Here is a 56,786-nt window from a genome sequence, read left to right as displayed (position 1 = left end):
AGGAACGCGATATTCAACGGGACATCTCCACAGTGGTTCAAGGCCAGGGTCTCTCACCGTGCCCCACCCTTGGCCCGGCCGACAGGGCCAAAGCGCACCGGTGTGAGTGGTCCAAAAGTGGGTCGGGTCGGCGGGCAGAATCTCGGCGCAGGAGGTGTCTGTACCTGTGGGGGGCTACTGGGTGGGTGGGATGCGGTAGACCGAGACGTGCGAACGCGCGTCGGCGGTGAACTCGGTGCCGGTCCAGTCCGCGTGCCTGGACTCGAGCTCGAATCCGGCCAGCTGAGCCATGAGATCGAGTTCGGCCGGCCAGATGTAGCGGTGCGGACTGCGCTCCAGCCGGGCTTGCCGGGTGTCGTCGAAGTGGAAGTGGTGCGAGACGACGTGCTGGTGCAGGACGTCGTAGGTGTCCAGACCGATGTAGCCGGGCTCGGAATGATAGACGGTGGCGGTCTGACCGGGCGGGAGCTTGCGCAGCTCGGGTACCCAGAGCTCGATCACGAACCGGCCACCGGGCGTGAGGTGGCGGGCGGCGTTGCGGAAGCACTCGACCTGCTCGGCCTGGGTGAGCAGGTTGGAGATGGTGTTGTAGACGAGGTAGACGAGCGTGAACTCCCCGGGGGCCACGGCGGTCGCCATGTCACCGACGATCACAGGGATCGTCGACTCGTCCGTTTTGGTTCGCAGTTGACGGATCATCGGCAGCGACAACTCGATCCCGGTGACGGGCACCCCCCGCTCGGCGAGCGGGACCGCCACGCGGCCGGTCCCGATGGCGAACTCGAGCGCTGCTCCGTCGCCCGCGAGTTCGGCGAGGCGGTCCACGGTCGGTGCCAGGACCTCGGACGCGAACATGCCGGTGCCGGGTGTGTCGTAGCGTCGGGCCGCCTCGGCGTCCCAGATCTCCTCCTGTGCCATGCTGCCAACGTTGACCTTTCGGTCTCGGCGATGTCCAGCGATTTCCCGACGTGCAGATGGCGTTCGAGGAGCCGACGCCCTGGTGCCCGCTCGTGATCGAAGCGTGCGAACCGCCACACCGTCTCGCGGTCTCGATGGAGGACGAGGCCGGCTCATGGTCGTTGGAGCTGCTGCTCGCACGGGCGGGCCCCGGCCCGAATTCCAGGACACTACTACCCCGCGCAGAAGGCGTACTTCGAGTCCCTGGCCTGAGCGGCGTTCAGCGTCATGGTTGCCGGACGAGCTGCCACTCCTGCGAGCCGTCCTCGACCGCGTTCTGCAGGGTCAGCGCCGCGCCATGGGACGCACCGGTCAAGTACACGTCGGTGTTCTTGGCCGCCTGGAACTTGACGTATCCGTCGTCGGTCTCGATGACGTTCCAGCTGCCGGTGGCGCTGTTGTCGACCCACTGGCCGATCCCCTGTCCGACGGTCGCGTTCCCTGTCCAGATGGCTGCCGCGCGGCCTCCGGACTTGTTCAGCAACGTCGTGCCGCCCTGCGGCTCGGTCATCACGTGCCAGTACTGGGTGTCCTTGTTCGCCGCTGAGCCGGCGTCCTCAAGGCGGACGTCAGGAACGTCTCCGTTGCCGATGTTCGCGTCGTTGGTCTTGTTCCCGGTGCCGATCACCTGGCCGGTCTTTCGGTTCACCAGCTGGTAGTAGGCGCCCTCCGAGCGGCCGAGATCGACCTCGGCGTAGGCGATCGTCGACGTGTCCTGGTTGTTGAGTATCGCGATGCGGCCGGTGCCCGCGACGTACTGCAGGTTGCGGCTGTAGCCCGCCCGCGAGGTCGTCTGGTACTCCTTCCACACGCCGTCGCTGCGTCCGCTCTCGTTGACCCAGACGTTGCCGCTGCCGGCGGCGTTGTAGACCAGGCGCCCGTCGGGGAGCCGGATGATGACCGGGCTGCCGTTCACCGCGAGAGGACGGGAACCGGCGTCGACCGGCAACGAGGTGACGGGGTTGCCCACCGAGCCGCGGTAGAACTGCAACGGGTCATCGGCTATCGCGTACCGGGTGTTGGTCCCGCCGCCCCAGTACTCGTACGGGAGCAGCCACTTACCGTCCGTCGTCGGGACGACGTTCGTCATGCCCGGCCGTCCGCCTCCGATCTCCGTCTTGCCGCCGCCCATGTCCTGGGTCAGGCCCGCGACGTCGACGACGGGGCGCTCCAGTTCGCGCTGCGGCCGTTCCAGGTCTTGTGGACGAGGATCTGGCCGTGCGAGTCCGGAGCGGTGTCGTTCGCGGGGTCCAGGGTCGGCACGCCGGTGACCGGGTCGAAGCCGAGGTAGTCGTTCTCGTCGGAGTAGTAGCAGACGAGCTTGCCGTTGTGGACCATCAGGTACGGCTCCCAGAGGGGATCCACCTGCTTGTACGTGTTCGCGGCGGCGACGTTCCGGCCGATCGCGCCCGCGCTGCCGCCCTGCCAGCCGCCGGTGGCGATGACGTTGACGATGTTCCACGTCACGCCGTCGTCGGTGCTGGAGTACAGGGCGATCGCCATGTCACTGCGGTCTCCGTCGTTGGACGGCGTCCAGTTCGGGTCGGCTGCCTTTTGCTCCTTGTAGTAGAGGTCGTCGCCCGACACGACGCTCGCGAGGAGCAGCGTTCCCTTCTTCAGGTTGCCGACGTCCTGCGGAAGCACGTAGAGATACGGGTTCGTCCAGTTGCTGGTGTACTTCGCGTACCGAGGATGCCTGGACAGGTACGCCGGTGCCTTGACCTCCGACAGCGGCTGCCATGTCGTTCCGTGGTCGTCGCTTTTGTAGACGGGGAGCGTCTGTCTGTCGGCGCTTCCCGTCTCCGGTACGACGGTGGACTTCTCGAACGACGCGACCAGCCGTCCGCTCGGCAACTGTGCCGACTTCGGGTAGACCGCGCAGTTGCCCCGCCCTTTCAGGCACGGTTCATCGCCGAGCTGGTACATGATCCCGCCCGTCGGGTTGTACGCCTGCGCGCTGATCATGGGCAGGGCCAGCATCGCTGATCCGGCGACGAACGTTCCCAGTGCTGTCCCAAGTCTTCTTCTCTGCATAGCCCCTCCTCGGGGATGGCCACGGTGATGCTCACGAAGGTCGGATCAGGAGACGAGTACGCGTACGTCCCAGGCGCCGAGGTCCAGCGCCGTGCCCGCGAGGACGGACGTGTCGTTCAGGACGTCGGTCAACGCCATGGGGGCGGAGACACGAGCGGGCTCCCAGCTCCAGTTGTGGACGACGTGGACGCGGCGCCCGTCGGGGGAGGTACCGGTCGTCGCGGTGACCGATTCCGGGAGGTCACGCCAGCCGTGGCGTGCGGAGGGTGTCAGCCAGGTCGCCAGCGCGCGGGCGAGGGCCCGGCCGGGGACCGTGCCGACGTAGGTGACGTGGCCCTCGCCGTGGCGGCGGGTGGTGACCGCCGGCCAGCGGCCGAAGTGCGGGTGGTCGTATGCGGCGAGCACCTCGGCGTCGGTGACGGTCAAGCCGTCGGCCCAGCGGGTGGCCGTCGCCTCCTGCGGCAGCCGCAGCGGGCTGCCGGGCACGGGGTGGACCGGGATGTCGCGTGCGAGGTTGCTGAACTCGTCGTACGTGACTCCCGCGGCTTCGGTGAGGCGTCCGGGTGCCGGTTCGAGGCGGGCCCTGGCCTCGTGGTCGGCGTAGCCGGTGCGCGGGCCGAGGACCAGGTGGCCGCCGGCGTCGGCATAGGCCGCGAGCCAGTCGAGGGTCGCGTCGGCGGCGATGTACAACCCCGGTACGACCAGCACGGGGTGGCGGCGTGCGGCCTCCTCCGGTGTCAGGCCCTCCTGCCGGTCGCGCGGGTCGTGCAGGTGCCGGGCGTGCACGATCCACACCTGGCGGCCGGCCTCGAAGGCGCCGCGGTAGAAGGGGTCGAAGATGCGGTGGTAGGCGGCGGGGTCGGGGTCGCCGTCGGCGGTGGTGAGCGGTGGGTGTTTCTGCATGAGCCACTTGCTCGGCGTCGAGTAGACCATCGTGATGTCGGCGTCCGGCTCGAGCCCGGCGACGAGCGGGCCGGCCGCCTCGAACTCGGCGCCCAAGCGGGCGAGTTCGGCGTACGTACGGCCGGGCTGTCCGCTGTGCGGCAGGACACCGCCCCAGTACGTCTCGGCGCCGAAACGCAGGGTCTGCCACTGCCAGTACTCGATCATCCGTGCGCCACGCGCCACATGCGCCCACGCGGCCTGCCGCCACTGGCCGTCGTAGGCGGGGCGGTTGTCCCAGGCGAAGCCGATGGAGCTCGCGTTGGTCTCGGTGACCAGGAACGGCTCCTGGCGGGAGGAGAACATCCAGTCCGCGGTCTGGTACATCGACCAGACGCCGGTGGTCTTCCACTTCTGCTCGTGGTCGTCGGGCGTGGGGTCGGGAAGCAGGAGACCGTCCTGCATGTCGTAGTACGGGTTGCCGGAGGCGATGTCGAGCCGGGCGGACAGCTCGTCGTCCTCGACTCCCTGGCGTGTGTAGGAGATGCAGGTGGTGACGAACTGCTCGGGGCGGACGTACTCGCGGACGACGTCGGCCTGCCAGCCGATGAAATCGGTGACCTGCCGGGCCTGGAACTCTCGCCAGGCGACATCGTATTGAGGCTGGACGTTGCCGTCCGGTGTCCACAGGTCCGCCCACGTCGACAGCCGGTGCGACCAGTACACCAGACCCCACTCGCGGTTGAGGGTGTCGATGTCCCCGTACTTGTCGCGCAGATGATCGACGAAGCGCTGGAAGACGCCCTGGTTGTGGAAGAGATGCAGGCCCGGTTCGTTGTCCACCTGCCAGCCGATCACCGCCGGGTGGTCGGCGTACCGGGCGACGATCTTCCGGATGATCCGTTCGGCGTGGAAGCGGAAGGCGGGGTGGGTGAAGTCCACCTCCTGGCGGGCACCCCATCCGAGGCGCTGTCCGGTGGCGTACTCCCCGGTGATCTCCGGGTACTGGCGGGCCAGCCACGGCGGCACGGCGTATGTCGGCGTGCCGATGACGACGGAGATGCCGCGCTCGTGGGCGCCGTCGAGGACCGGCTGGAGCCAGTCGAGGTCGAAGCGCCCGTTCTCCGGCTCCCAGGTCGACCAGACCGACTCGCCCACGCGGATCACGGTGAAGTTGGCCTCGGCCATCAGGTCGAGGTCGGTCTTGAGCCGTTCGTCGGGCCGCAGTTCGGGGTCGTAGGTGGGGGTGTACTCGTGGTAGTACGCGGCGCCGAACAGGACGCGGGCGGGCAGATCCGCCATGAAGGGAACCTCCGGGAAAGTAGGGGGGCGTTACTGCTTGACGCTGCCGGTGGCCAGACCGCTCTGCCAGTGGCGCTGGAGCAGGAGGAAGGCGATGACGAGCGGCACGATGGAGATCAGGGAGCCGGTCACGGCGAGCGGGAGCATGTCGCTGCTGGCGCCGGCCCCGCCGTTCTGCGCCTGGGCGGCCCAGGAGGAGAGGCCGACCGTGATGGGGTACAGGTTCGGATCGTTGAGCATGATCAGCGGCAGGAAGTAGTTGTTCCAGGTCGCCACGAGCGTGAAGAGCAGGACGGTCACCAGGCCGGGGGCCAGCAGCCTGAGAGCGATCCGGAAGAAGATCCGCGCCTCCCCCGCCCCGTCGATCCGGGCGGCCTCGAGGAGGCTGTCCGGGACGGCGTCGACTGCGTAGACGCGCATGAGGTAGAGGCCGAAGGGGTTGACGAGGGAGGGCAGGATGATCGCCCAGGGGGTGTTGACCAGGCCGACCTCGGCGAACAGCAGATAGGTCGGGATCGCCAGCGCGGTGGCCGGGACCATGATGGCGCCGAGTACGAGGTTGAAGGCGGCCCGGTCGCCGCGGAAGCGGAACTTGGCGAAGCCGTACCCGGCGGCGGCCGCGAGCAGGGCGGCGCCGAGGGCGCTGACGACGGCGTACACGGCGGTGTTGGGCAGCCAGTTGACGAAGACGCCGTCGTCCTGGGTGAAGGTCTCCCTGATGTTCGCGAGCAGCTGCGGGGCGCGGGAGAACCACAGGCCGAAGCTGTTGATCAGGTCCTGGGTGTTCTTGGTGGAGGCGACCAGCAGCCAGAACAGCGGGAGGAGGAAGTAGGCCAGGGCCGCCAGCATGGCGATCGTCAACGGGGTGCTGCGGCGGGGGGACGCGGACCGGCGCCGCTTCGGTGCGGTGGGGGCCGGGCCGGCCGGTGCGGTTGTGGCCTTCGGCAGCGTGGTGGTCACTTTGCCCTCCTGCGGTTCGCGGTGAGCAGCACGGCGTAGGAGGCGATGACGATGACCAGGCCCAGGAGGAAGGACACCGTGGCCGCGTAGTTGACCTGCTGGCCGGTGAAGGCGAGGGAGTAGGAGTAGAGGTTGGCGGTGTAGGAGCTGCTGATGACGTCGGGGGCGATCTTCATCAGCAGGTTCGGTTCGTTGAACAGCTGGAAGCTGCCGATCACCGAGAACAGCAGGGTCAGCAGCAGTGCGGGCCGCAGCGCCGGGAGCTTGATCGACCAGGCGATGCGCCAGGCGCCCGCGCCGTCCATCGCGGCTGCCTCGTACAGGTCGTCCGGGACGGTCCGCAGGGCCGCGTACAGGATGATCATGTTGTAGCCGACGAACTCCCAGGTCACGATGTTCGCCAGGCTGCCCAGCATCCAGCCCTCACTGAGGAAGTGCGGGGCCGGCAGGTCCAGGTTCCGGCTCAGCTGGGCGAACGGGCCGAAGTCGGGGCCGTAGAGATAGCCCCACATGAGCGTGGCGACCACGCTCGGGACCGCGTACGGCACGAAGATGCCCAGCCGGATCACGCGCGCAAGGCGCAGCAGGCCGCTGTCCAGCGCGAGGGCGAAGAGCAGGGCCAGCAGCAGCATCAGCGGCACCTGGATCACGAAGAACAGTGCCACGCGTCCGACGCCGTGGAGGAGTTGCGGGTCCTTGAGCGCGGTGACGTAGTTGTCCAGGCCGACGAACACCGTGCCGCCGATGAGCTGTTCCTGGAAGAGGCTGAGGTAGGCGGCGTAGCCGAGCGGGGCGAGGAACAGCAGGAGGAAGAGGATCAGGAACGGAGCTACGAACAGCGGACCTGCCGAGCTGCGGCCCACGCGTGAGCGGGCCTTGTGGGAGGCCGCGGGGGTGGCCGGTGTCATCAGGCCCCCTTGACCGTGAAGCCCTGCTTCTTGGCGTACGTCGTGAGCCGGGACTGCCAGCTGCCGAGCGCGGCGACGGTGTCGGACTTGGCGGCGAGGGACTTGCCGACGGTCTCGGTCCAGTCGGTCGCCGCCTGGTCGAGGAACGGCGGCCACTGGAACGAGGGCGAGACCGTGTCGCTGATGTCGGCGAAGACCTGGTTGACCTTCTGGCCGCCGTAGAAGGCGGGCGCGCTGCCGGTGTAACTCGCGTCCGCGAGCAGGGCCTTGGTCGCCGGGAAGAAGAACTGCTTGGTGGCGAACATCTTGGCGCTCGCCGGGTCGCTGTTGAGGAACTGGGCGAACTGCGCCGCCGCGATCGGGTTCTTGGTGGACGCGGTGACCGCGGTCGTGGAGCCGCCCCAGTTGCCCGAGACCGGCTTGGCGGCGTCCCACTGCGGCAGCGGCGCCGCCCGCCAGTTGCCCGCGGTGGACTTGGCCGAGCCGGACAGGAAGGCCGGGCCCCAGGCCGCGGTGAGCCAGGTGGCGTACTTGCCCTTGTTGAACCCGGCGTACCACCCGTCGGTGAAGTCGGGGTCGGTGCTGATGACGCCTTCCTTCGCGAGCCCGCCCCAGTACTCGCCGAGCTTCTTGGAGACGGCGTCGTCGACGCTGATGGAGAGAGTGCTCTTGCCCGAGGTCGTATACGGCTTGGCGCCCGCCTGTCAGAGCAGACCGTGCCAGGCGGCGGGTTCGTTCGCCGCGAGGTTGGTCAGGTAGACGTCGGGGTCGGCCTTGTGGAGCTTGCGCGCCGCCGCCGCGAACTCGTCCCATGTCCTGGGCACTTGGATGCCGTGCTGGTCGAAGATGTCCTTGCGGTAGAGCATCCCCATGGGCCCGGTGTCCTGGGGGATCGCCCAGACTTCGCCGCCGGGCCCGCTGACTTGCCCCCACGTCCAGTCGACGAACTGGTCCTTCAGTGCCGAGGCGCCGTACGGGGCCAGGTTCAGCAGGCTGCCCGTGATCGTGAAGGTGGGGATCGCCTGGTACTCGATCTGCACCAGGTCCGGTGCGCCGGTTTCGGCCTTCAGCGCGGTACGCAGCTTGGTGTAGTGGGCGACGCCCTGGCCGGCGTTGACGACCTTGACCTTGATCGCGGGGTACTTCTTCTCGAAGAGCGCGACCTCCTGCTCGATGTCCGGGACCCAGGTCCAGAACGTCAGCTCGGTCGGCGTCTTCATCGCCTTGTCGATGTCGGCCTGGCTGACCGGCTTGGCGGACGACGCGCCGCCGGTGCCGCCACCGCTGCCGCCGCACGCGGACAGCGCGGCGCCCAGCGACACCACTCCCGTCGTGGTGAGGAAGAGCCGACGGCTCATGGGGGCAGACGTAGGGGCTTTGCTGGCGAAGATTCCGGGCACGGTGAACTCCCGCCGAGGGGCGTAGATGCGTTGGGGTGTTGGGGGTTGTGAGCTGTTGTTGGTTGAGTACGTATGAGTGCGTTCTGGCGCGTGTGAGTGAGTGTGCGGGCTGCGGCGTGCGCGGTTTCCGCGGGGGAACGGGGGTTCCCGGATCGAATGCGTGACCTTTGCGCGGGTGTGGTCGTTGGGTGGGTGGCAGGCGTGTCCGGGGTGTGTGGAAGGGGGCGGGGTGGGCATGTTGCGTGAGCTGTCGGCGCCGTTCGTCGTCCTCGGCCCGTCCGGTGTCGCGATCCGTACCCGGCTCAAGGGCCTGACCGCTGGGGACGAGGAGATGTTGCGGCTGGTCGGCGCGCATCTCGGGTCGCTGGCTTCCCGTGACCTGAAGCGGCGCTGTGCCGATGGGCCGGAGCACTCCACGGACACGTGGGCGCGGCGCAAACGCGCGCTGACCGAGGAGTCCTCGGCGCGGTGGGCGGGCGGTATCACCAGGGCCACGCATGACCAGTGGGCGCTGTCGCGGCGTGCGCAGCTCGCCCACATCCAGGGCCTGGAGGCCGGTGTGCGCACCATCGCGCACCGGCTGTCGCTGCCGGTGGGTGAGAAGGGGACGAAGCGGGCGCCGGGCGGCTACCGCTCCCGGCAGGAGTGGTTCGCCAAGAGCCGCCGCCTGCACCTTCTGGAGGACCGGCTGGCCGCCGAGCGTGCTGACCGCGACGCCGGGCGTGTGCGCGTGGCACGTGGCGGCAAGCGGCTGGCCCGCAACCGGCACAACCTCGAACAAGCGCAGCTCACCGAGGCCGCATGGCGGCAGCGGTGGGAGGCCGAACGCTGGTTCCTCCAGACCGATGGCGAGAGCGGGAAGCGGTTCGGGAACGAGACGATCCGCGTCACCCCGGACGGGGAGGTCAGCATCAGGCTCCCGGCGCCGCTCGCCCATCTGGCGAACGCCAAGCATGGCCGGTACGTCCTCACCGGAGCGGTCGCCTTCCGCCATCGGGGCGAGGAGTGGGCCGACCGGGTGTCGGCGAACCGAGCCGTGGCCTACCGCATCCACCTGGACGTGGAGCGTGGGCGCTGGTACCTCACCGCCTCGTGGACGATCCCGCCGGCTCTGACCGTGCCACTGGCGGCTGCCGTCGCGGACGGCGTGGTCGGCGTCGATACCAACGCCGATCACCTCGCCGCCTGGCGCCTGGACGAGCACGGCAACCCGGTCGGCGAGCCCCGCCGCTTCTGCTACGACCTCGACGGGCCAGCCACCCACCGCGACGCCCAGGTCCGGCACGCGCTGGTGCGCCTGCTGCACTGGGCCAAGCGGCACGGCCTGAGTGTCGCGATCGAGGACCTGGACTTCGCAGCGGAGAAGACCCGGGAGAAGCACGGCAGGCGGAAGCGGTTCCGCAAGCTGATCTCCGGCATGCCGGTGTCCAGGCTGTGCTCCCGGCTGGTGTCGATGGCGGCCGAACTCGGCATCACGATCGTGGCCGTTGACCCGGCGTACACGTCCCAGTGGGGCGCCCAGCACTGGCAGAAGCCCCTCACCAGCACCAAGCGCGCCACCACGCGGCATGATGCCGCCTCGGTGGCGATCGGAAGGCGCGCCCTCGGGCACCCGATCCGGCGACGGACGGCACCGCCCCACGACGACCGGAGCGATCGTCGTGGGCATCGGACCGCCCAGGCCGGACCGGGCGCCCGGGGGCGTGAGGAATCCCGCCCCCGCATTCCCGGACCACGGACACGATCCGTGCGCGCCGGACGCGGAGCGAAAGCGGGGGACCAGTGTGCCCAACACCGTTCGGGGCACGCGGCTGAGCATGGGTTCTGGCAACAGGACTTACTCCCGCTCAGTCTTTAGGAACGGTAGGAGACGGCGGCACGCAGGGCGAGGGCGTGCTGTACCGGGGGATGGGGTGGGGAGTGCGCGACGGAAAGGAAGCGGGTGCGGAGGGCTACGTCAGGTCGTGCTCAGGTCGTACGTCGCCCATGCCCGGGGTCGTCCGGGGCGGCGGGGGCGCGGTCGAGGCGCGGACGACCAGGTCGACCGGTGGGTCGCTCGCCGGGAGAGGGTCCGCGTTCGGGTTTTCGATGGCGTGCACAAGACGCTTGAGTCCTTCCTGCGCCACGGCGTCGAACGGCTGCCGCACCGTGGTCAGGGGTGGAGTCACATAGCCGGCGACGGGGATGTCGTCGAAACCGACCACGCTGACGTCGTCCGGAACGCGCCGTCCGGCTTCCGTCAGGGCGCGGATCAGGCCGATGGCCATGTCGTCGTTCGCGGCGAACACCGCGGTCACGTCGTCGTCGGAGGCCAGCGCACGGCCCGCCGCGTATCCGGACGCCGCCGACCAGTCGCCCTCCACGACCGGTGGTGCGTCCCGGCCGCGTGCGGCCAGTGCGGCCCGCCACCCCTCCAGCCGGTCCCGGGCGGCGTACCAGCGCCCGGGACCAGCGAGATGATGGACCGTCAGGTGACCCAGATCCAGGAGGTGTTCCGTGGCGACCCGGGCCAGCAGCTCGGCCACGACGCCCGCCGTCACCACCTGGGGGGCGGCGAAGAGCGGTGGTGCGCCGAGTACGAGAACCGGCACGTCGACGCGGAGGGAGCCCGCGCCTTCGACGGTGCCGTCGGAGCCTTCGTCGATCGGCTCCGAGATGACGATGCCGTCCACACCCTGATCGAGGAGTGAGTCCACGGCACCGGCGACGCCCGCCGGGTCGCCCTCCATCGTGTTGACCACCCGGAGCGCGTACCCCATGTCCCTTACGGCCCGCTCGATGCCCATGAGCAGCGAGGCGGGACCGTACAGCGCCGTCCCGAGGGTGACCACACCGATGGAACGGGTCCGTCCGGACGCCAGCGCCCGAGCCGCGTTGTTCCGCCGGTAACCGAGTTCGTCGGCGGCTTGGAGAACCCTGCGGCGCACCTCGGCGGAGACGTAGGGCTCGTCGTTGAAGACCCTCGACACGGTCTTCTGCGAGACCCCCGCACGCCGCGCCACGTCCACGCTCCGCGGCACCGGGGAACTTCCGCCTCGTCCCGCACCTTGTGTCATGGCATCTCCCGATGGCCGCGCCGCATCCCCGACGATGCCGACTGTATGACGCCGGCTGTATGACTGCGCTGTCATGTCTACGCAGTCATGGGATGCGCGTCAAGAGTTCGCGCAACACGTGTGTAACCCGCGTCCGTATGTCAGGCGCCGCGCGGCCGCCGGAACGCGACGGCCGCAGCCACCCCGCCCAGCAGGCCGAAGAGATGCCCCTGCCAACTGACCCCGGCAGCCGTCGGCAGGACGCCCCACAGGAGCGAGCCGTAGACCGCACCGACGAGGAGGCCCACGACGATGTCGCCGACGCGGCGATCGACGAAGCCGCGGACCAGCAGATAGCCGAAGAGACCGAAGACGACGCCGGACGCGCCGGCGGTCGCGGAGTGCGGGGGTGCCGTGAGCCACACGCCCACGCCGCAGGCGAGGACGATCACGGTGACGACGGCGAGGAACCGGCGTATGCCGGACAGTGCGGCAAGGAAGCCGAGAACCAACAGTGGCACGCTGTTCGCAGCGAGATGGTCGAAGCCGAAGTGCATAAAGGCGGCGGGCACGATGTCCCGCAGCTCGCCGACCTCGCGCGGGCTGACGCCGAACGTGTCCAGGGCGTGGCCGCTCGCCGCGTCGACGACCTCGAGCACCCACAGCAGAGCGACCCAGCCGGCCATCAGCATGGCGGCGTCCCTGGCACGCGCCAGGCGCGCCCCGGGCGCGGGGCGCGCCGCGCTGTGCTGCCCGTGCTGCGATCCAGGGCCGTAGTGCGATCCGTACACCATGGCAATCCCTTGCTTCCCTTGTGTACTGCTCAACGCCGACGAGCCCCAGCCCGGTTCCCGCCCTGTGGGCAGGCTCGGCCGTAAGGCGACCCTGCTCGCACCGGCACGACATTGCTCCGTCCGAGTGGTGCATACCTGGGGACGGTCGTAGCGTCGGTACGTGCACGACGTGTGGATCCGGACGGGCCGGGAGCGGATATGCGGGAACTCGCGATGACCAAGGTGGCCGCGGTCTGTGCTGTCGCGACGCTCGCGGCGGCCATGGGCACGGCCTCCGCTGCCCCCGCGGCCGCGCCGTCCACGGCGCAGTCCGTGGCACAGCGGTCTGTGTCCCCCGTGCTCGTCGACTGTTTCTGGAAGTCCCAGGTACGTCCCGCCGACTTCATCCTCGCCTGCGGGGACGGCAACAGCCGCCTCACCGCTCTGCGGTGGTCGCACTGGCACGCCGGCTCGGCGGTGGCCGTGGGCCTCAACGCGGTGAACGACTGCCGGCCGTACTGTGCGGCGGGCCGGTTCCACTCGTACCCCGTCGTGGTTCGGCTCGACGATCCGCAACCGTGGGAGAAGCAACCGGAGGTGCAGCGCTACTCGCGTATGACGCTCACCTACCCCGGCGACAGGCCGGAGAGGGTGCCTCGCACAGTGACGTATTCGCTCTGGGACTGACACGTCGCCGGGGACTTCCGGATCTGGGGGAGGGGCATCGTCACCGGGAGGGACGGCGTGCTGCAGGGCCTGACGGTGGTCCTGCCGTGGCCGGCTCGCTCACCACGTCCACGTCGCTTGCCCGGACGTAGGCGAGACGGTGGCCGAACTGGATCTGGTAGTACTCCTCCTCGCCTGTCACCACCTGGTTCGGTGTGTCGTCGGAGGACGACTTGTCGACGTGGGAACCGACGAGGCGGCCCTGTGTCACGTACCGCTGGCCCGCGAGGAAGCTGTACGGGAGCGGCGATTCGGTCGGCGCCGACACCCCGTCCGGGTAGGCGTCCTCCTCCGGGAGGGCACGCCCGTACACCGTGACCTCGCTCAGGCCGTCCTTCGGGGTCACCATCCGGCCGGTCGTACCGACGGCCGTCGGATGGAGTCTGGGGTTCTTGAACCATGCTTTCCGGCCCTGGTACCAGATCGCCGTCCACTCGCCGCTGCGCCCCGCGACCGCGAAGGACTGACCGGCCGAGACCCGCGACCCCAGGTCGTTGACGTCCTCCGTGGACTCCTCCCCGTCCGGGCGCCGGCCCGGGTCCTGGATCAGCGAGGCGTCCTCCTTCGGCTCGGTGCGCAGGCGGACGGCGCTGGAGCCGTGCGGCTTGCACGGCACACCGTCGCCGGTGCATCCGGTGTACGGCGGCTTGTGGGTGGCGTAGTCGGGCAGGATGGTCACCATGGCGCTGTCCCGTCCGGCCGTGGCACGCAGGGGCGCGCCGAGGAGGTCGAAGTAGTGTCGCCAGTCCCAGAACGGGCCGGGGTCGTCGTGCATATGAGGGATGGTCGAGGCGGTCGGGGACGGCACGTTGTCATGGCCGAAGATGTGCTGCCGGTCGAGCGGGATGTCGTACTTCTTCGCCAGGTAGCGCACGAGGCGGGCCGAGGCCCGGTACATCTGTTCCGTGTACCAGGTGTCGGGCTGCGTGAGGAATCCCTCGTGCTCGATGCCGATCGAGCGGGCGTTGACGAACTGGCTGCCGGAGTGCCGGGCCGCGTCCTTGGTTTTGATGTGCTGGGTGATGTGGCCGTCGCTGGAGCGGACCGAGTAGTGCCACGACGGCTCCGTCGGTTCCTGGATGGTCTTGAGCATCGACGGCAGACGTGCCTCGGTGTCATGGATGACGATGTAGTCGATCTTCTGGTCCCGGGGCCGGTCGGCCGGGTCGTAGTTGCCGTACGCGTCGTCACCGATCTCGACGTACGGCGCTTTGAGCCAGGAGCAGGACACCTCCGCCGGGCACTCGACGTCCTTCGGCCGCTGTGGGCCCTGCGGGCGGGGGGTGACGCCCGGGTTGGCGGGGAGGGTGACATGCTGCCCTGCGTCGGTGGTGCGGTGCGCGCCCCGGCGGATCACCGCAAAGACGTCTTTCGCGTACGTCTGCGCCGATGCGGTGTCGCCCGTGCCCGGGAAGCGCGCAACCGCCTCCCACCAGTCGGCCGGGTTGGCGCTGAGCGGCTTGCCGAGCTGTCGTTGCGTCGCCGCCAGGAGTGCCGCTCCGCCGCGCACGTTGGCCTCGGTGTCCGTGCGCAGCCGCTCCTCCGGGGCCCCGATCAGGCGGGCGGCGAGTTGCAGGTTGGCCGGCTGCGCGGAGGCGCTGCCCCGGGTGTTCGCCTCGCGTGAGGCCTGCGGCCCCGCGAACGGCGAGGCACTCCCGCGGTGCGGTGCAGCCTGGGCCTGGCGGGCGTCCACCAGGTGCATCGGTCCGTAGCCGCCGACGACGCTCGGGGAGCCCGGATGGGCGTCCCATCGCGACTGCAGGTAGGACACGCCCATGAGCACACTGCGCGGCACACGGTATTCGTGCGCGGCGGCCGTGAAGACGTCCTGCAGACGCGGGTCGTCCGCCGCGCCGTCGTCGTCCGCCGGCCCGCTCAGCAGCGGCACCAGCAGCGACATCAGGAGCGCCGCCGAGGCGGTCAGCCAGAGGATCCGGCGGCGCCCCCGGAGGGCGCCGGGGACACGGGGGGCGGCACGTTCACTCATTGCAGGGGCCTCCGACCATGCTCGACGCAACCAGGACAACGGAGTTGCCCTTCGCACCACCCCTCGTACGTTTCCGTGCCCGACACGCCACGTCGCGCCAACTGTCACCGTCCTGGACCAGCCGCCCGGCAGAGGCCACCCGGTCGGCGGCAGCACGTCCTCACGGCAGGGAGGGGGCGAAGTGCCCGTGCTGAACGGTGGAGTCCGGTACCGGTGGCGTGCCGGCTCAGTCCTGGACCGGGTCCACCTGCCAGTCGGGATGCCCCGGCATGGGCGGGGTCTGTGCCCCGTACAACCACGGGGTCAGGAACGGGGTGAGGTCCTCGCCGGCCACCTCGGACGCGAGCGCGACGAAGTCCCGCGTGCCGGCGGCCCGGCCCCGGTACGTCGTCACCCAGGACCGCTCGATCCGGTCGAAGGTCTCCTCGCCGACCTTCTCCCGCAAGGCGTAGAGCACCAGTGCCGAGCCGTCGTACCGCATCTGCTTGAACAGGGTCGGCTCGGTGGGTTCGGCGGGCGCCCCGTCGTCGTGGCGCCACTGGTCGTGCTGCTCGTACGCCGCCCGCATCGCGTCCTCGATGCTGATGCCACCGTGTGCGTCGGAGTAGAGACGTTCGTAGAAGCGGGCGTGCCCCTCGCTCAGCCAGAGGTCGGACCACTGCCGGATGGCGACGCTGTTGCCAGTCCAGTGGTGGGTCAGCTCGTGCACCAGGTCGCGCTCGGCGTCGACCTGGTCACCCAGCAGATCGGCCCTCGGCACGACGGAAAGTGACTGCGTCTCCAGCGCCACCGGCAGGTCGGTGTCCCCGACCAGCACGCCGTAGCGGCGAAACGGGTACGGGCCGAGTCGCCGTTCCAGCCAGGCCAGGTGCTCGGAGGTGAGCGAGCGGTAGGCCTCGGTGTCGGTGACCAGGCCACCGGGGACCGCGTCCCGGACGGGCAGCCCGCGCGGGCCGGTGCTGTCGACGAACGTGAACCTGCCGATCGCCACCTGGATCAGCTGGGCCGCGACCGGGTGCTCGGAGTCGTACGTCCACCGGAGTCGTCCGTCGGAGCGCCGGACGCGCTCGACGAGTCGGCCGTTGGCCACTGCGCTGAGGCCGGACGGGGTGGTGATGCGGAAGGTGACCGGCGCCCGCAGGCTGGGATGGTCGTTCGCCGGGAAGATCATCTTGGCGCCGTTGGGCTGCGGACAGAGCACGGTGCCGTCGGGCGTGGGCACCCAGCCGTACGCCTGGATCGCGTCACTGCGGTGCCGTTGCTGCGTCGGATCGGCGGTGTAGGCGACCTGCACGGTGAAGGCGCTGCCGTCGAGGATCGGCTTCGCGGGAGTGACGACGAGCTCGTCGCCGTCGCGTACGGCGGTCGCCGGTGCGCCGTTGACGGTGACCGTGTGCAGCGTGTTGCCCGCGAAGTCGAGATTGAAGCGGGACAGCGCCTGCGTGGCGGTGGCGCTGATGGTGGTGCGGGCGTCGAAGGGCGTCCGCGGTGCCCGCCAGTCGAAGGCGATGGTGTAACGGCGCACCGTGTAGCCGCCGTTGCCGTCGAGCGGCAGGAGCGGGTCGCCGATGCCTGGGGCGCCGGGGGAGGGGGCCGGGCCGGACGACGCGCCGGACGGGCCGGGGGCGGGCGCGCCGGGGTGGGCGGGGGACCGGTGGCCGCCGTAGAGGAGGGTGCTGATGAGCACGGCGGCACCAGTGATCACGACGGCGCCGGTGAGGGCGACGACGAGGGCCGTGCGGCGGGTACGGAGGCCACGACGGAGGCGCTCCGTCCCAGCCGGTTCGCGCGGGGGGCGCGGGAACGACGCCTTCACCGGAACACCCCGTAGGTGCCTCGGCTGCCGGCAGTCGCGATCTCCATGGCCGCACTATGCCAGCAAGCATCGCTAAATCCGATTATGTCCTGGCTTCTTCTGTCGAACGCCGCCTGAATTCGCTCCGATTCGCAAGGGTCGCGAAGAGCCCCGTTCGTGTGACGCCATCCGCGTCCGACAGTCACGAAACGGAACGCCACCGTACTCACCCCAACAGACCAACAACGCAGCGTAAAGGCCTTGTCCCGACTGGACCGTCCCCCATTCGGAGTTGCGGCCGCACGGGGGTCATGAGTCGGTAGGAGTCGTGTCCTGCCGGATCTCACCATCAGGAGGAGACATGGGCACCAAGCAGAAGGGCCATTCGGCCGACAAGCTGTCCGTCGTTTTCACCGTCCGAGTGATCGAGGGCGGCGAGCAAGGGTTCCTGGATCTGTACGACAAGATCCGTAAGACCGTCGCCCGCACCCCCGGCCACATCGTCGAGCGGCTGGGAGAACCCGTGGACGACTCCCGTCAGTGGGTGATCACCAGTGAGTGGGAGACGCCCGAGGCGTTCTTCGCCTGGCAGCAGAGCGAGGAGCACCGCGAACTGGTCGCGCCGCTGCGCCAGTGGGTCGACTCGACGCAGTCGCTCCGGTTCCGGGTCGTCAAGGAGACCGTGGGGGCGGCGTCATGACGCGTACGACCAACGGCCCCATAGCCGTACTCGGACTCGGCGCCATGGGCACCGGCCTGGCCACCCGCCTCCTCGACCAGGGCGTACAGGTTCGGGTCTGGAACCGCACCGCGGAGCGGGTCGAACCACTCGTCAAGGCGGGCGCCTTCGCGGCGGCCCGCCCCGCTGACGCCGCCGCGGGCACGAGCGCCGCCATCTGCTCCGTCGCCGACGGCGAAGCCCTCGGCACCGTGCTGCGCGGACCGGACGGAGTGCTGGCGGGCGGGCCCTACCCCGGTGTCCTGATCTGCGCCAGCACCGTCGCTCCCGACGAGGTCGTCCAAATCGCCGGGGACGTCACCTCCGTTCTGGACGTCGGCATGCTCGGCAACCGTGACCACGCCCGCGACGGCGAGCTGCGGCTGTTCGTCGGTGGCGAGGAGCGGGTGTTCAACGCCGGCCGCCCGCTGCTGGAGATGCTGGGCAAGGAGGTCGTCCATCTGGGCGCACTCGGTTCCGGCATGCGGATGAAGCTGCTCCTCAACCTGCTGATGGGCATAGAGGTGCAGGCCCTGGCCGAGGCCAGCGAACTGGCGACCGCCTCCGGCCTCGACCGGCAGCTGGTCCTCAAGACGATCGCGGGCAGCGGCTTCGCCTCGCCGGTCATGGCGTTCAAGTCCAAGCGCCTGGCCTCCGGCCGCTTCGACAAGCCGGACTTCCGGCTGCGGCTGATGGCCAAAGACCTCATGCTCGCTTCCAAGCAGGCAGCGGCGGTCGGTCTGAGTCTGCCGCTGGCGACCGCCGCAGCCGAAACCCACGTCCGCGCCGCCGGGCAAGGACTGGGTGACGAGGACTGTGCCGCGGTCGTCCGCGCACTCACGGCGAAACCGGGAAGCGATACATGATCATCGACATCCACGGGCATCTGTCCCCACCGGAGGCGGCCGAACGCTTCCCCATGCCCCCCAGCCTCACCGACGTCGACGGCATGCTCGCCGCTCGCGCCGAGGCCGGGATCGACCTGACCATCATCGGCAGCCCCGTCGGTGCCGGCGCGATGGCGCGGGTCCCGGGCGTGGACAACTACGCGCAACCACGCGACCGGCTGCGCGGCTTCCACGCCTGGATGTCAGGCCTGATCGCCAAGTTCCCGGACCAGTTGCGCGGGTACGTGTACGCCAACCCGTTCGGCGACGACGATCACCTGGAAGGGGTGCGGGAGACCCTGGCGGACCCCGCCTTCGTCGGACTGATCACCACGTCCAGCGTCCACGGAGAGCTGCTCGGCTCCCCGCGTGCCGACTCCTTCTTCGCGCTGGCCGCGGAGGCGGGGGTGCCGGTCATGGTGCACGCCCCGGCCGAACCGGTCGGCACGGAACGGGTCGACGAGTTCGGCTTCGTCGAGCAGATCGGCCGGTTCGGCGACGTCACCATCGGCATGGCCATGATCGCGTTCGCGGGATGGCTGGACAAGTACCCCGATCTGCGGCTGATCGGCGCAACCGGCGGCGGCGCGATGGCGCTGCTGCCGGAGCGCCTGCAGACGGCGGCGCGCCCCCGGCACTGGGCCGGAGGGGCGCCGCCCCCCGGTCAGGCCGCGGCGCCGGCCTCCGCGCCACCGTCGGCCAAGGTGCCGGCGGCCGACCCGGCCGCGGCGCTGAAGCGTATGTACGTCGACACCAGCCCGTTCAGCCCGGCGCACCTGAGCCTCAACGCGGAGGTGCTGGGGCCCGAACGGATGCTGTTCGGCACCGACTCACCGCCGATGGCGGCGCCGCTGGAGGACTTCATCCGCATGATCGAGAAGCTGCCGGTCGACAAGGCGTCCCAGCAGCGCATCCTCGGCGGCAACGCCGAGGCCGTCTTCGACCTGAGGAGTCGTCCGTGATCACCACGCAAGACGCCGTCACCGCGGCCGAGCGGTGCACCCCGGAGTACCGGCGCAACCCGCACGCGGTGTACGCCCTGCTCCGGGAAGCGGCGCCGGTCTGCCCCATGAAACCGCCGCACGGCAACGAGACGTACCTGATCACACGGTACGAGGACGCGCGGGCCGCCCTGTCGGACCCGCGGTTGAGCAAGGACATGTACGGGGCCATGGACGCCTACCGGAGCATCTTCGGTGACTCGTCCGTGGCGCTGGACGACAACATGCTCAACTCCGACCCGCCCAAGCACACCCGGCTGCGCAAGCTGGTCAACTCCGCGTTCACCCCACGGCGCGTGGAGGCGCTGCGGCCGCAGATCCAGGACATCGTCGAGAGCCTGCTCGACGAGTGCCCGACCCGGGAGCCCTTCGACCTGCTGCCCGCCTTCGCGTTCCCGCTGCCGATCATCGTGATCTGCGAACTGCTCGGCGTGCCGGCGCAGGAGCGGTCGCGGATGCAGCACCTGTCCACCACCGTGGCGCAGACCGGTTTCAGCGAGGAGTCCAAGCGGGCCCAGCAGAAGGCGGAGGAGGATCTGCACGCGTACTTCACCGACCTCATCGCGGCCAAGCACAGCCACCCGGGTGACGATCTGCTGAGCGCGCTCACCGCAGTCCAGGACAACGACGGCGGGCTCACCGAGAACGAGCTGGTCTCCACGGCGTTCCTGCTGATGTTCGCGGGCCACAAGACGACCGCGTACCTCATCGGCAATGCCGTCCATCACCTGCTGTCCCATCCCGCACAGCTCCGCGCAGTGCAGGAGAACCCGGAACTGGTCGGCCCGGCGGTCGAGGAACTGGTGCGCTACGACGGCTCCGTGGAGACCTCGACGTTCCGCTACGCGACCGAGGACGTGGAATACGGCGGGATGCGGATCCCGAAGGGCGCCCTGGTCCAGGTCGCGCTCAGTTCGGCCAACCGCGACCCGCAGAAGTTCGACGCCCCGGACGAGCTCGATGTGATGCGGCCGGGGAACGCGCAGAACGCCCATCTTGGGTTCGGGCACGGCAGCCACTACTGCCTGGGAGCCCCGCTGGCCCGGCTGGAGATGCAGCTGGCTCTCACCGGCCTGTTCGGCCGGTTCCCGAGGATGACTCTGGCCGACCCCGCGGGCGAGGCGAAGTGGATGGAGGTTCCCTTCCCGGCCTTCCGCGGCCTCGCGGAGCTGCCGGTCGTGCTCGATCCTGCCGGGTGACCGACAGACCGATCCGCTCACAACAACGCCGAACGGGCCCCTCCACCGAGGGGCCCGTTCGGCGTTCTCGGAAATGGTTGCAGTGGCTCGCAGTGACATCCATCACGCGGACTTCGCGCATCAACGTGGTTCGGTAGTACAAGGCGGCCGGGAGATATAGGGGGACTTGCCGCCTGGAAGCAGACATACGGCGCACATGAGTCGATGGCGTGAATGTGACCCGCTTCCTCCACGCTGCCGACCCCTCATGCACGGCTTCCTGACGGAGCGCCAGACCTTGCCGTGCTCCGGTGGGCAGGTTCAGCACACCCCTGCGCTCGTTTCAAGGGCCTTCGGCGACTACGACGCCGGGTAGTAGCAGCGCTCGTTGCCCCTCCTTCACTCGGGTTTTAACAATGACGGCCCCAGAAGGCGTCACCGCAGGTCAGGCACAGCGTCCGAGCAGAGCTGACCCCACCGGAGGCACCCCCGCGACGACCGAGCGAGGTCCACATGAGGAAGCACCGCAGGAAGACGCGCCACCGGCACATAGCCATCGCTGCCGTCGCACTGAGCGCGCTGGCCATACCGTCCGCCGCCATGGCCTGTCTGAACGATGAGGGCGCCGAGGGCGCCGAGTCCTACGGTCAGTGGGAGAACTGGAAGAACGCGTCCTCGGAGAAGTGGTGGCAGGGCCGCGAGCGGACCTCGCAGCCCTCGACGCCGGCTTCGCAGGCACCTACCGCACCGGCTTCGCAGGCACCCACCGCGCCGACCTCGACGGAAGCCTCGGAGCCGAAGACGTCCACCTCCGCGTCTCCGAGCACCACCGACGCGGCGGCCCCGGCGTCCGGCGCCGTGGCTCGCGTCGTGGCCCTGGTCAACAGCGAGCGCAGCAAGGCCGGTTGCTCGCCGGTGACCGTGAACGCGAAGCTCACGAAGGCCGCCCAGGACCACAGCACGGACATGGCGAGCCACAAGAACATGTCGCACACGGGCTCCGACGGTTCCGACCCGGGCGAACGGATCACGCGCGCCGGCTACAACTGGAGGACCTACGGCGAGAACGTCGCCTACGGCTACTCCAGCCCCGAGCAGGTCATGGCGGGCTGGATGTCCAGCCCCGGCCACAAGCGCAACATCCTGAACTGCGGTTTCAAGGAGATCGGTGTCGGCCTCGCCCAGCCCGGCAACTACTGGACGCAGAACTTCGGCACGGCCCGCTGACCGCTCGACCGGCGCCACAGCCGGTTTTCATGCGCCCGCCCCGGGACCAGTCCCGGGGCGGGCGCATGAAAACCGGCAGCGAACCTGTCGCGGCAGCGGCCATGGGTCATTCCCGGCGCGCAGGAGGGGGCGGGGTGGTCCCGGGAGCCGGTGCCTCGTCTGTGCCGCGTTCTGTGCCGTGGTGGAAGCCGTTGGTGTGGATCCTGTGCCTGAGGTGGTGGGCCGGCCTGAGTCTGGGTGTGCGTTGGATGACCACCATGGCCGCGTCGTCGCCCGGGAGACCGCCGACATGGGCGATGAGGTCCTCGTGGATGTGGTGCAGCAGGGCTTCGGGACCGCTCCCGGTCCACCGGGCGACGCGTTCGGACAGCGGATAGAAGGACCCGTCGGCGTCTCTGGCCTCGATCACGCCGTCGGTGTAGAGCAGCAGCGTGTCGTCGTCCTCCAAGGCGAACGGGTCGGGGGTGAAGCCGGTCCTGGATAGCTCGCACATGCCCAGCGGGGGCTCGGGGTGGCGGGCGTACAGGGTGGTCACCTGGTCTCCGCGCAGCAGCAGGGGCGGAGGGTGCCCGCAGTTGATCATCTGGGCCGGGGAGCCCTCGTCGGGGATGTCGAGTATCAGCGCGGTGACGAAGCGCTCCTGCAACTCGTCGACGGCCTCGGAGAGAGGGGCGTGCTCGGACAGATGCCGGCGGATGCTGCCTTCCAGGGCGCCTGGGAGGTCGACCAGATCGCTGCATCGGTGGGCGGCCTCCCGGAAGGCGCCCATCAGAAATGAGGCCTCGCTGATGGAAGGCAGGCCTTTGCCCCGGACGTCACCGATGATCAGTCGGGTGCCGTCCGCGGCGCGCGTCGCCGCGTAGAGGTCGCCGCCGATCTGTGCCTCGTCCTCGGCGGCCAGGTACAGCGAGGCCATCCGCAGCGGGCCCATTCTGTGCGGCAGCGGCCGTAGGACCACTCGTTGTGCAGCTTCGGAGACAGACCGCACCCGGGCCAACTGACGCACGCGCCGCTCGCGCTGCCGACAGAAAATCACCAGCAGGAGCGAGATGACCGCCAGGGCGGCGATCTGCACCTGGTGATTGGGGGTGAACCCGCCACGCAGCACGGCGATGACGGTCTGGGCGATCACAGCCAGTGCGCCGATGAGTGCGGTGAGTCGGGAGCCGGCGAACGACGGGGTGATGGCGGGTGCCACGACCAGAAGGGGCCCGAGATGGATGTCGCGTGGGGCCATGACGTCCCCGACCGTGATCACGAGGATCAGCGCGAGGGGAATCGACACCAGCGCGTGGCCCGGTTGCCATGGCTGCCACAGATCCGCAAGGCGCCGCCGCAAGCCCATGACTACAGTCTGCGCTCTTGCCGGGGCGAGGCAGGCCACGGCATGCCCGGGTCGCACCGACCCTGCGCACCGTCGCCGGACTGACCCCACCCGAGCCTCGTACCGCCGCGGCTGCTGCGTTCACCCTCGGTGAGCGGCGGCAACCTGGTGGTGCCCCTGCTCGGCAACCGTGCATTTGTGATCACCTTCACGCCGGGCGCCGCGGCGGGTGCTGAACTGGCGGGGCGTCGGCTGGATGCGCCGTCCGGCAACTTTCTGGCCCCGGCCGCTCACCCGTGGTCATGCGACGGAACTCCGCCACGGCGGCATGCGCTTGGGAGGTAGGGGGAGAGCGGAGTGCCCTGCACAGCGATCCCGAAGTCCTCCCGACCACCGAACGCCGCCTCTCCCGGCCCCTGTTCGGGGCGGCGCAGCACCTGCCTCGTCCCGGGGACACCCAACTCGACCGTCTCGTGCAGGAACTGATCGTCTCCGGAGTGGACCGCGCAGTGCGTGTATCGCAGGCCCGCGGACGGCGGGAAACGCAGCGCGGGCCCGGCGAGCGCTGTCGGAAGTGTTCGCGAGGCACCGCCCCTGTCCGCCTCGCCGATTCAGTGTCAGACAACGGATGGCACGACGGCGTTCCCCACGGCAGGGGGAAACCTGCTGGTCAGCAGCGCGTGCTCCAGGGGGCGGAGGACGGCGCCTGCGGCCCGTCGGCGCTCGCGGCTCGGAGCTGACGCCCGGCCGCTGTGCCGCTAATTCTGGCGGTATCAACAGATTTGCCCGTCTCGAGATGCCGCATCGCGGGTGCGCGGCTAGTGTCTACAAGTGAGAGCCGCAACCCGGGGCACGCCCCCGGCCGGCGAGGTACCTGCACAGCGAGGACCGCGACCGTAGCGCCGCCCGCGCAACCCTGCGCGGCTGACAAGCGGCGTCGGCGGCCGAGAGGGGCTTCTCATAGTCATGCGGCGACGCCTATGACCGCGCCGCACGCTCCGTTCACTGCGGCCGCGGCCATCCATCTCGTGCGTGAGAGTCGCGCGAGACGATGGAAGGAAAGGTATAGCCATGCGATCAACTCGCACGAGGCGTCTCATCGCGATGTCCGCCAGCACCATTCTGATGGCTGGTGGCGCCGCGATCGGCGCATCGGGCGCGGCCTCGGCGGCCGTCCCGACCAACAACGACCACAGCTACAACGACTACTACGACGATCACGATCATCGTTGGTGGGACGACGACAACGGTCACGGCGACGACCACGACGATGACGACAACGGCCATGGCGATCATGACGATGACGACAATGGCCACGGCGACAACGGCCACGACAACGGCAACGGCCACGGCGACAACGGCCACGACAACGGCAATGGCCACGACGGCAACGGCCATGGCAACGGCAACGGCCACGGCGGCAATGGCCACGGCGGCAACGGTGGAGGCCACTGACCGAAGCAGTCGAGGTCACCGCTGACACTCGCAGAGGTGTCACCGCGATGCGCGACTCCTGTCCGGGAGCCGCGCATCGCGCACGCTGGTCGGGGGGCCGCCCCGGCTTCGAGCCGCCACCGCCTGTCGCTCTTTCCCCTTCGGCGCGCGCGATGGCGGCGGGACTGGTCTGCTGGAACAGCGGGGCTGTAGCCACCGATCCGGGGAGAGATCCATATGAGTACCTATCGAGTCGCGCAGGTCGGGGCCCCTGGCGGGCCATTCGAGATCGTTGAGCGTGAGGTGCCGCAGCCGGGTCCGGGCCAGGTACGGGTGGCTGTGGACGCCTGCGGGATCTGTCACAGCGACGCCGGCATGGTCGACGCCGCGTTTCCGGGCGTTCGGTTTCCTCTGGTTCCCGGGCATGAGATCGCCGGGCGCATCGAAGAGCTCGGTGAGGGCGTGGAAAGCCGCGGCTGGCGCGCTGGTGAGCGGGTGGCGGTGGGTTGGTTCGGCGGCAGCTGCGGCCACTGCACCCCCTGCCGGCAGGGCGACTTCATCCTGTGCGTGAATCTGAAGGTCCCCGGATGGGCATACGACGGCGGTTTCGCCGAGGCGGTGATCGCACCGGTGGATGCCCTTGCCCGGATCCCCGACGCGCTGGCGCCCACGGATGCCGGGCCCTTCGCCTGCGCCGGTGTGACCATGTACAACGGACTGCGGCGCAGCTCCGGACAGCCGGGTGACCTGGTCGCTGTACTCGGCCTCGGTGGTCTCGGTCACCTGGGGGTGCAGTACGCCGTCGCGATGGGCTTCGAGGCCGTGGCCATCGCCCGCGGAGCTGCCAAAGCCGACTTCGCCAAGCAACTCGGCGCGCACCACTACATCGACAGCACGGCGGACACCCCCGTCGCGGACGCGTTGCAGTCCCTCGGTGGCGCCAAGGTCGTGCTGGCCACCGCCGGCAGCTCCGACGCGATCACGGCGACCGTTGACGGGTTGTCCCACCGCGGCGAACTGGTGGTCATCGGCGCGACCTTCGAGCCGATGGGCATCAGCCCCGTCCAGCTGATCATGCAAGGCCGGATCGTGCGCGGCCACCCGTCCGGCACCGCGCAGGATGTGCAGGACACCATGGCATTCAGCGCCCTGCACGGGATCCGCCCGATGACCGAGATCATGCCGCTGGACCAGGCCGATGAGGCCTATCAGAAGATGCTCTCCGGCGCCGCACGGTTCCGGATGGTGCTCACACCCCGCTGAAAACACCCCGCCCACGCTCCAGCATCTCGAGGCGAAGCCGATCCATGACCACATCACGGGACCTGATGATCATCGCCATCGACGTGGCGCCCAACCACCCCGTGGAACAAGGCGACCTCTCGCTCGCTCTCGCAGGAGCCGAGGTGCTCGACCTTCTCGATGCCCAGGCCATCACCCTGGACGGCGATCACATCGTGCCTGGCCACCGACCGACCGCACGCGACTCCCTGCTGGATCAGGCCGCATCGTCACTGGTGCGCGAAGCGCCGTACGAGACGGTCGGTGACTGGCTGTGGCGCAGAGGTCGCGGTCTGTCCGCGGCGTATCTGGCGGCCCTGGAAGCGGAAGGACAGCTCCGTCGGCAACACCACCGCAGGAACCCCTTCCGGACCAGCAGTGTCGTCCCGGCCGATTCACCGGACCACCGTGCGGCGGCACAACGCTGGGCCTCGGACGAGCCCACCCTGGCCGCCCTGGCGGCGGCCATCGGGATCCATCGCCGGGCCGGGGAAGACTCTGCCGACTCCCCGAGTGCGCACGACGACGCTGTGGACACCGTGCTGGCCGCCGTCCACGGCGCGCTGGTGCAACTGGAGGCCATACGGCAACGACGTGCCATCGAGCAGGCCGCCTTCGACAACATCTGGCGCGGCGAATGACGACCCTCGGCTGTCCCTGCCGGGACCGGGACGGCGGATCTGTCAGGGCTCGGCGATGTCCTCGCGGAGGCCGTCGGAGAACTCCCACCAGGCAAGAGGGAGCCAGTCGCCGTTCACGAACCCGTCGACAGTCGCGCCACGGCCGCGGACGGTGACCGTGGTGCCGGGCGGGTACGAGGTGCCGGACAGGCCGAACACGGGGACGAGCAAGGTTCCGAGCCGCTGTGCTGTCACGTGTCCCGACCTCCCTTCACGGGTCTCGGTGCGAAGCGCGATACGCAAAAAACGATACGCGATGAGTGTGCTTCCGAGATTACCGGCTTGCCCCAGCCCGCGGGCAAGAGAACCATGAGGAGTAGGTCACACAAACGGGGGCGCTCCCGCGGGCAATCCGTGTGCACATCACCGTCAGGAGATGGAAGAGATGAAAGCCGTCGTCTACAAAGGACCTTTCAGCGTCGCGATCGAGGATGTTGACAAGCCAACCATCCAGAAGCCGAACGACGTGATCGTAAGGATCACATCCACGGCGATCTGCGGCTCGGACCTGCACATGTACGAGGGACGTACGGCGGCAGAGCCCGGAATCGTCTTCGGCCACGAGAACATGGGAATCATCGAGGAATGCGGCCAGGGCGTCACCTCCCTCACGGAAGGTGACCGTGTGGTCATGCCGTTCAATGTCGCCTGCGGGTTCTGTAGGAACTGCGTCGAGGGGTACACGGGTTTCTGCGAGACCGTCAATCCCGGTTTCTCGGGCGGGGCTTACGGCTATGTCGCCATGGGCCCATGGACGGGCGGTCAGGCGGAATATCTCCGTGTTCCGTTCGCCGACTTCAACTGCCTGAAGCTGCCGCCGGGAAACGAGCAGGAGACCGACTTCATTCTGCTCGCCGACATCTTCCCCACCGGCTACCACGGTTGTGAACTCGCCCAGGTGCGCCCGGGTGAGAGCGTCGCGGTGTACGGCGGCGGGCCGGTCGGGCTCATGGCCGCGTACTCGGCGCTGCTCCGTGGTGCGAAGAAGGTCTTCGTCGTCGACCGGATTCCCGAGCGGCTCGACAAGGCCCGGGAGATCGGCGCCGTCCCGATCAACTTCGCGGAGGGCGACCCCGTGCAGCAGATCAAGGACCAGACGGAGGGGCTCGGCACCGACAAGGGCGTCGACGCCGTCGGCTACCAGGCGATGTCCCAGGACGTCGACCACGAGGAGCCCGCGACGGTCCTGAACTCGCTCGTCCAGACGGTTCGCCCCACGGGTGCTCTCGGTGTGCCGGGCCTGTACGTGCCGGCCGACCCCGGTGGCCCGGACGAGCAGTCCAAGAAGGGGATGCTCCTCGTGTCCATCGGCAGGCTCTTCGAGAAGGGTCTGCGGATGGGTACGGGCCAGTGCAACGTGAAGCGCTACAACCGGCACCTGCGTGACATGATCATCGAGGGTCGGGCGAAGCCGAGCTTCGTCGTCTCGCACGAGGTGTCGCTGGACCAGGCACCGGAGGCGTACGACAAGTTCGACAAGCGCATCGAGGGCTACACCAAGGTCGTCCTGCATCCGTAGGGCGCCGTCCGTATGCGTTGGTGAGGACTCGACGAGCTCGTCGGCGACCTTGAAGCCCCGGCGTCGGAGACCGCCAGTGCGTGCTTCCGAGCCCTCACCAAACCATCCCGCCCCCGTCATGCCGTCGGAGCCGATCACCATGCGTTCCGGGCACGGCGGGGGCCTGCTGTGCCCTGGGAGGCGTGCAGGACTTGCGTCAGTCGACCGGCCACGTGTGGGCCGGGGCGTTGAGGTGCATGTAGTCGATGTACTGCTGCGTCATCAGCCGCAGGGCCTCGTGGCGGCCGGTGTGGGTGGAGGCGTCGATGTGGTGGAACATCTCCTTCTGCCACACCGCTCCGTTACGGCCGGTTACGCACCGCTGGTCGATGATGCCGAGCAGCGGCTCTCGCCAGGCTTCGTCCATGCCGGAGCGCTCCAGCCCCCGGTGCGCCAGCGGCAGCAGACGCCGCAGGACGAGTTCGGGCACCGGCACCTCGCCCATGCCGGGCCAGTAAAGCCGTGCCTCCATGCCGTGCCGCGCCGCCGTGTGCAGGTTCTCCTCGGCGGCCGAGAAGGACATCCGTGACCATACCGGCCGCTCCTCCTCCACCAGGGCGCGAGTGAGCCCGTAGTAGAAGGCGCCGTTGGCGAGGGTGTCGGCGACGGTCGGGCCGGCAGGCAGTACGCGGTTCTCCACCCTCACGTGGGGTTTGTCGTGGGCGACGGCGTAGACCGGACGGTTCCAGCGGTAGATGGTGCCGTTGTGCAGGGTGAGCTCGGCCAGTTCGGGGATGTCGCCGCGGTCCAGCGTCTCCGCGGGGTCCTGCTCGTCGCACAGGGGGAGCAGTGCCGGGAAGTAGCGCAGGTTCTCCTCGAAGAGGTCGAAAACGCTGTTGATCCATCGCTCTCCGAACCACACCCTGGGCCGCACTCCCTGCACCTTGATCTCCTGCGGACGAGTGTCGGTGGCCTGCTCGAACAGCGGGATGCGGGTTTCGTGCCACAGTTCCTTGCCGAACAGGAACGGTGAGTTGGCCGCCAGCGCGACCTGGACCCCGGCGATCGCCTGTGCGGCGTTCCAGTAGTCGGCGAACTCCTCCGGGGACACCTGGAGGTGGAACTGGGTGCTGGTGCACGCCGCCTCCGGAGTGATCGTGTCCGCGTAGGTGCGCAGCCGGTCGACACCGTCCACGTCGAGGCGCAGGTCCTCGCCCCGAGCCATGAAGATCTGGTCGTTGAGCAGTCGGTAGCGGGGGTTCTCCGACAGCGCCGCCTCGCCGACGTCCTCAGGCCGCAGTGTGGGAAGGATGCCGACCATGATCAGATGTGCTCCGACCGACCTGGCGCGTTGCTCCGCGTGGTTCAGCGCGCCGCGGATCTCGGACTCCCAGTCGTCGGGGCCGCCCGCCGTCAGCCGGCGGGGCGGAATGTTGATCTCGAGGTTGAAGCGGCCCAGCTCGGTCGACCAGGCAGGGTCCGCGATCGCCTCGAGCACATCGACGTTGCGCATCGTCGGCTCGGCCTCGTCGTCGACCAGGTTCAGCTCGATCTCCAGTCCCACCTGGGGCCGCCCGGACTCGAACCGTGACTCGCGCAGCATCTGCGCAAACGCGTCGAGGCACTCCTGCATCTTGATCCGGTACCGGCGGCGGTCCTCGCGGGTGAAGACCAACGCCGGGACGTCCCGTCCCATCGGCCCTCCCGGGTTCCCGTCCTCGGACACACCTCTCAACCTCCAGCGTCGCACCACCGGGCGACCCGGACCAGGCGGGACGAGGATCACTGCAGCGGCAGGCGGCTCGTGCTGGGTGCCGCCCGGGCCGACCTCCTCCCGACCGGTGATTGTCCACTGCCGGAGAGGGCACCCGTGCGCAGTGTGGGGATACGGCGGCGCGTTCTGATCGTCGGGTGGAGCAGCTTCCGGGACGGGGAGGCGACCGCCGGGGACGTGCTGGCCCTGCGCCGGGTGGAGGAGGTACTTGCACGGGCGGGGCTTGCGTACGACGTGGTCTGGAGCCCGGTTTTCCGGCCGGAGGCGCTGCACCTGGAGCAGGTGCGGCCCGGGGAGTACTCCCACCTGGTGTTCGTCTGCGGACCGCTGCACGGGCCGCAGATCGAGGCGCTGCACCGGCGGTTCGCCCACTGTGTGCGGGTCGCGGTCGGGACATCCGTCATCGACCCCACCAGTGCGGCCGTCACCGGGTTCCACCGGGTGCTGGCGCGCGATGCCCCGGGCGCGGAGCCGGTGGTGGATCTGTCGGCCAGGGCGCCCACCGAGCCGGCCCGGCCGGTCGTCGGGGTGATCCTCACGCATGGGCAGCACGAGTACGGGCCGCAGCGGCGGCACGCGGAGGTCGCTGCCGTGGTGACCCGCTGGCTGACCGGCAAGGACTGCGCGCGCCTGGAGCTGGAGTCCCGCCTCGACACGCACGACTGGCGGCTGTGCGCGACACCGGCCCAGCTGTCGTCCGTCCTCGCCCGGCTGGACGTGGTCGTCACGGACCGGCTGCACGGGCTGGTTCTGTCACTGCGGGCGGGTAAGCCCGCGCTCGCGGTCGACCCGGTCGCGGGCGGGGCGAAGGTGACCGCACAGGCGCGGGCCTGCGGCTGGCCCGCGCTGCTCGCGGCCGAACGGCTCGACGCCGCAGGGCTGGAGCGGTGGTGGGAGTGGTGTCTGACCGCGGGACGCGTGACCGCCCGGCGGATCCAGCAGCAGCTCCGGGAGGGCGACGTCGTACGGGACGGCACGGACGAGCTGCTTCAGGCCCTGGGGCCCTGCTCCGTCGGGTAGTCGGCCCGCAGCGCCGACCTGTTCGTCATCCGGTGACCGTGTAGGAACGCGCTCCCGTTCCGGCGAGACCGCCGCCGTCCACGATCAGGTACTCCGGGCGAATGGGTCGCCCGTCGAGCCAGCTCTCCAGGATCTCCCGGGTGCCGGCGGCATAGCGGGCCTGCGCGGAGAGGGTCGTACCGGACACGTGCGGTGTCATCGCCTCGTACGGCATCGTGCGCCAGGGGTGGTCGGGCGGTGGCGGCTGCGGATACCAGACGTCACCGGCGTACCCGGCCAGCTGGCCGCTGTTCAGGGCCCGCACCACGGCGTCGCGGTTGACGATCAGCGCACGTGCCGTGTTGACGATGTACGAACCCCGCTTCATGGCCCCGATCAGTTCGTCGTCGAAGAGGTTCTGCGTCTGCGGGTGCAAGGGGGTGTGGATCGACAGCACGTCGACCGCGGGAGCCAGCGACCGGGCGTCGGGATGCCAGGTCAGCTCCAGCTCCTGCTCGACCTCCTGGGGCAGCCGGTGCACATCGCAGTAGTGCAGCGTGACGTCGAACGGCTTGAGGCGGCGCAGCACCGCCAGGCCGATACGGCCGGAGCCGAGGACGCCGACGTCCATTCCTTCGAGGTCGTAGGCGCGCGAGACGCTGTCGGCGATGTTCCAGCCCTTCTTGGTGGTCACCCACTCGTGGGCGGGCAGGTAGTTGTGCACCAGGGTGAGGATCTGCATGACGGCGTGCTCGGACACGCTGATGCTGTTGCTGTAGGTCACCTCCGCCACGGTCATGCGGTGGGCGATCGCACTCGGCAGGTCGACGTGGTCCGACCCGATCCCCGCGGTGATCGCCAGCTTGAGCTGGGGAGCGGCGGCGATTCGCTCGGAGGTCAGGTAAGCGGGCCAGAAGGGCTGCGAGATCACCACGTCGGCGTCGGGCAACTCGCGGTCCAGCGTGGAGTCCGCGCCCTCCTTGTCGGACGTGACGACGAACGTGTCGCCCCGCTCCTCCAGAAAGCGGCGCAGTCCCAGTTCGCCCGAGACACAGCCGAGAAGCTGTCCCGGGGTGAAATCGATGGCTTGCGGGGTGGGCGCGGTCTGACCCCCCGGGTAACCGGTGATGACGGGAATCTCGTCGCGGGCGTAGTCGGGTGGATAACCGCCCACCGGATCCGGATAGAGCACCGCAAGAATCTTTGCCATGGCCGTCCTCCATCGATGGGGCCATTGCTGCGGTAGACCGGTCGGGCATGTCAACCGGTCGGCACCGACGATCTTGAATTTTAGTCGAGTGGAAGTAGGCGCTGCAAACCCCGTGGGCAGTGGCCTACTGAGCTGATTCGGAGCGGCAACGCCGTTGACATGCCGTGAATCAGCTCTTGGTGAGGTAGTCGATGCGCCCGTCCTCCCACTGCGCCACGAGGATGGGGCCTTGTCCGGCGACCCCCACTTCCGCGGCCTCCGCCACGAATACCTCGGCCCTGTACACCCTCTCCTCCGGTGCGGGCCCGACTTTGATGTCATTGGTGTTGAGGCAGTCGAGCACGAGTTTCAGCTTCTTCTTCCCGGTGAGGCTCCCGTCGCAGATATCGCCGTCCCGCCCGGCCGGGCTGCCGAGGCTGACGAGTTCCCCCTTGTCGTCCACGGTGAGCGTGTAGAAGGAATTCTGGCTGGCGATCGTGTGATTGAACCAAGTCCCCTTCAGTACGACCTCAGGGCTCTTGGACCGCTGAGAAGCCGACGGGCTCGGCATTCCGGTCCGAGACGGCGACGCCGTGCTTCTCTCGTCGGCCGGGACCCCGTCCAGCCGGTCTCCTCCCTCCGTGCAGCTCACCGTCATGACCGCGGTGGCCAACACAAGGGCAGCCACGCCGCCATGCCGCTTACGGGTCCGGTTGTCCATGGAACCTCTCGATCGCTCTCACCCGGGATGGGGTCTGTCTACCGGACTCCAACGATTGGCCCGATCCACCGGACACGTCCTGATGGATCAAGCGGCGGCTGCGGCGCGCCGTCGCATGAGGCGGGGGCGCAGGCCGAGCAGGAGTGCGGCGACGGCGGCCCACAGGGCGAGCGTGATCGCAGGGCCTGTTGCGTGCGCGCCGTTGAAGTAGCTCAGCAGCAGGAGCAGCAACGCGCCGGGTGGGGTGGGGAGTCGGGTCTGGTCGGAGGGGTGCGGGACGAGGTGGGTCGTCGGCGGTGTGGGGTGTCCGGTGCGGCGTAGGATCTGGCCCGTGACCAGCACACCCGCCTCGACGCAGCATCTGCGCGACCTCGCGCGGCTGCGTCGCGTTCGTGACCGGATCGATCGGGAGTATGCGCAGCCGCTGGACGTCGAGGCGCTCGCCCGCGGCGTGCACATGTCGGCCGGCCATCTCAGCCGCGAGTTCCGGCGCGCCTATGGCGAGTCGCCGTACAGCTACCTCATGACGCGGCGCATCGAGCGCGCGATGGCGCTGCTGCGCCGTGGCGATCTCAGCGTCACCGAGGTCTGTTTCGCGGTCGGCTGCTCGTCGCTGGGCACCTTCAGCACTCGCTTCACCGAGCTGGTCGGGGTACCGCCCAGCGTCTACCGGCGCGAGGCGGCGCGCGCGACGGCGGGGATGCCGTCGTGCGTGGCGAAACAGGTGACCAGACCGATCAGGAATCGAGAAGCGCCGGCCCCGAGCCGTGGCTAGCGTGGCCGCCATGGACATCACCATTCACGCGAGCTTCCTTCCACAGGACGACCCCGATGCCGCCCTGGCGTTCTATCGCGACACCCTCGGCTTCGAGGTCCGCAACGACGTCGGCTACGAAGGGATGCGCTGGATCACGGTCGGCCCTGCCGAACAGCCCGGCACATCGATCGTCCTGTATCCGCCGGCCGCCGATCCCGGCGTCACCGACGACGAGCGTCGCACCATCGCCGAGATGATGGCCAAGGGCACCTACGCCAGCCTCCTCCTGGCCACCAAGGACCTCGACGGCACCTTCGAGCGGTTGCAGGCCAGTGCCGAGGTCGTCCAGGAGCCGACCGATCAGCCGTACGGTGTCCGCGACTGCGCCTTCCGGGATCCCGCGGGCAACCTGATCCGCATCCAGGAGAAGCGCTGAGCCGTCCGGCGATCGCAGCCCGGAACCGGCCCCGATGGCAGCGTCGCCGGACTGCTTGACGTCACCGCGTATCGCTCGCCCGCGGCACAACCTTCGGCAAGGAGGTCTGGGGGACGGATGCGTCGGCGTAGGGTGCGCGGTGTTCCGCTGTTCCTCGTGTAGGCGACCCCGCGTGAGAGATGGAGACGAAGACAAGCATGGCCAAGACGACGGACGCGCAGTCGCCTGCGCTGCACGCTGCCGACAGCCACGATCTGATCCGCGTGCACGGTGCGCGCGAGAACAACCTCAAGGACGTCAGCATCGAGATCCCGAAGCGCCGGCTGACGGTGTTCACCGGCGTGTCCGGCTCGGGCAAGAGCTCGCTGGTGTTCGACACGATCGCCGCGGAGTCGCAGCGGCTGATCAACGAAACCTACAGCGCTTTCGTGCAGGGCTTCATGCCGACGCTGGCGCGGCCCGAGGTCGACGTGCTGGACGGGCTGACGACCGCGATCATCGTCGACCAACAGCGGATGGGTGCCGACCCCCGCTCCACGGTCGGCACCGCCACCGACGCCAACGCGATGCTGCGCATCCTCTTCAGCCGGCTCGGCGAGCCGCACATCGGCCCGCCCAGCGCGTACTCCTTCAACACCGCCTCGGTCCGGGCGAGCGGGGCGATCACGGTCGAGCGCGGCGCCAAGACCAAGGCCGAGAAGGCGACCTTCGAGCGCATCGGCGGCATGTGCACGCGCTGCGAGGGCCGGGGCACCGTCTCCGACATCGACCTCACCCAGCTCTACGACGACTCCAAGTCGCTGTCCGAGGGCGCGTTCACCATCCCCGGCTGGAAGTCGGACAGCCAGTGGACCGTGCAGCTCTACGCCCAGTCCGGCTTCGTCGACCCGGACAAGCCGATCCGCGAGTACACCAAGAAGGAGAGGCAGGCCTTCCTCTACGGGGAGCCGGTCAAGGTCAAGGTGAACGGCATCAACCTCACCTACGAGGGCCTGATCCCGAAGATCCAGAAGTCGTTCCTGTCCAAGGACAAGGAATCGATGCAGCCGCACATCCGGGCGTTCGTGGAGCGGGCGGTCACCTTCACCACCTGCCCCGAGTGCGACGGCACCCGGCTCAGCGCAGGGGCCCGGTCGTCGAAGATCAAGGGGATCTCCATCGCCGACGCCTGCTCGATGGAGATCCGCGACCTCGCCGAATGGGTCCGCGGCATAGCGGAGCCGTCGGTGGCGCCGCTGCTCACCGCGCTGCAGCAGACCCTCGACTCGTTCGTGGAGATCGGCCTCGGCTATCTCGCGCTCGACCGGCCGGCGGGCACGCTGTCGGGCGGTGAGGCGCAGCGCGTCAAGATGATCCGCCACCTCGGTTCCTCACTCACCGACGTCACCTACGTCTTCGACGAGCCCACCATCGGCCTGCACCCCCATGACATCCAGCGGATGAACAACCTGCTGCTGCGGCTGCGGGACAAGGGCAACACGGTGCTCGTCGTGGAGCACAAGCCGGAGGCGATCGCGATCGCCGACCACGTCGTCGACCTCGGCCCCGGTGCCGGTACGGCGGGCGGCACCGTCTGCTTCGAGGGCACCCTCGAGGGGCTGCGGGCCTCCGACACCATCACCGGCCGCCATCTCGACGACCGAGCCGCCCTCAAGGAGTCGGTGCGCAAGCCCACCGGCGCGCTGGAGATCCGCGGCGCGACGGCGAACAACCTGCGGGGCGTCGACGTTGATATCCCGCTCGGAGTGCTGACCGTCGTCACCGGCGTCGCCGGCTCCGGCAAGAGTTCGCTCGTGCACGGTTCGATCCCCGCCGCCGAGGGTGTGGTGGCGGTCGACCAGGCCCCGATCCGTGGCTCCCGGCGCAGCAACCCAGCGACGTACACCGGACTGCTCGACCCGATCCGCAAGGCGTTCGCGAAGACCAACGGCGTGAAGCCGGCGCTGTTCAGCGCCAACTCCGAGGGCGCCTGCCCGACCTGCAACGGCGCCGGCGTCGTCTACGTCGACCTGGGGATGATGGCCGGCGTCGACACGCCCTGCGAGGACTGCGAGGGCAAGCGGTTCCAGGCATCGGTGCTGGAGTACCACCTCGGCGGCCGCGACATCAGCGAGGTGCTCGCGATGTCGGTGACCGAGGCCGAGGAGTTCTTCGGCGCCGGCGAGGCGCGCACGCCGGCCGCGCACAAGATCCTCGACCGGCTCGCCGACGTCGGACTCGGCTACCTCACCCTCGGCCAGCCCCTCACCACGCTGTCCGGCGGCGAGCGGCAGCGGCTGAAGCTGGCCACGCACATGGGAGACAAGGGCGGCGTCTACGTCCTCGACGAGCCGACCACCGGCCTCCACCTCGCCGACGTCGAGCAGCTGCTCGGCCTGCTCGACCGGCTCGTCGACTCCGGCAAGTCGGTGATCGTCATCGAGCACCACCAGGCGGTCATGGCGCACGCCGACTGGATCATCGACCTCGGCCCCGGCGCCGGCCACGACGGCGGCAGCATCGTCTTCGAGGGCACACCCGCCGACCTCGTCGCCGCCCGCTCCACCCTCACCGGCGAGCACCTGGCGGCCTATGTCGGCATGTGAGGCGGGACCTTCGCGGACACCGTGAGAGGACGGTTCTCCGGCCGGCGTACTGCAAGCCGGCCGGAGGCATCGAAGCGGCCGTCCGCATGAGTGATCCTGCCTTGTGCGGCGAGGTAGGATCCGCCGCCGAGTGACTCGGCGGACGGCTGTTCGCTGGTGCTGATGAGGGAACGCGAACATCCATGGGCAGAACCGGACGGGGCGAGCTTCCCCCTCGTAGACGGCTGTGGGCTTCCGAGCGCACGCAGGGCCGGGTGACGCCGGCCGAGCTCTTCTTCGACTTGGTGTTCGTCTTCGTCGTGACCCAGGTCACCCACGCGGTGGAGAGCCATCCCGGGTGGGAGGGCCTCCTCCAGGGGCTGTTCCCGATGGTCATCGTGTGGTGGATGTTCAGCGGGTTCGGGTGGCTCACCAACGCGGTGCGGCCCGACGCGGTGCAGGTGCGCCTGCTGCTGATGCTCGCGATGACCGGCTTCTTCATCATGGGGCTGGACGTGCCGTACGCCTTCGCACCCGAGGGCTGGGCCTTCCCCCTGGCGTATCTGGCCGTGGTCGCCATCCACGGGGTGGTCTATCTGACCGCCAATGTCCCGTCGGCGCGGCAGGCCATCCTGCGCAACATGCCGTTCAACGCCGCGGCCGGCATTCTCGTACTCGTCGCCCCGCACCTGCCGGAAGCATGGGGCTGGGTGTGCTGGGCCGCCGCTGTGCTGGTCCTGTATCTCTCACCCTTCCTGGGCCGCATCCGCGGCTTCGTCCTCGAGCCGCATCACTTCGTGGAGCGGCATGCACTGCTCCTGCTGGTCGTTCTGGGCGAGTCGGTGGTCGCCATCGGGTTCGGCGCCGAGGGATCGGCCGACCACGCGGTCGACGCGTCCCTGGCGCTCGGCGTGGCGTTGGGCATCGCCGTGGCGTCGGGCCTGTGGTGGGTGTACTTCGACGGGGACGAAAGCCGGGCCGACGCCGAGTTCGAGAAGGCCACCGAGCACCGTCGCCAGATGCTCGCCTACTACGCGTTCACCGGCGCGCATCTCGTGATGATCGTCGGCGTCATCCTGGTCGCCGCGGGAATCACCGACGCCATTCACCACTTCGACGGTCATGCGCACCGGTGGTGGCTGGGCTGCGGCACAGCGGTGTTCCTCCTGGGCCACGCGGCCTACCGGGGCCTGCTGGGAAGCGGACGGCTTACCGACCGCCTGGTGGGGGCCGTGTGCGCGGTCCCGCTGGGAGCGACGGCGTCCATCGCCGGCTGGATCGGCATGACCATGGTGGGGGGGCCTGGCGGCCATCGCCACCGTCGACCACCGCCTGGTGTCACAAGGGACGCGCGCCTCCTAGACGTCCATGGAACGCTCTGACTCCTCGACGCACTCACCTCCTTGTGATTCACTGTTCAACTAATGGAGTGGTGCTACGAGGAGGTCGCACCGTGCGGGAGCTCGGACTGGCCGATACGGTGGGGATCCTGCGCCGGCCCGGCGTACGGCCTCGGTACAGCAGCGCGGGGCTCGGATGGGAGCACCTCTACGTGTCCTCCCAGCAGGAACAGTCCTACCGGGCGGCGTTCGCTCCCGCCCCCACCCATCTGCTGATCCTCCATCTCAGCGGGCCCGTCACCGTACGGCGCGGTCAGGGCAGCACGGCGCGGTCACGGACGATCCCGGCCGGTGGCCTGTTCCTGCAGCCGGCCGACCGGGAACTGAGCGTGGAGCTCGGAGGCGGTCTCGACACGGTGCACGCCTATCTGACGGACCAGGCGCTGCGCGAGGCCAACGAGGGGCAACCGGTCGAGCTGTCCGAACAACTGGGTGTCACGGACCCGCTCGCCGAACAGCTCATGACCGCGCTGGACGGTGTCGTGCGCCGCTGGGAGCCGTCGGCCCGTACGTACGTGGACCATCTGACGGGCATGCTCGCCGCGCAGCTCGCCCGGCGGCACGCCTCCCGTCCCGCCGGGCCGTCGCCCGCCCGTTCCGGGCTCTCCGACCGACAGCTCGCCGCCGTACGGGACCTCATGCGGGAGCGGCTCGCCGAACCTCTGCCGATCACGGACCTGGCCGCCGCGGCCTCGCTCAGTTCCAGTCAGTTCACGCGCCAGTTCCGCGCGAGCACGGGGCAGTCGCCGCACCAGTACCTGCTGGGGCTGCGTCTGGAGCACGCGTGCCGGCTGCTGCGTACCGGGTCCGCGCCGATCGGGCAGGTGGCGATCGCGTGCGGGTTCTCCCACCAGGAGCACCTGACCAGGGTGATGCGGGCCCGCCTGGACACCACACCGGCCGTCGTGCGCCGCGAGGGATGAGAGGGATGAGAGGGGCGGCCGACGCCACTTCCCCGGGTCAGCGTTCCAGGAACAGCGCCGGCGCTTGTCCCACCCCGATACAGAGCGTCGCGAGTCCGTCCGAAGCCGCCGACGGCGAAGGACTGACCGTCCATCACGTCTGCCAACACCTCTGTGGTGTGGCCACCTGCTTGTCCATGCTCACCGACCCAGGACCCGGCGCAGGGCGGTGAGCAGTGCGTCGCGCGCCGCCTGCGCGGTCTCGGGTGCGGTGGAGTGGCGCCAGGCCACGTAGCCGTCCGGGCGCACCAGCAGGACTCCGTCCTCGGCGATCTCGCTCACCCTGCTCCATTCGCCATAGGCGTCACGGGAGTCGTCGTCGCCGATGCGTACGGACCGCAGCGGTACGCCGAGTTCGTCGCGGCATGCGTCCGCTGCCGTGTCCCAGACCCCGCCCGACAGTCCCGTCAGCACGGTGAACTCGCCCTTGCCGACGACGTCGAGCGTGGAGATCCGCTCGCCGCTGCCGTCCACGAGCCACGCGTGCGGGAGTTTGGCGCCCGGCCGGGTCGTCGGCCGGGCCACCAACTCCGGGTCCTCCTCCCAGACCTCGGCAGGACTGTCGTCCGGAAGGACCGCCCCGGAGACGTAGCGCTGGTTCATCTCGACACCGTGCGCGTTGAACTCGTAGTTCTTGAGCCGGACGGCCTCCTCCAGCATGCGGCGCCGCTTGGCGCCCTCCGCGGTACCGGCCCGCAGCGCGGCGATCCCGTCGGCGATGGTCCGCTCGTCGCTGTCGGCGCCGACGCCGAGCGTCTCGAAGATCGGGCCGAACTGGTCGCGGCTGAGGTTGGCGCGCTCGACGATCTGCCGTCCGACCGGGGCGCGTTCGGCCGTGTAACTGTCCAGCAGCGCCGGTCCGGCCTCGCCACGGATCACCATGGCGAGCTTCCAGGCCAGGTTGTAGGCGTCCTGGACGGAGGTGTTGGAGCCGAGACCGTTGGACGGCGGGTGGCGGTGGACGGCGTCGCCCATGCAGTAGACCCGCCCGGACGAGTAGGCGGAGGCGTAGGTGTGGTTGACGGTCCACAGGGAGGTGTCCGTGATCTCCACCGGCAGGTCCGGGTCGCCGATGAGGTCGCGTACGATCCTGCGCGCCTCCTCCTCGTCGACCGCGGGCGGCGGCTGCTCGATGTCGTAGCCCCACACCAGCAGCCACTCGTTCCACGGCCGGACCATGCGGACCAGACCCATGCCGATGCCGCCGGTCGCCGCGCCGGGCCGCAGCACCCAGTACAGGACACTGGGACGGTGGGCGCAGTACTGGGCGAGGTCGGCCTTGAAGACGATGTTCATGCTGCCCGCTTTGCCCATGCGTCCGTCCATCGGCAGGCCGATCTGCTCGGCGACGGTGCTGCGTCCGCCGTCGGCGCCGATCAGATAGCGGGCCCGAACGGTGAACTCGTCGCCGCGGACCCGGTCGCGCAGTCGGGCCGTGACGCCGTCCTCGTCCTGTGTGAGGCTCAGGAACTCGGTGTCGAAGCGGACTTTGGCGCCGCGCGCCGCCGCGTTGGTGGTGAGGATCGGCTCCAGGTAGGTCTGCGGCAGGTCGATCATCTGGCAGGGGCTGGTGGACGTGTACTCGGTGAGGGAGTGGGGCCCTGTGCCCCACGTGCGGATCCGGCCTATCTCCTCGCCCGTGAGCGCGGTACACAGCACCGTGTCTCCCATGAGGTGGGACGGGCTGCCCTGCGCCAGCGCCTCGGCCTCGACGCCGAGGTCGCGCAGCACCTCCATGGTGCGCTGGTTGGTGATGTGCGCTCTGGGGGTGTTGGCGAGCCAGCCGTATTTGGTGACCTGGAGGGTACGGATGCCGTAGGTGGCCAGCAGCAGGGCGGCTGCGCCGCCGGCGGGGCCGCTGCCGACGACCAGGACGTCGGTGTCGTAGGAATGCGTACGGGGCATAGTGGGCTGCTCCTCGGTCAGTCGGCCAGGGGGGCGATGCGGAAGGTGTGGTCCAGGCGGCGCCACTCCCCGTCGACGGCGCGGCCGTCGGGGGTGGGCCCGGTCTGCGGGGCGAAGTCGACGATGAGCCGGTCCTTGACGCCGAAGACCGTGTCGCTGTCGAGGTAGGCGCCGCCCGCCACGAACAGCTGCGTGATGAGACGGCGGTGGCCGGGTGCGTCGATCATGAAGTGGAGGTGCGGCGCGCGGTAGTGGTGGCGGCCGACCGCGGTGAGCATCCGTCCCACGGGGCCGTCGTCCGGGACGGGGTACTCCGAGGGCAGGATCGACCAGAACGTGAGCCGCCCCTCGGAGTCGGTGCGCAGTCGCGCCCGCAGGACGGGGCCGTCCAGGTCGGGGAGCTGGACGTCGTAGAAGCCGTCCTCGTTGGACTGCCAGACGTCGACGACCGCGTCCTTGACCGGCTCACCGGCCGTGTCGGTGATCGTCACGTCCACCCACAGCGGGGTGCCGGGCAGGCCGCCGGAGATGTCGCTGCCGTGCGCGGCCTCGGGCGGGCCGTCCACGTAGAAGGGGCCCAGGACGGCGGACGGGGTGGTGTCGGGGCTGCGGGAGTTTGTCAGCAGATCCACGGCACTGGAGACACCCAGGACGTCCGAGAGCAGCACGAACTCCTGCCGGGTCGGGCCGCACAGCTGTCCCGTCCGGGTGAGGAAGTCGATCGCGTGACTCCACTCCGCGTCGGTGACGTCCTGCTCGGCCACGAAGGAGTGCAGGTGCCGTACCAGGCCGGTGAGCAGGGTGCGGACGCGGCCGTCGGGCGCCTGCGCGAAGCTCGCCACGACGCGCTCGGTGAGCTCGGCCAGCGTGGACTCGGTGCTGGCGGGACCCTCGGGGCGGCGCCCGTGCCAGGCGTCGGCCAGCAGACCCTCGATGCCCTCGGCGGTCAGCTCCCGCGGGTTCGGGTACGGCGTCGCCACGGCCAGCTCGGCCGCGCGGGCCAGGCCGGACTCGGCCATGCCCAGGTCGCGCAGCGAGGTCGGCCCGCCCAGCGAGGCGATCAGGTCGTACACGCCGCTCGCGGCATCGGGCACGTCCAGTGCCCGAGCGATGCGGCGCATCGCGTCCGGAGCCGCGGGCGCGTTGTAGGCCATGGCGTGCGGCAGGATCACGGTGTGCGTCTCGGCGTGCGGCAGGTCGAAGCTGCCGCCCAGGGTGTGGCACAGCTTGTGGTGCAGACCCATGCCGACCGTGGCCAGGCACGTCCCGGCGAGCCAGGCGGCCTGCAGCAGGTCGGCCCGCGCCGCCCGGTCGGCCGGGTCGGCGGCCAGACGGGGCAGCGCCCGCGCGATGCGGGCGATCGCGTCGAGTGCCTGGCCGTCGGTGACCGGATCGGCGTCCGCGGAGTACAGCGCCTCCACGGCGTGCGCCATCGCGTTCACACCGCTGGTGATCGACATGGGCAGGGGCAGGGAGAGCGTGAAGTCGACGTCGTAGACGACGGTCTCGGGCAGGATCTCGGCCGAGGACTGAGTGACCTTGCGCCCGTCGCGCGTCTCCCCGAGGACGGGGGTCACCTCTGAGCCGGCGTACGTGGTCGGCACGACCACCTGGGGCAGGTCCGTGCGCAGGGCCAGCGCCTTCGACAGACCCGTCGTCGAACCGCCGCCCACGGACACGAGGCAGTCGGCGCCCGCCTCCCGCAGTACGGCGAGGGCCCGTTCCGTCACCTCCACCGGCGTGTGCATGACGGCACCGTCGAACTCCGCGGCCACCAGGCCGCCCAGCGCGTCCCGGACCCGCGCGGACGCCTCCGCGAGCGGAGGGCTGGACAGCAGCAGCACCCGGGAGCCACCCAGCCGCCTCACCTCCTCGGCGAGCCGGCCGACGGTACCGGGACCGAAGACCACCCGTGCGGGATGGGATGTGTGCACGAACGTCCGCATGGAGCATCGCCTCCGCGTGTCGGTGGGGGTGCGTTGTGCCTGGCCACCGAGTCTGCGGGTTACGTGCGGGTGAACTCCTGCACGATTGATGCATTCCGCTGCACGAATGACGCATCGGGGCCAGGCGGCTGCCGCTCCAGGGAGGGCCGCCCCGAACCCCGATCCGCTCCGCCGGACGGCTGTCAGCCCGCCGGCACGCCCATCAAAGCTCTACGACGATGGATCCAATCGCTTCCCGCGAGGCAGGACGGGTGTAGCCGTCCTCGAAGTCGTCCAGGGCGAACCGGCTGTCGATCACCGGCCGCAGCCGGCCTCCGGCGGCCGGCTTACCGACCTCCTTGAGGCTGGGGTGACGTTCTCGTCGCTGTCGGCGTGCAGCCCGTGACCGGCGATGTGCCGGTCGGCGGCGATGAGATCCATCAGGTCGAGCACCGGCTGCCTGCCACCGGTGAATCCCAGCGAGACGAGCATGCCGTGGCGGCGGGCGTTGCGGAGCAGTTCGCCGAAGCGCGCACCGCCGACCGGGTCCAGGGCCGGACCGACGCCTTGGCCGTCGGTGAGGCCGGCGACGGCCTTGTCGACGTCCTGCGAGGACAGGTCGATCGCCGCCGTCGCCCCGGCCCCGATCGCCCGGCGTGCCTTGTGCGCGGAGGAGACCACGGCGATCGGCTGCGCCCCGAGCGCCTTGCTCGTCTGCATCACGGCGTGTCCGACTCCTCCGGTGGCCCCGGAGACGAGAGCGGACTGTCCCGGTGGTACCTGCCCGACCCGGGTCAGGGACAGGTACGCGGTCAGGTAGTTGACCGTCAGCGCCGAGCCCTCCGCCCAGTCGAGACTGTCGGGCAGTTCCAGGAGGCGTTCGTCGTTGACGACGACCACCATGGCCGGGATCCTGAACTACCCGGAAGCCGCCCGCCTCGTGGAGCGCCGCCGCGACCCGAGATCTCAAGTCGACCGCCACGGGGCGTACGAAGACGGAATCCCCGGTGGCCTGCGGCCACACCCGGGTGCGCCCGAGTCGTCCGATCGCCTCCTGGTGGAGCCGTTCGGCCTTCGCGCCCTGCCGGGCGGAGCGCGCGAATGGGCCCTCGGTCCCCTGGGCCCGGTCGTGGTCCTCACAAGTGGTTACGGTGGCCGGGCGGTCCGTCGCCCGGTCACCGGGCCGACTTCGAGCGTCTACGCTTCCTCGCTCGTTCCCAGGGCGTTGCTGAGCATGGCGATGGCCTGAGCGACGGCCGCGCGTGTGGCATGGGTGTCGCTGAGCGGGTTGAGCATCATGAAGTCATGCGTGATCCCGTCGTAGCGGACCGTGGTCACGCCGACTCCCGCGGCGCGGAGTTTGGCCGCATAGGCCTCGCCCTCGTCGCGCAGGACATCGGCCTCGTCGACGATGACGAAGGCCGGCGGCAGCCCGGAGAGCTGGTCGAGATCCGCCTTCAGCGGAGAGGCGGTGATCTCGCTGCGCTGCGCACGGTCGGGCACATAGGCGTCCCAGAACCACTCCATGGCCTTGGCCGTGAGGAAGTAGCCGGTGGCGAAGTCGGAGTACGACTTGGTGTCCATGTCGGCGTTGGTGACCGGGTAGTACATGGACTGCTGGACGAAGCGGACGTCGCCGCGTTCCTTGGCCATCAGTGCCAGTGCGGCGGTCATGTTGCCGCCGACCGAATCGCCCGCAACCGCCATACGGTCCGGGTCCAGACCGTGAGCGGCCCCTTCTCGCATGACCCACTGCGCGGCGGCGTAGCCCTGCTCGATCGCCACCGGGTAGTGCGCCTCCAGGGCGCGCCCCTACCGCCGGGGCCGCCGCCCGGCCAAAGGGCGCATCATGGAGCTCCATCGGCCGGGCTCTGGGAACGACACGGCAGGCCGCGTATCAGCGCTTCGCCCGCCACTCCCCGCCGAACTCGGCTCCCACCCGTACGACTGAGTCAATCGTGGCCGTCGCGGCTGGGACGGTCCCTGTCGTCCCTGCTACCGGGCCCAGCCGGACGGGATCGGCCGCCCGTGCCGGAGACGGTCAGGGGCGGCGGCGGGCGCCGGGCACGCCGGTGACGCGCCACTCCGCTCCATTGGGGCGTCCTTCCGGGCACGGTCACCATATGGGCCGCTTCGACCAGGCCGGCGCGCCGGCGATGCCGCGTTCCAATGAAGCCGACCTTCTTGATCGTCACCTTCATTGCGATGTTCTTTCGTCGGTACGGGTGAGAAACGGGGGCTGGAGACTTCCGCGCGCTCAGCGGACGATGTCGCGCGCCAGCTCCCAGAGGCGTTCGGCATTCGCCGGGTCCAGCGCGTAACGGGCCACGCCGGGAACACCGAGCTGAGTGGGACGGGCGTCTACTACCGGCGCCTCGTTGACATCCTCGAAATAGCGGCCGCCGACCCCTTCGACCAGCGGCGACGCGGCGAGGAACACGCTGGTCGCGGCGCCCTGCTCGACCGTCTTGCGGTAGGGCTCCGGCGTCCGCAGGCCGCCGGTGTGCCGCTGCAGGCTGGTCGCGATCGCACCGGGGTGCAGGGCGTTGGCCGTGATGCCCTCACCGGCCCAGCGGCGCTGCGCCTCGACGGCCAGGAGGACTTCCGCGGTCTTGGACTGACCGTAGGCGGCGAGCGCGTCGTACGGGCGGAAGCGGAAGTCGATGTCGTCGAAGACGACGGGGGAGAACAGGTGGCCGCCGGAGGACACCGAGACCAGGCGCGCACCGTCTGCGTCGGCGAGGGCGCGGTGCAGCCCCAGGGCCAGGGCGAAGTGCCCCAGGTAGTTGGTGGCGAACTGCCGTTCGTGGCCGCCGGTGCCGCGCTCGAGCTCCGGCGGCATCATGATTCCGGCGTTGTTGATCAGGGCATGCAGCGGGCCCTGCCAGGCAGCGGTGAACGCGCGTACCGACTCCAGGTCGGACACGTCCAGGCGGGCGACGTGGATCGCGTCGTTCCCGGTGGCCTTGCGCAGGTCCGCCGCGGCCTGCTCGCCGGCCTCGGGACGACGCACGGCGAGCGTGACCTCGGCACCGCCGGCCGCCGGAGCGCGGGCGGTCTCGACGCCGATGCCCGAGTTGGCCCCCGTGACGACCACCCGCCTGCCGGACAGGTCGACGCCCTCGATCACCTCCGAGGCGGTGCTGTCGCGGTCGAACGGCGTGGTGAAGAGCTGGGACATGTGACCCATTCCTCCTGGTTCACGGACTGTGCCCCCAGGCTGCACCGAACGCCGCCGGCGGACCAGGACGGGCTGGGACTGGGACCGGCAGAGCCACCCAGAGACCCGGAATGCCTCCGTACGCTGGAAACATGCCAGCCACCGGAGACGCCAACACACTGGGCCGCTACCTGCGCGCCCGCAGGGAACTGGTCCAGCCCGACGAAGCCGGGGTTCTGGATCAAGGCAACCGTCGCGTCCCCGGGCTACGCCGCGAGGAGGTCGCCTTCCTCGCGGGAATCAGCTCCGACTACTACAACCGCTTGGAGCAGGGCCGCGACAAGAACCCCTCCGAGCAGGTCCTGCGCAGCATCGCCCGCGCGCTGCGGCTGGATGACGAGGCCACGGCCTACCTGCTGCAGATCGCCGCACCGGCGAGCCCGCGGCGCAAGCGGCCCCGCAAGCCCGAGAGGGCCGGCGAGGGCCTCCGCGCCCTCATCGACACCTGGCCGCTCACCCCGGCGTACATCCACGGCAAGTACATGGACGTACTCGCCGCCAACAGCCTCGCCGTCGCCCTCTCACCGTTCAACGCCCCGGGCTGCAACGGCATCCTCGCCGCTTTCCTGGAACCAGAGATGCGGGAGCTCCATCAGGACTGGGAGGACATGACCGCCCGGATCGCCCCTTATCTGCGCTCCGTCGTCGGCGCGGACGTCGACGACCCGCGCCTGGTCGAGATCCTCGGTGAGCTCTCCCTGCGCAGTGAGCGGTTCCGCAGGCTCTGGGCCCGGCAGGACGTCAAGCGCAAGACCAGCGGTACCAGCCTGCTCCTGCACCCCCAGGCCGGTCCTCTGGAGCTGCGCTACGAAAAGCTGCTGGTCCCGGGCACCGGTGGGCAGACACTGATCACGTATCACGCGGAGCCGGGCAGCGCTTCCGAGGAACGCCTGCGCCTGCTCGCCAGCATGCACGCCCCGGGGCACGTCGCCGGTACCCGGCTGCGGCAGACCGACCCGCCCCGGCGCACCACGCTGTGACAAGCGCGGCGGACACGCATCCGTCAGCCGTACGGCTGCCTGAGCCCTGACCACGGAACGCGCAGAGCGGGACACCCGCACCCTGCCCGGCTTGACGGCGCTCGGCCTTCACCGCAGCGACCGAGGCCCTGGAACGGCTTGAGAAACCCGGCAGCCCGTCTGTCACCTGAATGCGCTTCCCGAAGTGCCCGTTTGCCATGGCACTCCGACGATCGAAAGCCGGAGATGTCAACGGAAGGCACGCAGATGAGCGCATCCCTTTCCACGGTCCCTGTTGGTTTCATACGCGGGGTGGGCTTGCTCGCGGCGTTCACTGCGACGTGCGGTGCGGCCGTGTCACCAGCCTTCGCTGACGGCATGGCGCCCGGGACCGGCGACAAGCCCACCGTTGTCCTCGTGCACGGCGCGTTCGCCGACGCGTCCGCCTGGAGCGGGGTGGTCGAGCGGCTGCGCGCCGCCGGGCATCCGGTCATGGCTCCGGCCAACCCACTCAGGGGACTGCAGTACGACGGTGCCTACATCGCGAGCGTGCTGCGCAGCATCAAGGGCCCGATCGTCCTCGTCGGTCACTCCTACGGCGGTTCGGTCATCAACGAGGCGGCCCTCGGCAGCGCCAACGTGAAGGCGCTGGTGTTCGCTGCCGGTTTCCTCCCCGCGAAGGGTGAGAGCGCGGGCGAACTCGCCGCCAAGTACCCCGGCAGCACCTTGGGGCAGACCCTGAGGAAGGTGCCCTTCCCGCTCCCCGGCGGCGGCACCGGAACGGACCTGTACATCAAGCAGGACCTGTTCCACAAACAGTTCGCTGCCGACGTCCCGTCGTCGAGGGCCACCGTCATGGCCGCCACCCAGCGTCCGGTGGCCGACACGGCCCTCACGGACAAAGCAAGCGGAGAGGCCTGGAAGACCATCCCGTCGTTCGACCTGATCGCGAGCGACGACAAGAACATTCCGGCCGCAGCGCAGCGCTGGATGGCCAAGAGGGCCAACGCCGTCTCCGTCGAGGTGCCGTCCTCGCACGCCGCACCTGTCTCGCACCCCGAAGAACTCACCCGTCTCATCGAGCGAGCCACAGGCGTCGCCTCGTCGTCCTCGCCGAGCCTCGCAGCCACCGGTCGCGAGCACACCTGGATGCTGGTCGGCCTGGCCGCGGGCACGACAGCACTGGGGGCCGGTCTCGTCATGGCGATGCGTCGACGCAGGAACGCCGCTGCATCGCGTCTGTCGGAGGGACTGTAAAGCGCTCAGCGCAACCGAGGGCTCTCCGGGACAGCCCGCTGGTCACCTTCTGCATGCTAAGTGTTTTCCTGTCCCGGCCATCGCGATCGAACCCGCCGGTCGCCAGGCACAGGGGGGGCGTCACGCGCCGGCCGACGGCGCGGTCATTCCTCGACGTCGATCACGATCTTTCCTTCAGCGGTGCCGCTCTCCACGGCGGCGTGGGCGTCGGCCACGGTGGCCATGGTGAAGTGCCGCGGGTCGAGCCGGGGCACGAGGGCTCCGGTGTCGGCGAGGGCGGCTGCCTCCCGCATGATCTGTCCGTGGTGTTCGCGTCCGCGGCCGGTGAGCATGGGCAGCAGGGTGAAGATTCCGGAGTAGGTGGCCCCCCGGAAGGACAGGGGGGCGAGACTGTGGCTTCCCCAGCCCAAAGCGCTCACGACATGGCCGGTATAGGTGCGGACCGCACTGAAGGACGCGTCGAGTACGGCACCGCCAAGGGTGTCGAAGACGATGTCGAAACCTTCTCCGCCGGTGTGCCGGGCGACGTACTCCTCCACGGTCGTGGTGGTGTAGTCGATCGGAACCGCCCCCAACTGCTCGACCGATTCCGTCTTCGCGGGCGATACGGTGCTGAAGACCTGGGCGCCCCGGGCGCGGGCGATCTGGATCGCCACGTGGCCGATGCCGCCGGCTCCGCCGTGGACAAGGACCTTCTGACCCGGGCCGACCTGAGCCCGGTCGACCAGGCCCTCCCAGGCGGTGATGAAGACCAGGGGCAGCGCTGCGGCCTGCCGCATGCTGAGCGAGGCGGGCTTTCGGGCCAACAGGCGGGCGTCGACAGCCGCGTACTCGGCCAGCGAACCCTGCAGATCGCCTACGCCCCCGGTCAGGCCGTAGACCTCGTCCCCGGCGGCGAAGCCGGTGACGTCGTCACCGGCCTGCTCGACTACGCCGGCCAGGTCCAGCCCGAGCACTGCGGGCAGTTCACTCCGGGCGTGAGCGGCCTTCCCGTCCCGGATCTTCAGGTCCAGCGGGTTGACTCCGCTGGCCTTGACCTTGACCAGAACCTGGCCCGGGCCGGCGACGGGCTTATCGGTCTCCTTCAGCACCAGCGGGGTGTCGAACTCTTCCAGAATCAGTGCACGCACGGTGCCCTCCTTGTCTTGCGGACGGCCGGGACCGCCTGTCCGTCCGTTCCGCTCCCCCGGTACCGGAGGCGGTTCCGCTGCCGGTCAGACGAGGAGTGCAGCAATCACGGGTACGGCGCCCGCGTCGATCCCACCACTGCATCGTGTGCACGCAGGACAGGGTGCTGCCACCGCGCCGCAGGTCATGCCCCACCCAAGGTGCCCGGTTCCGGTCTCCGTTGCCGTCCGGTCATGGCCACAGGACGGGAATTCGTCCGAATCCGCTACTCGTAGCCGCCAAGCGGTGGTGCGGGGCGGTTGTCGCGGGGCGGGTCACTCCAGGGCCCTCAGCGCGGCCTCGGCAACCGCCATCAGTGACTTCCGGTCGGGCTCGATGGCACCCATGACCCGCAGGCCGTGCATCGTCACGACGAGATACCGGGCCAGGTCCCGGGCGTCGTGCGTGTCGGCCAGCTGCCCATCCGCCTGAGCCTCCGCGATGACCTGGGAAAGTGCGCCCTCCAACGAGGCTGTCGTCGACCGCACATGGGCGGCTACCTCCCGGTCGCGGGCGACCCGCTCCACGGCGGCACCGACGATCAGGCAGGCTTTTCGGCCGCCGTCACCGACGATCTCGTCCACCGTGGCGACCAGGACCTCACGCAGCAGCTCACGGGCCGGCGCACCCCCACGGAGCAGCTCGATCATGGGTAGTGCGTACCGCTCCCGGTAGCGGTCCATGGCCGCCAAGTACAGGCCCTCCTTGCTGCCGAAAGCGGCATACAACGAGCCGCGGCCCACGCCGGTGGCGTCGACCAGGTCCTGCACCGACGTGCCCTCGTAGCCCTTGCGGCGGAAGGCGTTCATCGCCGCCTCCACAGCCCTTTCGGTGTCGAACTCCCTCACGCGTGCCATGACCGCATCGTATCAGGAATGAGAGATAAAAAATTCCCGTTCCCAGAAGGGTCCATTGGTCAAAGATTTTTTGACTCTTCGTTCCACATAAGGTCTACTGGTGGACGTCACCTGATCGCGACCGGCAGCACGTCGCTCCCGTAATGAGCGCCTGATCGTTCGTACGAAGCCCAGGACTCAATGACCCTTCGTCCGCGTACTGGCGCGGCGCCGAAAGGACACACAGCATGGACAAGCAGGAATCCCGCATGCCCTTCGCGTGGCGTTCACGTGTGGCCGGCGCAGCCGCGGTGGCCGCGCTGCTGGCCGGTGGGGGCGCGGGCGCGGCAGCCTGGGCCTCCCAGCCCGCGTCACCGGAGCACCACCCGGCGCAGTCCACCGCCGTGCCCGACGCGGCCGTGGTGCAGCGGCTGGCCGACATCGAGGACATCCGTCAGGTGAAGGCGCGTTACTTCCGCTACCTCGACAGCAAGCAGTGGTCCAAGCTGGCTGCCCTCTTCACCGCCCACCCCACCATCGACGTAGGCGCGAAGTACGACAGCGGCAAGGAGCTCGCCGAGAAGACGGCAGCGCTGCTGGGTGAGGCCCCCACCGCCCACCAGGGATTCCTGCCGGAGATTCAGGTGCACGGAAACCGCGCCACGGCGGTCTGGGCGATGGAGGACTACGTGAGTTTCCCGCCCGGCTCCAGTTACAGGAACGGCTTCCACGGTTACGGCGAGTACCACGACACATACAAGCGGATCAACGGCCACTGGTACATCGACAGCACTGTCCTGTCCCGGTTCCGGGTGGACACCGTTCCCAACTGGACGCCGTCCACCGCGCCGAAGAAGTAACAACAAACCCCATCCCCATGAGCCCGTCAGGGCCCATTCGCAGGAGTGACAACATGAGCACCATCGGTGTCGGCATCATCGGCGGCAGCCCGGGCGGCTGGGCCTCCATCAGCCACATCCCCGCCCTGAAGGCAGTGCCGGACTTCGAACTGCGCGCCGTCAGCACCTCGCGCCAGGAATCCGCGAACGCCGCCGGGAAGGAGTTCGGGGTCGAGGCCGCCTTCGACAACCACGCGGACCTCCTCGCCCATCCCGGGGTCGACGTGGTCGTGGTCGCGGTCAAGGTTCCCCACCACCGGGAGCTGATCTCGGCGGCGATCGACGCCGGCAAGACCGTCTACGCCGAATGGCCGCTCGCCCTGAACCTGGCCGAGGCCACCGAGCTGACCCGGCGCGCCGAGGCCGCCGGAGTGCGCACCGCCATCGGCCTGCAGGGCCGCTACCACCCCGAACTCCGCTACGCGCGCCGCCTGATCGAGGACGGCCGGATCGGCCGGGTCATCGGCACCACCATGGTCGGCTCCGGCATGGTCTGGGGCCCGGAGACCACCCGGGCACACGCGTACTGGTACGACCGAACCCAGGGCGCCACTCCGCTGACCGGCGCCGCCCTCCACGCCATCGACGCGCTCAACGTCACTCTCGGGGAGTTCGGCCACCTGTCGGCCAACCTCGTCCTGGGCCGCACGCAGGTCACCGTGACCGACGACGGCAACACCGTCGTCCCGGTGACCGCCCCGGACCAGATCTCCCTCATCGGCACCCTGGACAACGGCGCCGCGGCCTCGGTCTTCTACCGCGGCGGCACCTCGCGCGGCGACAACTTCCGCTGGGAGATCAACGGCACCGACGGGGACCTGGTGCTGACCGCCCCGTGGGGCAACCTCCAGGTCACCGACCTCACGCTCCAGGCCGGCTTCGGCAAGGACACGAGCGTCTCCGACGTCGAGGTCCCCGCCGCGTACTCCGCCGACATCCCCGCAGGCCTCACCGGCCCGGCCAGGAACGTCGCCGCGCTCTACACGCACCTGGGACGGGACTTGCGCGAAGGGACCCGCACGGTCCCCGACTTCGCCTACGCCCACACGCGCCACCAGCTGCTGGACGCCGTCGACCGCTCCTCCGCCGAAGGCGCCGCACAGACCCTGGCCTGACCGGCCTGACCCCGGCGGGAACGCCGTGTGCACCTGGACAGCCCCATGCTCCGAATACGTAACGAACGGTCAAGATCGCGAGGGATCATGAAGACAGTAGGCGTAGCCCGATTCGGGGGGCCGGAAGCCCTGCGGGTCTTCGAGGTACCCGAGCCCCACGCCGGTCCCGGCCAGGTGCGCGTCCGAGTGCACGCCGCATCGGTGAACCCCGGCGACCGATACCTGCGCAACGGCTCACTCGGCCGCAACAGTGCCACGCCCCCCTACGTCCCGGGTATGGAAGCGGCAGGGGTGCTCGACGAGATCGGGGCGGGCACAGTCACCGATCTGCGCATCGGGGACCGAGTGATGGCGATGACCGTGCCGACCGAGCCCGGCGGCGGCGCCTACGCCCAGTACCTCACTCTGCCCGCGCAACGGGTGACCCGCGCACCCGAGGGAACCAGCCATGCCGAGGCGGCGACGCTGCCCATGAACGGCCTGACCGCCCGGCGGGCACTTGACCTGCTCGGCCTGTCCCCTGGGCAGACCGTCGCGGTCACCGGCGGTGCAGGCGTGGTCGGCGGATTCGTGATCCAGATGGCCAGGGCCGAGGGGATCACGGTGGTGGCGGACGCGTCGCCGACGGACGAGGAGCTCGTGCGTTCGCTGGGGGCCGACCGCGTAATACGCCGTGGACCCGGCGTCGCCCGGCGCGTTCTCGACGCCATGCCGGAAGGCGTGGACGGACTGGTGGACGCGGCCGTCATCGGCTCCGCGGCGGTGGCCGGGGCCGTCCGCGACGGCGGCGTCATCGTCACGCTCCTCGGCGAGGGGCCGCACGCCATCAGCCCGGCGGAGCTGCGACGCCGGTCCCTGCGTACCTCCATGGTGTTCGTTCCGGACTACCTCGACGACCGCGCTCGGCTGGACCGCCTGCGCTCTCAGGTCGAAGCAGGGGAACTCACCTTGCGCATCGCCCGCGTCCTGCCTGCGGAACAGGCCGCCGAGGCCCACCAGCTTCTTGAGGCCGGCGGCGTCCGCGGCCGGCTCGTGCTGGCGTTCTGACCCTTCTCCGCACCAGCACCACATCAACCAACTGCTGAGGCCCTCTTCCTTCATGTCTGCGACATCCGCGCATCCGCATCCGCGCCGCTGGACCGGCTGGTCAACGTCCCGATCACGGCCATCGGCATCATCGGCGCGGTCACCGTGGTGCAGGACGTTTCCACAGAAGGCAAGCGCACCCGCCTCGACGTATCCGGCGCGATCCTCGCGACGTGGGGCCTGTCGCCCTGGTCTTCGGCTTCGCCGAGGCCGAGAGCCGCGGCGGGGAGGCCGACCTGACCATCACGATGCTCATCAGGAGTGTGATCTTGCTGCTGGTCAAGGGCTACTGCCCGGACTCAACCGGTGTGGCGTTCCTGCCGCTCGCTGCCGCCCAGGCCTTCGGCTCCATGCTCATCGGCACGCGACTTTCCGGCAGGACGCGCCCCGGCTTGCTGATGAGCGGCGGCTACCTGGTCACCCACCGAATCCTCCAAGGTCCCCGAGATGGCGATCTGACACTGAACCCCCCTGCAAGCCACCCAGCCCAACGCCGGAACAAGGGCTGCCCCACTCGTGATCGGCGGGCGGCGATCACGTTGTCCGGCCGACGTCAGGAGCTGGTGAGGACAACGAGTTGCTGGGTCGCTCGGGTCATCGCGACATAGTGGTCGACCGCTCCTTCGATGCCCTCGCCGAACGCCTCCGGGTCGATGAGGACGACCAGGTCGAACTCGAGCCCCTTCGACAGTTCCGGGGTCAGCGACCGGACGCGGGATGTCGCCCGGAACGCGGGGTCGCCGATGACGCAGGCGATCCCGTCGGCGTGTGCGGCGAGCCAGGTGTCGAGGATCGAGTCCAGATCCGACACGGATCCGTGGACGACGGGGACGCCGCTGCGGCGGATGGAGGCCGGCACGTTGGCGTCCGGGAGCACGGCCCGGATGACCGGCTCGGCCTCCGCCATGACTTCTTCCGGCGTCCGGTAGTTGATGCTCAGGGAGGCCAGGCTGATCCGGTCGAGCCCGATCCGCTCGAGCCGTTCCTGCCACGACTCCGTGAACCCGTGCCTGGCCTGGGCACGGTCCCCGACGACGGTGAAGCTCCGGGACGGGCACCGGAGCAGCAGCATCTGCCACTCCGCGTCGGTCAGTTCCTGAGCCTCGTCCACGACGATGTGCGCGAACGGGCCCGCGAGCAGGTCCGGTTCGGCGCTGGGCAGTGCGCTCTCGTCGACCAGACTGTCCTGCAGGTCCTGTCCGCGCAGCATCGTCACCGCACCCTCACCGTCGGCATCGGCCGCGATGATGTTGTCGATGACGCCGGCCATGCGTTCTCGTTCGGCGGCGACGGAGGCCTTGTGCCGGCGCTTGCGCCGCGCCGCCGCCGGGTCGCCGAGCCGCTGCCGTGCCGCGTCCAGGAGCGGCAGGTCGGACACCGTCCAGGTCTGGGGGTCCTCGCGCTGCAGCTTCGATACGTCGTCGGGGCTGAGCCAGGGAGCGCACATCCGTAGGTAGGCGGGCACCGACCACAGGTCTCCCACGACGTCGGCCGCTTCGAGCAACGGCCATGCGCGGTTGAAGGCCGTGAGCAGCTCCCTGTTCTGCCGCAGCGACTTGCGGAGCAGGTCGGGTGAGACGTCGCCGTCGTGCTTGTCCACCAGGATCGTGAGCAGTTCCTCCCAGACCTGGTCGCGCGCCTCGTTGTGCGGAGTACCGGGTTCTGCCGCTTCGAACGCCATGGCCCAGTCGTCGGCGCTCAGCCAGATGTCGGACCAGTGGGTCGTGACCGTCATCCCCTTGGCGGGTGGCTCCTCGTAGAACCTGACGGCCGTTTCGATCGCCTTCACCAGGTCCGCGGACGACTTCAGGAGGGCCACGTCCGGGTCGGCCTCGATCGTTGCTGCGGCTCCCTCGACGACGAGGTCCCGCAGGGTGCAGGTCTGCACGCCCTCCTCTCCGAGGCTGGGGAGGACGTCGGAGACGTAGTCCAGGTAGGGCCGGTGCGGGCCGACGAACAGCACGCCGCCCCGGCGGTGACCGAGGCGAGGGTCGGAGTACAGGAGGTAGGCGGAGCGGTGCAGAGCGACGACGGTCTTCCCCGTACCCGGTCCGCCGTCGACGACGAGAGCGCCGCGGGATCCCGCGCGGATGATGGCGTCCTGGTCGGCCTGGATGGTGCCGAGCACGTCTCGCATCTTTGCCGACCTGTTGCTGCCCAGGCTGGCGATGAAGGCGGACTGGTCGTCGAGCGCGGCGTGCCGTTCAAGCCCGTCGGCGGTGAACACTTCGTCCCAGTAGTCGCTGATCCGGCCGCGGCTCCAGCGGTACCTGCGGCGGCTTGCCAGCCCCATCGGGTTGGCGTGGGTGGCTCCGAAGAACGGCTCGGCGGCGGGGGAGCGCCAGTCGAGCAGGAGCCGACGGCCCGCGCTGTCCGTCAGGCCGAGTCGTCCGACGTACACAGGGTCGGGGTTGTCCGCGCTCACCATGTGTCCGAGGCACAGGTCCAGACCGAAGCGACGCAGTGTGCGCAGGCGAGCGGTCAGCCGGTGGATCTCCACGTCCCGGTCCATCGCCTGCCGGCCCGCGCCGCCGGGCGCCCTGCGCTCGGCATCGAGGCGGTCGGACAGCTCGGCGATCGTCTGCTCGAGGCTCTCCGCGATGGCCGCGAAGTGCTGCTCGTCGCCGGCGATCAGCGTCGGGTCGGCCTTCGGCGAGAGCCGGTCGGGAAGGTCGAACGCGCTGGTGGTCAGGGGGGTCACGTCATCAGCTCCGATCCGAGGCCGCGCCCGCGAAGTCCGGCGGCGTCTGGCCTCGGCCAGCGATTCTCCGGCACGACAGGGGCCTTGCCGCAAGCCCCCCTGTGCGCTATAAGTTGAGACTGGCAAGGAGTGGATGACTCCTTGCCTTCGCTTTTGTCGCCCGGCGACGCGCCACGTCTGTGAAGGCCAGGACCGCCCTGCGTGCAGCAAGACGTCCCAGACCGCACGCTGGTGACATGGCCGTCGTACAGCCCATCGTCATCTACCCGCCCGCCGGGGACGGCGGGCGGCGGGTCCGTGTGAACGATCGGTTCCTCGGGATGGCGTACGGGCTGCTGGACATCGTCGAGTTCCTGCGCCTTGCGGGCCTGGAGGATGTCGACGAGGGATGGTTGCGACAGTCCGGGCTGATCGAATGGCGCGGCGGTGGGCCCGACGAGTGGAGCACTGGTCGGCATGCCGACGGTCTGTGAAGGGAACTTCGCGGGCCACCGGATGTCGCCCGCGTTGGCGCTCCTCTGGATGAGTCCTATGGTGAGAGGGGGTGCGCAGGCTTTTCCCGCGAGGTGTTCACGAGCGGAAGGGACATGATCATGTCCGAGGCCACCCGTCACCGTCCGCATCGGCGCAGGCACGACGGTGCCGCAGGCGTCACGGCCACCATCAACCGGGCAGCGAGCGCCGCGGGTGCGGCGGGTCGGGCCGCGGCGGATGCCGTACGGCACCCCCAGGCCGTGGTGGAGAGGTTCCGGCAGCTGCCTCAGGCGCTGCCGCTGGTCCAGCAGGCGGTGGCACCCATCCTGACCGGACGGGTGCGCGACTGGCGTGGGGAGTACGCCTACACGCTGGGTGAGCAGGCATTCGTCTACGGTTTTCCGTACATCTACAACGCCCGGCTGCGTCACCAGTGGGTGACACAGCCGCGAG

General features: G+C 69.7%; 47 protein-coding genes and 3 pseudogenes (2 of these 50 running past the window's edge). 25 read left to right on the top strand and 25 right to left on the bottom strand.

All coding sequences use genetic code 11. The annotated features are described in order from the left end of the window. The 7 genes and pseudogenes from ACKTSN_RS02310 to ACKTSN_RS02280 all read right to left on the bottom strand — a co-directional run. Positions 1-17: the start of a LysE family translocator gene (locus tag ACKTSN_RS02310; protein ID WP_409467537.1), read on the bottom strand. It extends 589 nt beyond the left edge of the window; only the first 17 of its 606 coding nucleotides appear in the window; its start codon is at positions 15-17; its stop codon lies off the left edge, out of view. Positions 18-174: 157 nt separating this feature from the next. Continuing rightward, entirely contained in the window at positions 175-918 is a 744-nt protein-coding gene (locus ACKTSN_RS02305) for a class I SAM-dependent methyltransferase (protein ID WP_409467536.1), read from the bottom strand. A 265-nt stretch (positions 919-1,183) separates the two neighbouring features. After that, positions 1,184-2,991 (bottom strand): annotated as a pseudogene (locus ACKTSN_RS02300) (RICIN domain-containing protein). A 45-nt stretch (positions 2,992-3,036) separates the two neighbouring features. Continuing rightward, entirely contained in the window at positions 3,037-5,175 is a 2,139-nt protein-coding gene (locus ACKTSN_RS02295; protein WP_409467535.1) for a beta-galactosidase, read from the bottom strand. A gap of 30 nt (positions 5,176-5,205) precedes the next feature. Then, positions 5,206-6,135: a carbohydrate ABC transporter permease gene (locus tag ACKTSN_RS02290; RefSeq protein ID WP_409467534.1), complete on the bottom strand. Its 930-nt coding sequence runs from the start codon at positions 6,133-6,135 to the stop codon at positions 5,206-5,208. Beyond that, a complete protein-coding gene (locus tag ACKTSN_RS02285; protein WP_409467533.1) occupies positions 6,132-7,043 on the bottom strand; it encodes a carbohydrate ABC transporter permease in 912 nt (303 codons plus the stop codon). Before ACKTSN_RS02285 ends, ACKTSN_RS02290 begins: the two co-directional genes overlap by 4 nt. Beyond that, positions 7,043-8,401: pseudogene (locus tag ACKTSN_RS02280) on the bottom strand (ABC transporter substrate-binding protein). The gene ACKTSN_RS02285 and the pseudogene ACKTSN_RS02280 overlap by 1 nt, the downstream one beginning before the upstream one ends. Before the next feature lie 271 nt (positions 8,402-8,672). Between ACKTSN_RS02280 and ACKTSN_RS02275 the strand changes: the two are divergent. Beyond that, positions 8,673-10,301 (top strand): IS200/IS605 family accessory protein TnpB-related protein, encoded by a 1,629-nt coding sequence (locus ACKTSN_RS02275; RefSeq protein ID WP_409467532.1) that lies wholly within the window; start codon positions 8,673-8,675, stop codon positions 10,299-10,301. Positions 10,302-10,395: 94 nt separating this feature from the next. Here the strand turns inward: ACKTSN_RS02275 and ACKTSN_RS02270 are convergent, their stop codons facing one another. Next, on the bottom strand, positions 10,396-11,451 hold the full coding sequence (locus ACKTSN_RS02270; protein WP_409474707.1) for a LacI family DNA-binding transcriptional regulator: 1,056 nt from the start codon (positions 11,449-11,451) through the stop codon (positions 10,396-10,398). Between the two features lie 188 nt (positions 11,452-11,639). Next, on the bottom strand, positions 11,640-12,170 hold the full coding sequence (locus ACKTSN_RS02265; RefSeq protein ID WP_409474706.1) for a rhomboid family intramembrane serine protease: 531 nt from the start codon (positions 12,168-12,170) through the stop codon (positions 11,640-11,642). 300 nt (positions 12,171-12,470) lie between these two features. On the opposite strand from ACKTSN_RS02265, the gene ACKTSN_RS02260 reads away from it, so the two are divergent. Beyond that, positions 12,471-12,938 carry a hypothetical protein gene (locus tag ACKTSN_RS02260; protein WP_409467531.1) on the top strand — a complete coding sequence of 156 codons (468 nt, stop codon included), beginning with the start codon at positions 12,471-12,473 and terminating at the stop codon, positions 12,936-12,938. A gap of 40 nt (positions 12,939-12,978) precedes the next feature. On the opposite strand, the gene ACKTSN_RS02255 is transcribed toward ACKTSN_RS02260, so the two are convergent. Continuing rightward, a complete protein-coding gene (locus ACKTSN_RS02255) occupies positions 12,979-14,964 on the bottom strand; it encodes an N-acetylmuramoyl-L-alanine amidase (protein WP_409467530.1) in 1,986 nt (661 codons plus the stop codon). A 226-nt stretch (positions 14,965-15,190) separates the two neighbouring features. Next, a complete protein-coding gene (locus ACKTSN_RS02250) occupies positions 15,191-16,780 on the bottom strand; it encodes a M1 family metallopeptidase (RefSeq protein WP_409467529.1) in 1,590 nt (529 codons plus the stop codon). A gap of 340 nt (positions 16,781-17,120) precedes the next feature. Between ACKTSN_RS02250 and ACKTSN_RS02245 the strand changes: the two genes are divergently transcribed. The 5 genes from ACKTSN_RS02245 (at position 17,121) to ACKTSN_RS02225 (ending at position 21,770) form a co-directional block, all read left to right on the top strand. Further along, on the top strand, positions 17,121-17,459 hold the full coding sequence (locus tag ACKTSN_RS02245) for an antibiotic biosynthesis monooxygenase family protein (RefSeq protein WP_129803178.1): 339 nt from the start codon (positions 17,121-17,123) through the stop codon (positions 17,457-17,459). Beyond that, entirely contained in the window at positions 17,456-18,343 is an 888-nt protein-coding gene (locus tag ACKTSN_RS02240) for an NAD(P)-dependent oxidoreductase (RefSeq protein WP_409467528.1), read from the top strand. Before ACKTSN_RS02245 ends, ACKTSN_RS02240 begins: the two co-directional genes overlap by 4 nt. Then, positions 18,340-19,326, top strand: coding sequence for an amidohydrolase family protein (locus ACKTSN_RS02235; protein WP_409467527.1), 987 nt, complete (start codon positions 18,340-18,342; stop codon positions 19,324-19,326). The genes ACKTSN_RS02240 and ACKTSN_RS02235 overlap by 4 nt, the downstream gene beginning before the upstream one ends. Continuing rightward, the gene (locus ACKTSN_RS02230; RefSeq protein ID WP_409467526.1) at positions 19,323-20,564 is read left to right on the top strand and encodes a cytochrome P450 family protein; all 1,242 of its coding nucleotides are present in this window, start codon (positions 19,323-19,325) and stop codon (positions 20,562-20,564) included. Before ACKTSN_RS02235 ends, ACKTSN_RS02230 begins: the two co-directional genes overlap by 4 nt. A 492-nt stretch (positions 20,565-21,056) precedes the next feature. After that, on the top strand, positions 21,057-21,770 hold the full coding sequence (locus ACKTSN_RS02225) for a CAP domain-containing protein (RefSeq protein WP_409467525.1): 714 nt from the start codon (positions 21,057-21,059) through the stop codon (positions 21,768-21,770). A gap of 106 nt (positions 21,771-21,876) precedes the next feature. Here the strand turns inward: ACKTSN_RS02225 and ACKTSN_RS02220 are convergent, their stop codons facing one another. After that, positions 21,877-23,115: a PP2C family protein-serine/threonine phosphatase gene (locus ACKTSN_RS02220; RefSeq protein WP_409467524.1), complete on the bottom strand. Its 1,239-nt coding sequence runs from the start codon at positions 23,113-23,115 to the stop codon at positions 21,877-21,879. 1,083 nt (positions 23,116-24,198) lie between these two features. On the opposite strand from ACKTSN_RS02220, the gene ACKTSN_RS02215 reads away from it, so the two are divergent. The 3 genes from ACKTSN_RS02215 to ACKTSN_RS02205 all read left to right on the top strand — a co-directional run bounded on the left by ACKTSN_RS02215 (position 24,199) and on the right by ACKTSN_RS02205 (position 26,450). Continuing rightward, positions 24,199-24,549 (top strand): hypothetical protein, encoded by a 351-nt coding sequence (locus tag ACKTSN_RS02215; RefSeq protein WP_409467523.1) that lies wholly within the window; start codon positions 24,199-24,201, stop codon positions 24,547-24,549. Positions 24,550-24,765: 216 nt separating this feature from the next. Next, the gene (locus ACKTSN_RS02210) at positions 24,766-25,791 is read left to right on the top strand and encodes an alcohol dehydrogenase (protein WP_409467522.1); all 1,026 of its coding nucleotides are present in this window, start codon (positions 24,766-24,768) and stop codon (positions 25,789-25,791) included. 44 nt (positions 25,792-25,835) lie between these two features. Further along, on the top strand, positions 25,836-26,450 hold the full coding sequence (locus ACKTSN_RS02205; protein ID WP_409467521.1) for a GPP34 family phosphoprotein: 615 nt from the start codon (positions 25,836-25,838) through the stop codon (positions 26,448-26,450). A 42-nt stretch (positions 26,451-26,492) separates the two neighbouring features. Here ACKTSN_RS02205 and ACKTSN_RS02200 read toward each other — a convergent pair whose 3' ends face one another. Further along, on the bottom strand, positions 26,493-26,684 hold the full coding sequence (locus tag ACKTSN_RS02200; protein WP_409467520.1) for a hypothetical protein: 192 nt from the start codon (positions 26,682-26,684) through the stop codon (positions 26,493-26,495). Positions 26,685-26,874: 190 nt separating this feature from the next. Between ACKTSN_RS02200 and ACKTSN_RS02195 the strand changes: the two genes are divergently transcribed. After that, entirely contained in the window at positions 26,875-28,008 is a 1,134-nt protein-coding gene (locus ACKTSN_RS02195; protein WP_409474705.1) for a glutathione-independent formaldehyde dehydrogenase, read from the top strand. Between the two features lie 196 nt (positions 28,009-28,204). On the opposite strand, the gene ACKTSN_RS02190 is transcribed toward ACKTSN_RS02195, so the two are convergent. Continuing rightward, positions 28,205-29,683 (bottom strand): glutamate-cysteine ligase family protein, encoded by a 1,479-nt coding sequence (locus tag ACKTSN_RS02190; RefSeq protein ID WP_385268007.1) that lies wholly within the window; start codon positions 29,681-29,683, stop codon positions 28,205-28,207. A 174-nt stretch (positions 29,684-29,857) separates the two neighbouring features. On the opposite strand from ACKTSN_RS02190, the gene ACKTSN_RS02185 reads away from it, so the two are divergent. Next, on the top strand, positions 29,858-30,781 hold the full coding sequence (locus ACKTSN_RS02185; RefSeq protein ID WP_409467519.1) for a polysaccharide pyruvyl transferase family protein: 924 nt from the start codon (positions 29,858-29,860) through the stop codon (positions 30,779-30,781). Positions 30,782-30,806: 25 nt separating this feature from the next. Here ACKTSN_RS02185 and ACKTSN_RS02180 read toward each other — a convergent pair whose 3' ends face one another. From ACKTSN_RS02180 to ACKTSN_RS02170, 3 genes are all read right to left on the bottom strand, one after another. Beyond that, positions 30,807-31,970 (bottom strand): NAD-dependent formate dehydrogenase, encoded by a 1,164-nt coding sequence (locus ACKTSN_RS02180; RefSeq protein WP_409467518.1) that lies wholly within the window; start codon positions 31,968-31,970, stop codon positions 30,807-30,809. A 169-nt stretch (positions 31,971-32,139) separates the two neighbouring features. Next, positions 32,140-32,670, bottom strand: coding sequence for a hypothetical protein (locus ACKTSN_RS02175; RefSeq protein WP_409467517.1), 531 nt, complete (start codon positions 32,668-32,670; stop codon positions 32,140-32,142). A gap of 87 nt (positions 32,671-32,757) precedes the next feature. Continuing rightward, a complete protein-coding gene (locus ACKTSN_RS02170) occupies positions 32,758-33,012 on the bottom strand; it encodes a hypothetical protein (protein WP_409467516.1) in 255 nt (84 codons plus the stop codon). Here ACKTSN_RS02170 and ACKTSN_RS02165 point away from each other — a divergent pair. From ACKTSN_RS02165 to ACKTSN_RS02145, 5 genes are all read left to right on the top strand, one after another. After that, a complete protein-coding gene (locus tag ACKTSN_RS02165) occupies positions 33,002-33,445 on the top strand; it encodes a helix-turn-helix transcriptional regulator (protein ID WP_409467515.1) in 444 nt (147 codons plus the stop codon). The two genes, ACKTSN_RS02170 and ACKTSN_RS02165, sit on opposite strands and share 11 nt — an antisense overlap. A 10-nt stretch (positions 33,446-33,455) precedes the next feature. After that, positions 33,456-33,863, top strand: coding sequence for a VOC family protein (locus tag ACKTSN_RS02160; RefSeq protein ID WP_409467514.1), 408 nt, complete (start codon positions 33,456-33,458; stop codon positions 33,861-33,863). A gap of 197 nt (positions 33,864-34,060) precedes the next feature. Beyond that, positions 34,061-36,448: an ATP-binding cassette domain-containing protein gene (locus ACKTSN_RS02155; RefSeq protein ID WP_409467513.1), complete on the top strand. Its 2,388-nt coding sequence runs from the start codon at positions 34,061-34,063 to the stop codon at positions 36,446-36,448. Between the two features lie 254 nt (positions 36,449-36,702). After that, a complete protein-coding gene (locus ACKTSN_RS02150) occupies positions 36,703-37,809 on the top strand; it encodes a low temperature requirement protein A (RefSeq protein ID WP_409467512.1) in 1,107 nt (368 codons plus the stop codon). Between the two features lie 71 nt (positions 37,810-37,880). Then, entirely contained in the window at positions 37,881-38,750 is an 870-nt protein-coding gene (locus ACKTSN_RS02145; protein WP_409467511.1) for a helix-turn-helix domain-containing protein, read from the top strand. Between the two features lie 180 nt (positions 38,751-38,930). Here ACKTSN_RS02145 and ACKTSN_RS02140 read toward each other — a convergent pair whose 3' ends face one another. The 5 genes and pseudogenes from ACKTSN_RS02140 to ACKTSN_RS02120 form a co-directional block, all read right to left on the bottom strand. Continuing rightward, on the bottom strand, positions 38,931-40,694 hold the full coding sequence (locus tag ACKTSN_RS02140; RefSeq protein ID WP_409467510.1) for an FAD-dependent oxidoreductase: 1,764 nt from the start codon (positions 40,692-40,694) through the stop codon (positions 38,931-38,933). A gap of 17 nt (positions 40,695-40,711) precedes the next feature. Then, positions 40,712-42,640: a maleylacetate reductase and hydroxyquinol 1,2-dioxygenase domain-containing protein gene (locus tag ACKTSN_RS02135; protein ID WP_409467509.1), complete on the bottom strand. Its 1,929-nt coding sequence runs from the start codon at positions 42,638-42,640 to the stop codon at positions 40,712-40,714. A 294-nt stretch (positions 42,641-42,934) separates the two neighbouring features. Further along, a complete protein-coding gene (locus ACKTSN_RS02130; protein WP_409467508.1) occupies positions 42,935-43,522 on the bottom strand; it encodes a quinone oxidoreductase family protein in 588 nt (195 codons plus the stop codon). Between the two features lie 294 nt (positions 43,523-43,816). Continuing rightward, positions 43,817-44,419: pseudogene (locus tag ACKTSN_RS02125) on the bottom strand (alpha/beta hydrolase); the annotation flags it as partial. A gap of 457 nt (positions 44,420-44,876) precedes the next feature. Next, the gene (locus ACKTSN_RS02120; RefSeq protein WP_409467507.1) at positions 44,877-45,800 is read right to left on the bottom strand and encodes an SDR family NAD(P)-dependent oxidoreductase; all 924 of its coding nucleotides are present in this window, start codon (positions 45,798-45,800) and stop codon (positions 44,877-44,879) included. A 131-nt stretch (positions 45,801-45,931) separates the two neighbouring features. Here ACKTSN_RS02120 and ACKTSN_RS02115 point away from each other — a divergent pair, with 131 nt between their 5' ends. Continuing rightward, on the top strand, positions 45,932-46,819 hold the full coding sequence (locus tag ACKTSN_RS02115; RefSeq protein ID WP_409467506.1) for a helix-turn-helix transcriptional regulator: 888 nt from the start codon (positions 45,932-45,934) through the stop codon (positions 46,817-46,819). A 357-nt stretch (positions 46,820-47,176) separates the two neighbouring features. Further along, complete coding sequence (locus tag ACKTSN_RS02110; RefSeq protein WP_409467505.1) at positions 47,177-48,055, top strand: alpha/beta hydrolase; 879 nt, start codon at positions 47,177-47,179, stop codon at positions 48,053-48,055. Positions 48,056-48,198: 143 nt separating this feature from the next. Here the strand turns inward: ACKTSN_RS02110 and ACKTSN_RS02105 are convergent, their stop codons facing one another. Together ACKTSN_RS02105 and ACKTSN_RS02100 are read right to left on the bottom strand one after the other, a co-directional pair. Continuing rightward, on the bottom strand, positions 48,199-49,185 hold the full coding sequence (locus ACKTSN_RS02105; protein WP_409467504.1) for a zinc-dependent alcohol dehydrogenase family protein: 987 nt from the start codon (positions 49,183-49,185) through the stop codon (positions 48,199-48,201). Between the two features lie 312 nt (positions 49,186-49,497). Continuing rightward, on the bottom strand, positions 49,498-50,079 hold the full coding sequence (locus tag ACKTSN_RS02100) for a TetR/AcrR family transcriptional regulator (RefSeq protein ID WP_385268038.1): 582 nt from the start codon (positions 50,077-50,079) through the stop codon (positions 49,498-49,500). A 227-nt stretch (positions 50,080-50,306) separates the two neighbouring features. Here ACKTSN_RS02100 and ACKTSN_RS02095 point away from each other — a divergent pair, with 227 nt between their 5' ends. The 4 genes from ACKTSN_RS02095 to ACKTSN_RS02080 all read left to right on the top strand — a co-directional run bounded on the left by ACKTSN_RS02095 (position 50,307) and on the right by ACKTSN_RS02080 (position 53,766). Then, positions 50,307-50,918, top strand: a complete 612-nt coding sequence (locus ACKTSN_RS02095) for a nuclear transport factor 2 family protein (RefSeq protein ID WP_409467503.1) — start codon at positions 50,307-50,309, stop codon at positions 50,916-50,918. 53 nt (positions 50,919-50,971) lie between these two features. Next, positions 50,972-52,072 (top strand): Gfo/Idh/MocA family protein, encoded by a 1,101-nt coding sequence (locus ACKTSN_RS02090; protein WP_409467502.1) that lies wholly within the window; start codon positions 50,972-50,974, stop codon positions 52,070-52,072. An 87-nt stretch (positions 52,073-52,159) separates the two neighbouring features. Next, positions 52,160-53,119, top strand: coding sequence for an NADP-dependent oxidoreductase (locus ACKTSN_RS02085; protein ID WP_409467501.1), 960 nt, complete (start codon positions 52,160-52,162; stop codon positions 53,117-53,119). 212 nt (positions 53,120-53,331) lie between these two features. Further along, on the top strand, positions 53,332-53,766 hold the full coding sequence (locus ACKTSN_RS02080) for a hypothetical protein (RefSeq protein WP_409467500.1): 435 nt from the start codon (positions 53,332-53,334) through the stop codon (positions 53,764-53,766). Here ACKTSN_RS02080 and helR read toward each other — a convergent pair. Beyond that, positions 53,712-55,859: an RNA polymerase recycling motor ATPase HelR gene (gene helR / locus ACKTSN_RS02075; protein WP_409467499.1), complete on the bottom strand. Its 2,148-nt coding sequence runs from the start codon at positions 55,857-55,859 to the stop codon at positions 53,712-53,714. The genes ACKTSN_RS02080 and helR overlap by 55 nt on opposite strands. Before the next feature lie 236 nt (positions 55,860-56,095). Between helR and ACKTSN_RS02070 the strand changes: the two genes are divergently transcribed. Then, a complete protein-coding gene (locus ACKTSN_RS02070) occupies positions 56,096-56,332 on the top strand; it encodes a hypothetical protein (protein ID WP_409467498.1) in 237 nt (78 codons plus the stop codon). A gap of 120 nt (positions 56,333-56,452) precedes the next feature. Beyond that, positions 56,453-56,786 carry the start of a DUF1254 domain-containing protein gene (locus ACKTSN_RS02065; RefSeq protein ID WP_409467497.1) on the top strand. It continues 1,223 nt past the right edge of the window, so 334 of the gene's 1,557 nt are visible here — the first part of the coding sequence; the start codon lies at positions 56,453-56,455; its stop codon lies off the right edge, out of view.

Source organism: Streptomyces flavusporus, assembly GCF_046267975.1.
Lineage (GTDB): Bacteria > Actinomycetota > Actinomycetes > Streptomycetales > Streptomycetaceae > Streptomyces > Streptomyces flavusporus.
Note: the sequence above shows the minus strand (reverse complement) of the source record. Positions and strands in the feature narration are given on the sequence as shown.

What these genes read in the sequence shown, in the direction of transcription:
- ACKTSN_RS02305 (WP_409467536.1), bottom strand. Translation starts at nt 918, where the DNA reads ATGGCACAGGAGGAGATCTGGGACGCCGAGGCGGCCCGACGCTACGAC.
- ACKTSN_RS02295 (WP_409467535.1), bottom strand. Translation starts at nt 5,175, where the DNA reads ATGGCGGATCTGCCCGCCCGCGTCCTGTTCGGCGCCGCGTACTACCAC.
- ACKTSN_RS02285 (WP_409467533.1), bottom strand. Translation starts at nt 7,043, where the DNA reads ATGACACCGGCCACCCCCGCGGCCTCCCACAAGGCCCGCTCACGCGTG.
- ACKTSN_RS02265 (WP_409474706.1), bottom strand. Translation starts at nt 12,170, where the DNA reads ATGCTGATGGCCGGCTGGGTCGCTCTGCTGTGGGTGCTCGAGGTCGTC.
- ACKTSN_RS02260 (WP_409467531.1), top strand. Translation starts at nt 12,471, where the DNA reads ATGCGGGAACTCGCGATGACCAAGGTGGCCGCGGTCTGTGCTGTCGCG.
- ACKTSN_RS02255 (WP_409467530.1), bottom strand. Translation starts at nt 14,964, where the DNA reads ATGAGTGAACGTGCCGCCCCCCGTGTCCCCGGCGCCCTCCGGGGGCGC.
- ACKTSN_RS02245 (WP_129803178.1), top strand. Translation starts at nt 17,121, where the DNA reads ATGGGCACCAAGCAGAAGGGCCATTCGGCCGACAAGCTGTCCGTCGTT.
- ACKTSN_RS02240 (WP_409467528.1), top strand. Translation starts at nt 17,456, where the DNA reads ATGACGCGTACGACCAACGGCCCCATAGCCGTACTCGGACTCGGCGCC.
- ACKTSN_RS02235 (WP_409467527.1), top strand. Translation starts at nt 18,340, where the DNA reads ATGATCATCGACATCCACGGGCATCTGTCCCCACCGGAGGCGGCCGAA.
- ACKTSN_RS02225 (WP_409467525.1), top strand. Translation starts at nt 21,057, where the DNA reads ATGAGGAAGCACCGCAGGAAGACGCGCCACCGGCACATAGCCATCGCT.
- ACKTSN_RS02220 (WP_409467524.1), bottom strand. Translation starts at nt 23,115, where the DNA reads ATGGGCTTGCGGCGGCGCCTTGCGGATCTGTGGCAGCCATGGCAACCG.
- ACKTSN_RS02215 (WP_409467523.1), top strand. Translation starts at nt 24,199, where the DNA reads ATGTCCGCCAGCACCATTCTGATGGCTGGTGGCGCCGCGATCGGCGCA.
- ACKTSN_RS02210 (WP_409467522.1), top strand. Translation starts at nt 24,766, where the DNA reads ATGAGTACCTATCGAGTCGCGCAGGTCGGGGCCCCTGGCGGGCCATTC.
- ACKTSN_RS02205 (WP_409467521.1), top strand. Translation starts at nt 25,836, where the DNA reads ATGACCACATCACGGGACCTGATGATCATCGCCATCGACGTGGCGCCC.
- ACKTSN_RS02195 (WP_409474705.1), top strand. Translation starts at nt 26,875, where the DNA reads ATGAAAGCCGTCGTCTACAAAGGACCTTTCAGCGTCGCGATCGAGGAT.
- ACKTSN_RS02190 (WP_385268007.1), bottom strand. Translation starts at nt 29,683, where the DNA reads ATGGGACGGGACGTCCCGGCGTTGGTCTTCACCCGCGAGGACCGCCGC.
- ACKTSN_RS02180 (WP_409467518.1), bottom strand. Translation starts at nt 31,970, where the DNA reads ATGGCAAAGATTCTTGCGGTGCTCTATCCGGATCCGGTGGGCGGTTAT.
- ACKTSN_RS02175 (WP_409467517.1), bottom strand. Translation starts at nt 32,670, where the DNA reads ATGGACAACCGGACCCGTAAGCGGCATGGCGGCGTGGCTGCCCTTGTG.
- ACKTSN_RS02160 (WP_409467514.1), top strand. Translation starts at nt 33,456, where the DNA reads ATGGACATCACCATTCACGCGAGCTTCCTTCCACAGGACGACCCCGAT.
- ACKTSN_RS02155 (WP_409467513.1), top strand. Translation starts at nt 34,061, where the DNA reads ATGGCCAAGACGACGGACGCGCAGTCGCCTGCGCTGCACGCTGCCGAC.
- ACKTSN_RS02140 (WP_409467510.1), bottom strand. Translation starts at nt 40,694, where the DNA reads ATGCCCCGTACGCATTCCTACGACACCGACGTCCTGGTCGTCGGCAGC.
- ACKTSN_RS02135 (WP_409467509.1), bottom strand. Translation starts at nt 42,640, where the DNA reads ATGCGGACGTTCGTGCACACATCCCATCCCGCACGGGTGGTCTTCGGT.
- ACKTSN_RS02130 (WP_409467508.1), bottom strand. Translation starts at nt 43,522, where the DNA reads ATGGTGGTCGTCGTCAACGACGAACGCCTCCTGGAACTGCCCGACAGT.
- ACKTSN_RS02120 (WP_409467507.1), bottom strand. Translation starts at nt 45,800, where the DNA reads ATGTCCCAGCTCTTCACCACGCCGTTCGACCGCGACAGCACCGCCTCG.
- ACKTSN_RS02115 (WP_409467506.1), top strand. Translation starts at nt 45,932, where the DNA reads ATGCCAGCCACCGGAGACGCCAACACACTGGGCCGCTACCTGCGCGCC.
- ACKTSN_RS02110 (WP_409467505.1), top strand. Translation starts at nt 47,177, where the DNA reads ATGGCGCCCGGGACCGGCGACAAGCCCACCGTTGTCCTCGTGCACGGC.
- ACKTSN_RS02100 (WP_385268038.1), bottom strand. Translation starts at nt 50,079, where the DNA reads ATGGCACGCGTGAGGGAGTTCGACACCGAAAGGGCTGTGGAGGCGGCG.
- ACKTSN_RS02095 (WP_409467503.1), top strand. Translation starts at nt 50,307, where the DNA reads ATGGACAAGCAGGAATCCCGCATGCCCTTCGCGTGGCGTTCACGTGTG.
- ACKTSN_RS02090 (WP_409467502.1), top strand. Translation starts at nt 50,972, where the DNA reads ATGAGCACCATCGGTGTCGGCATCATCGGCGGCAGCCCGGGCGGCTGG.
- ACKTSN_RS02085 (WP_409467501.1), top strand. Translation starts at nt 52,160, where the DNA reads ATGAAGACAGTAGGCGTAGCCCGATTCGGGGGGCCGGAAGCCCTGCGG.
- ACKTSN_RS02070 (WP_409467498.1), top strand. Translation starts at nt 56,096, where the DNA reads ATGGCCGTCGTACAGCCCATCGTCATCTACCCGCCCGCCGGGGACGGC.